The sequence below is a fragment of the Stappia sp. genome, assembly GCF_048261845.1.
Taxonomy (GTDB): Bacteria; Pseudomonadota; Alphaproteobacteria; order Rhizobiales; family Stappiaceae; genus Stappia.
This window is the reverse complement of record NZ_JBLXFR010000030.1, coordinates 1-48,391: the sequence shown is the minus strand read 5'-3', so window position 1 is coordinate 48,391 and position 48,391 is coordinate 1. Positions and strand designations below refer to the sequence as shown.

At 65.6% G+C, this 48,391-nt stretch carries 47 protein-coding genes and 1 pseudogene; 19 read left to right on the top strand and 29 right to left on the bottom strand.

The genetic code is table 11. The annotated features are described in order from the left end of the window. Positions 1-233 (top strand): annotated as a pseudogene (locus ACN0T5_RS13385) (hypothetical protein); the annotation flags it as partial. Next, positions 230-664 carry a DUF2852 domain-containing protein gene (locus ACN0T5_RS13380; RefSeq protein ID WP_417769100.1) on the top strand — a complete coding sequence of 145 codons (435 nt, stop codon included), beginning with the start codon at positions 230-232 and terminating at the stop codon, positions 662-664. The pseudogene ACN0T5_RS13385 and the gene ACN0T5_RS13380, both read left to right, overlap by 4 nt. Positions 665-751: 87 nt before the next feature. Here the strand turns inward: ACN0T5_RS13380 and secB are convergent, their stop codons facing one another. Next, on the bottom strand, positions 752-1,243 hold the full coding sequence (gene secB / locus ACN0T5_RS13375; protein WP_306027824.1) for a protein-export chaperone SecB: 492 nt from the start codon (positions 1,241-1,243) through the stop codon (positions 752-754). A gap of 256 nt (positions 1,244-1,499) precedes the next feature. On the opposite strand from secB, the gene ACN0T5_RS13370 reads away from it, so the two are divergent. Together ACN0T5_RS13370 and ACN0T5_RS13365 are read left to right on the top strand one after the other, a co-directional pair. Beyond that, positions 1,500-2,903, top strand: a complete 1,404-nt coding sequence (locus ACN0T5_RS13370; protein WP_417769099.1) for an ActS/PrrB/RegB family redox-sensitive histidine kinase — start codon at positions 1,500-1,502, stop codon at positions 2,901-2,903. 60 nt (positions 2,904-2,963) lie between these two features. After that, complete coding sequence (locus tag ACN0T5_RS13365; protein ID WP_417769098.1) at positions 2,964-3,518, top strand: ActR/PrrA/RegA family redox response regulator transcription factor; 555 nt, start codon at positions 2,964-2,966, stop codon at positions 3,516-3,518. Positions 3,519-3,554: 36 nt separating this feature from the next. Here the strand turns inward: ACN0T5_RS13365 and ACN0T5_RS13360 are convergent, their stop codons facing one another. From ACN0T5_RS13360 to trpS, 3 genes are all read right to left on the bottom strand, one after another. Then, a complete protein-coding gene (locus tag ACN0T5_RS13360; protein ID WP_417769097.1) occupies positions 3,555-4,475 on the bottom strand; it encodes a glycosyltransferase family 2 protein in 921 nt (306 codons plus the stop codon). A 95-nt stretch (positions 4,476-4,570) separates the two neighbouring features. Further along, the gene (locus ACN0T5_RS13355) at positions 4,571-5,080 is read right to left on the bottom strand and encodes an MmcB family DNA repair protein (RefSeq protein ID WP_417769096.1); all 510 of its coding nucleotides are present in this window, start codon (positions 5,078-5,080) and stop codon (positions 4,571-4,573) included. A gap of 127 nt (positions 5,081-5,207) precedes the next feature. Beyond that, positions 5,208-6,284, bottom strand: a complete 1,077-nt coding sequence (trpS, locus tag ACN0T5_RS13350) for a tryptophan--tRNA ligase (RefSeq protein ID WP_417769095.1) — start codon at positions 6,282-6,284, stop codon at positions 5,208-5,210. A 377-nt stretch (positions 6,285-6,661) separates the two neighbouring features. Between trpS and hemA the strand changes: the two genes are divergently transcribed. Beyond that, positions 6,662-7,882 carry a 5-aminolevulinate synthase gene (hemA, locus tag ACN0T5_RS13345; RefSeq protein ID WP_417769094.1) on the top strand — a complete coding sequence of 407 codons (1,221 nt, stop codon included), beginning with the start codon at positions 6,662-6,664 and terminating at the stop codon, positions 7,880-7,882. A gap of 91 nt (positions 7,883-7,973) precedes the next feature. Here the strand turns inward: hemA and ACN0T5_RS13340 are convergent, their stop codons facing one another. The 7 genes from ACN0T5_RS13340 to ACN0T5_RS13310 form a co-directional block, all read right to left on the bottom strand. Beyond that, on the bottom strand, positions 7,974-8,357 hold the full coding sequence (locus tag ACN0T5_RS13340) for a Rap1a/Tai family immunity protein (RefSeq protein ID WP_417769093.1): 384 nt from the start codon (positions 8,355-8,357) through the stop codon (positions 7,974-7,976). Between the two features lie 87 nt (positions 8,358-8,444). Then, positions 8,445-8,726, bottom strand: coding sequence for a DUF2160 domain-containing protein (locus ACN0T5_RS13335; RefSeq protein WP_417769092.1), 282 nt, complete (start codon positions 8,724-8,726; stop codon positions 8,445-8,447). Between the two features lie 23 nt (positions 8,727-8,749). Continuing rightward, entirely contained in the window at positions 8,750-9,550 is an 801-nt protein-coding gene (locus ACN0T5_RS13330) for a carbohydrate ABC transporter permease (RefSeq protein WP_417769091.1), read from the bottom strand. A gap of 13 nt (positions 9,551-9,563) precedes the next feature. Then, complete coding sequence (locus ACN0T5_RS13325; protein WP_417769090.1) at positions 9,564-10,427, bottom strand: carbohydrate ABC transporter permease; 864 nt, start codon at positions 10,425-10,427, stop codon at positions 9,564-9,566. 13 nt (positions 10,428-10,440) lie between these two features. Then, positions 10,441-11,520, bottom strand: coding sequence for an ABC transporter ATP-binding protein (locus ACN0T5_RS13320; RefSeq protein ID WP_417769089.1), 1,080 nt, complete (start codon positions 11,518-11,520; stop codon positions 10,441-10,443). Positions 11,521-11,532: 12 nt separating this feature from the next. Next, positions 11,533-12,600, bottom strand: a complete 1,068-nt coding sequence (locus tag ACN0T5_RS13315; RefSeq protein WP_417769088.1) for an ABC transporter ATP-binding protein — start codon at positions 12,598-12,600, stop codon at positions 11,533-11,535. Positions 12,601-12,819: 219 nt separating this feature from the next. Continuing rightward, positions 12,820-14,556 carry an ABC transporter substrate-binding protein gene (locus tag ACN0T5_RS13310; protein WP_417769087.1) on the bottom strand — a complete coding sequence of 579 codons (1,737 nt, stop codon included), beginning with the start codon at positions 14,554-14,556 and terminating at the stop codon, positions 12,820-12,822. A 190-nt stretch (positions 14,557-14,746) separates the two neighbouring features. Here ACN0T5_RS13310 and ACN0T5_RS13305 point away from each other — a divergent pair, with 190 nt between their 5' ends. Genes ACN0T5_RS13305 through ACN0T5_RS13290 form a run of 4 tightly spaced genes read left to right on the top strand, consistent with a single transcriptional unit; the run spans position 14,747 to position 19,175 of the window. After that, positions 14,747-15,571: a DeoR/GlpR family DNA-binding transcription regulator gene (locus tag ACN0T5_RS13305; RefSeq protein WP_417769086.1), complete on the top strand. Its 825-nt coding sequence runs from the start codon at positions 14,747-14,749 to the stop codon at positions 15,569-15,571. Beyond that, positions 15,568-17,121: a glycerol-3-phosphate dehydrogenase gene (glpD, locus tag ACN0T5_RS13300; RefSeq protein WP_417769085.1), complete on the top strand. Its 1,554-nt coding sequence runs from the start codon at positions 15,568-15,570 to the stop codon at positions 17,119-17,121. Before ACN0T5_RS13305 ends, glpD begins: the two co-directional genes overlap by 4 nt. Before the next feature lie 45 nt (positions 17,122-17,166). Continuing rightward, positions 17,167-18,375, top strand: a complete 1,209-nt coding sequence (locus ACN0T5_RS13295; RefSeq protein ID WP_417769084.1) for a CaiB/BaiF CoA transferase family protein — start codon at positions 17,167-17,169, stop codon at positions 18,373-18,375. After that, positions 18,372-19,175, top strand: a complete 804-nt coding sequence (locus ACN0T5_RS13290) for a citryl-CoA lyase (protein ID WP_417769083.1) — start codon at positions 18,372-18,374, stop codon at positions 19,173-19,175. The genes ACN0T5_RS13295 and ACN0T5_RS13290 overlap by 4 nt, the downstream gene beginning before the upstream one ends. Here ACN0T5_RS13290 and ACN0T5_RS13285 read toward each other — a convergent pair. Both ACN0T5_RS13285 and ACN0T5_RS13280 read right to left on the bottom strand, forming a co-directional pair. Beyond that, positions 19,160-20,638: a sensor histidine kinase gene (locus ACN0T5_RS13285; protein WP_417769082.1), complete on the bottom strand. Its 1,479-nt coding sequence runs from the start codon at positions 20,636-20,638 to the stop codon at positions 19,160-19,162. The genes ACN0T5_RS13290 and ACN0T5_RS13285 overlap by 16 nt on opposite strands. Beyond that, positions 20,631-21,308: a response regulator transcription factor gene (locus ACN0T5_RS13280; protein ID WP_417769103.1), complete on the bottom strand. Its 678-nt coding sequence runs from the start codon at positions 21,306-21,308 to the stop codon at positions 20,631-20,633. Before ACN0T5_RS13280 ends, ACN0T5_RS13285 begins: the two co-directional genes overlap by 8 nt. 217 nt (positions 21,309-21,525) lie before the next feature. On the opposite strand from ACN0T5_RS13280, the gene ACN0T5_RS13275 reads away from it, so the two are divergent. From ACN0T5_RS13275 to ACN0T5_RS13260, 4 genes are all read left to right on the top strand, one after another. After that, the gene (locus ACN0T5_RS13275) at positions 21,526-22,587 is read left to right on the top strand and encodes an ABC transporter substrate-binding protein (RefSeq protein ID WP_417769102.1); all 1,062 of its coding nucleotides are present in this window, start codon (positions 21,526-21,528) and stop codon (positions 22,585-22,587) included. Between the two features lie 245 nt (positions 22,588-22,832). After that, on the top strand, positions 22,833-23,813 hold the full coding sequence (locus tag ACN0T5_RS13270; protein ID WP_417769081.1) for a Bug family tripartite tricarboxylate transporter substrate binding protein: 981 nt from the start codon (positions 22,833-22,835) through the stop codon (positions 23,811-23,813). Between the two features lie 94 nt (positions 23,814-23,907). Further along, positions 23,908-24,426, top strand: a complete 519-nt coding sequence (locus tag ACN0T5_RS13265) for a tripartite tricarboxylate transporter TctB family protein (protein ID WP_417769080.1) — start codon at positions 23,908-23,910, stop codon at positions 24,424-24,426. A gap of 3 nt (positions 24,427-24,429) precedes the next feature. Further along, complete coding sequence (locus ACN0T5_RS13260) at positions 24,430-25,968, top strand: tripartite tricarboxylate transporter permease (RefSeq protein WP_417769079.1); 1,539 nt, start codon at positions 24,430-24,432, stop codon at positions 25,966-25,968. 123 nt (positions 25,969-26,091) lie between these two features. Here ACN0T5_RS13260 and ACN0T5_RS13255 read toward each other — a convergent pair whose 3' ends face one another. From ACN0T5_RS13255 to ACN0T5_RS13205, 11 genes are all read right to left on the bottom strand, one after another. Beyond that, positions 26,092-27,069 carry an ABC transporter substrate-binding protein gene (locus ACN0T5_RS13255; protein WP_417769078.1) on the bottom strand — a complete coding sequence of 326 codons (978 nt, stop codon included), beginning with the start codon at positions 27,067-27,069 and terminating at the stop codon, positions 26,092-26,094. A 34-nt stretch (positions 27,070-27,103) separates the two neighbouring features. Next, positions 27,104-28,171, bottom strand: coding sequence for an ABC transporter permease (locus tag ACN0T5_RS13250; RefSeq protein ID WP_417769101.1), 1,068 nt, complete (start codon positions 28,169-28,171; stop codon positions 27,104-27,106). A 110-nt stretch (positions 28,172-28,281) separates the two neighbouring features. Next, positions 28,282-29,202 (bottom strand): ABC transporter permease, encoded by a 921-nt coding sequence (locus tag ACN0T5_RS13245; protein ID WP_417769077.1) that lies wholly within the window; start codon positions 29,200-29,202, stop codon positions 28,282-28,284. Then, positions 29,199-29,762, bottom strand: coding sequence for a hypothetical protein (locus ACN0T5_RS13240; RefSeq protein ID WP_417769076.1), 564 nt, complete (start codon positions 29,760-29,762; stop codon positions 29,199-29,201). Before ACN0T5_RS13240 ends, ACN0T5_RS13245 begins: the two co-directional genes overlap by 4 nt. Positions 29,763-29,766: 4 nt before the next feature. Then, complete coding sequence (locus ACN0T5_RS13235; RefSeq protein ID WP_417769075.1) at positions 29,767-30,573, bottom strand: ABC transporter ATP-binding protein; 807 nt, start codon at positions 30,571-30,573, stop codon at positions 29,767-29,769. 130 nt (positions 30,574-30,703) lie between these two features. Continuing rightward, positions 30,704-32,161: a dihydropyrimidinase gene (gene hydA, locus ACN0T5_RS13230; RefSeq protein ID WP_417769074.1), complete on the bottom strand. Its 1,458-nt coding sequence runs from the start codon at positions 32,159-32,161 to the stop codon at positions 30,704-30,706. Between the two features lie 78 nt (positions 32,162-32,239). After that, positions 32,240-32,872: a LysE family translocator gene (locus ACN0T5_RS13225; RefSeq protein ID WP_417769073.1), complete on the bottom strand. Its 633-nt coding sequence runs from the start codon at positions 32,870-32,872 to the stop codon at positions 32,240-32,242. A 31-nt stretch (positions 32,873-32,903) separates the two neighbouring features. Further along, positions 32,904-34,163, bottom strand: coding sequence for a Zn-dependent hydrolase (locus ACN0T5_RS13220; RefSeq protein ID WP_417769072.1), 1,260 nt, complete (start codon positions 34,161-34,163; stop codon positions 32,904-32,906). Positions 34,164-34,174: 11 nt separating this feature from the next. Further along, complete coding sequence (locus ACN0T5_RS13215; protein ID WP_417769071.1) at positions 34,175-34,462, bottom strand: cupin domain-containing protein; 288 nt, start codon at positions 34,460-34,462, stop codon at positions 34,175-34,177. A gap of 6 nt (positions 34,463-34,468) precedes the next feature. Next, entirely contained in the window at positions 34,469-35,965 is a 1,497-nt protein-coding gene (locus tag ACN0T5_RS13210; protein ID WP_417769070.1) for a CoA-acylating methylmalonate-semialdehyde dehydrogenase, read from the bottom strand. A 31-nt stretch (positions 35,966-35,996) separates the two neighbouring features. Continuing rightward, entirely contained in the window at positions 35,997-37,322 is a 1,326-nt protein-coding gene (locus ACN0T5_RS13205; RefSeq protein ID WP_417769069.1) for an aspartate aminotransferase family protein, read from the bottom strand. 507 nt (positions 37,323-37,829) lie between these two features. Here ACN0T5_RS13205 and ACN0T5_RS13200 point away from each other — a divergent pair. The 3 genes from ACN0T5_RS13200 (at position 37,830) to ACN0T5_RS13190 (ending at position 40,087) form a co-directional block, all read left to right on the top strand. Beyond that, complete coding sequence (locus ACN0T5_RS13200; RefSeq protein WP_417769068.1) at positions 37,830-38,528, top strand: TetR/AcrR family transcriptional regulator; 699 nt, start codon at positions 37,830-37,832, stop codon at positions 38,526-38,528. 9 nt (positions 38,529-38,537) lie between these two features. Further along, a complete protein-coding gene (locus tag ACN0T5_RS13195; RefSeq protein ID WP_417769067.1) occupies positions 38,538-39,182 on the top strand; it encodes a TetR family transcriptional regulator C-terminal domain-containing protein in 645 nt (214 codons plus the stop codon). A gap of 101 nt (positions 39,183-39,283) precedes the next feature. Continuing rightward, the gene (locus ACN0T5_RS13190) at positions 39,284-40,087 is read left to right on the top strand and encodes a lytic murein transglycosylase (RefSeq protein WP_417769066.1); all 804 of its coding nucleotides are present in this window, start codon (positions 39,284-39,286) and stop codon (positions 40,085-40,087) included. Here ACN0T5_RS13190 and ACN0T5_RS13185 read toward each other — a convergent pair. The 3 genes from ACN0T5_RS13185 to ACN0T5_RS13175 all read right to left on the bottom strand — a co-directional run bounded on the left by ACN0T5_RS13185 (position 40,084) and on the right by ACN0T5_RS13175 (position 43,784). Next, a complete protein-coding gene (locus ACN0T5_RS13185; RefSeq protein WP_417769065.1) occupies positions 40,084-41,049 on the bottom strand; it encodes a DMT family transporter in 966 nt (321 codons plus the stop codon). The two genes, ACN0T5_RS13190 and ACN0T5_RS13185, sit on opposite strands and share 4 nt — an antisense overlap. Before the next feature lie 4 nt (positions 41,050-41,053). Beyond that, on the bottom strand, positions 41,054-42,364 hold the full coding sequence (gene preA / locus ACN0T5_RS13180) for an NAD-dependent dihydropyrimidine dehydrogenase subunit PreA (RefSeq protein ID WP_417769064.1): 1,311 nt from the start codon (positions 42,362-42,364) through the stop codon (positions 41,054-41,056). A 64-nt stretch (positions 42,365-42,428) separates the two neighbouring features. Next, entirely contained in the window at positions 42,429-43,784 is a 1,356-nt protein-coding gene (locus ACN0T5_RS13175) for an NAD(P)-dependent oxidoreductase (RefSeq protein WP_417769063.1), read from the bottom strand. Positions 43,785-44,235: 451 nt separating this feature from the next. Between ACN0T5_RS13175 and maiA the strand changes: the two genes are divergently transcribed. The 3 genes from maiA (at position 44,236) to ACN0T5_RS13160 (ending at position 46,944) form a co-directional block, all read left to right on the top strand. Continuing rightward, positions 44,236-44,886, top strand: a complete 651-nt coding sequence (gene maiA / locus ACN0T5_RS13170) for a maleylacetoacetate isomerase (RefSeq protein ID WP_417769062.1) — start codon at positions 44,236-44,238, stop codon at positions 44,884-44,886. 92 nt (positions 44,887-44,978) lie between these two features. After that, entirely contained in the window at positions 44,979-46,547 is a 1,569-nt protein-coding gene (locus ACN0T5_RS13165) for a fused MFS/spermidine synthase (protein ID WP_417769061.1), read from the top strand. Positions 46,548-46,623: 76 nt separating this feature from the next. Further along, positions 46,624-46,944 (top strand): heavy metal-binding domain-containing protein, encoded by a 321-nt coding sequence (locus ACN0T5_RS13160; RefSeq protein WP_417769060.1) that lies wholly within the window; start codon positions 46,624-46,626, stop codon positions 46,942-46,944. A gap of 85 nt (positions 46,945-47,029) precedes the next feature. On the opposite strand, the gene cysK is transcribed toward ACN0T5_RS13160, so the two are convergent. Together cysK and dut are read right to left on the bottom strand one after the other, a co-directional pair. Continuing rightward, a complete protein-coding gene (gene cysK / locus ACN0T5_RS13155; protein WP_417769059.1) occupies positions 47,030-47,992 on the bottom strand; it encodes a cysteine synthase A in 963 nt (320 codons plus the stop codon). A 193-nt stretch (positions 47,993-48,185) separates the two neighbouring features. Beyond that, the coding region (gene dut / locus ACN0T5_RS13150) for a dUTP diphosphatase (RefSeq protein ID WP_417769058.1) at positions 48,186-48,391 on the bottom strand (206 nt) is incomplete at its 5' end.

Genomic DNA, 48,391 nt, shown 5'->3' with positions numbered 1-48,391 from the left:
ACTCAAAACCGGCCCCAGAACCACAAACAATCCAGAGCCAGCCAAAACCCAAAAAACAAACCCAGACACAACAAAACCGTCATCAGAACGAAATCCCGATCCCCCAGAATCCCGAACTCAAAAATCCAGACCCAACCAAGCCAAACGCTCCGGTTTCCGCGCCTTTCTTGAACGCGGACGCGCCCGTTCCCACATTTCCCGTGTTGAGGAACGTGAGAGAGGAGCGCAGATGAGCTACGGATCCACCACCCACACCGCCGGGGCCGCGTGCCGGCCCGCCATCCGGCCCGGCTGGTCTCCGGCGACCATCGGACTGATGGTTCTCGGCTTTGTCGTCTTCTGGCCGCTGGGACTGGCGATGCTCGCCTATATCCTGTGGGGCGACCGGCTTCCCGGCCTTGCCCGTCAGGCGCGCGCGCAATGGGACGCAAATCCCGTTCGCCGCGGCTTCGAGACCGGCATGACCCGCAACACCGGCAATGCCGCGTTTGACGACTACCGCAACCGCGAGCTGGACCGGCTCGAGGAAGAACGTGCCCGGCTCGACCGGATGCGTGCCGAGTTCGACGACTTCCTGCACGAGTTGCGCCGGGCGCGCGACCAGGAAGAGTTCGACCGCTTCATGGCGAACCGGGGCCGGGGACCGGCACGCGGCGAGACCTGACCCTCGCGGAGACGGTCTCCCGCAGACATGAAAAAAGCCGCGGGCCAAGGCTCGCGGCTTTTCGTTTCAGCAGTTGCCGAGAGCCGGTCAGTTCGGCTTCTGCTCGGCCGCCGCCTGCGCCTGGTCGGCGTTCTGGCGGTAGAGCGCGGCAAAATCGATCGGGTCCAGCATCAAGGGCGGGAAGCCGCCGTTGCGCGATGCTTCCGCAAGGATGTTGCGGGCAAAGGGGAACAGCATGCGCGGGCACTCGATCAGCACGAACGGATGCAGGTGCTCCTGCGGCACGCCGAGGACGCGGAACAAGCCGGCATAAACCAGCTCGATGGCGAAGACCGCCATGGTCGAGGTCTTGGCGCTGGCATTCAGCGTCAAGACGACCTCGAACTGGTTCTCGCCCATCGGCTGGGCCGAGACATTGACATTGATGTCGAGCTTCGGCTGCTCCTGCGGCTGCAGCGAGCCGGGTGCATTCGGGTTCTCGAAGGACAGGTCCTTGATGTACTGGGCGATGATGCTCATGCCCGGCGCACCGCCGGCTTCGTTGCCCTGGCCAGCGGCCGCGTCGTTGGTATCGCTCATTCGTCGGTATCCTGTCTCGGCAGTGATGCAATGTCTGGCGCGGACAAGCCCGGCCGGCAAACGGCCTCCTCTCCCGCGCGGGATCGAGGGTTCCGCTAGCATGCCCGGACGGCGCAGCACAAGGCCTGATTGGCCGGAACCCGGCCGCATGACGCTCCGCGCGCCCCGCTTTCAGGACATTTGACGTTGCCTCTTTGGCACGCCACAAGGTTCGAAGGCGGGTGCTCCTCACCCTGACAGAACCCAGAAGGACATGATGCCGGAGACAGACACGCCCGAACTGGGCTCGCCGCACCGCCGGCTGAAACTCGACACGCTGGTGCGGCTGCGGTGGCTGGCGATCGTCGGCCAGACGGCAGCGCTGCTCGTCGTGCATTTCTATCTGGCCTATCCGTTGCCGCTGTCGCCTTGCGCGGCCCTCGTTGCCGCGTCCGCCTGGCTGAACATCTTCCTGAAGGTTCGCTCACCGCAATCGCAGCGGCTTTCGGAACGCTCGGCCACGCTGCAGCTCGGCTATGACCTTGCCCAGATGGGCGGTCTTCTCTACCTGACGGGCGGACTGGGAAATCCCTTCGCGTTTCTGCTGCTGGCCCCGGTGATGGTGTCCGCGACGGGACTTTCCGCGCGCAAGACTGTCTATCTGGGCCTGCTTGCCACCGGGATCGCCACCGTGCTGGCAGTGTTCCACCTCCCTCTCCCCTGGCCGGACGACCAGACGTTCCGCCTCCCGCCGGTCTATGCGACCGGCGTCTGGATCGCACTGGTCTGTTCGCTCTCCTTCATGGGCGCCTATGCCTTTCGCGTGGCGGAGGAAGCCCGGCACCTCTCCGACGCCCTGACGGCGAGCGAACTGGTGCTGGCCCGCGAGCAGCATCTCCACGCCCTCGACGGGCTGGCGGCCGCGGCCGCCCACGAGCTGGGCACGCCGCTGGCCACCGTCTATCTGACGGTGAAGGAGCTGGCACGCGACCTCGACAGCACCACGGGCGAGCTGCCTGCCCCCGACGCGCTGCGCGAGGATCTCGCGCTGATCCTGTCGCAGGCGGAGCGTTGCCGCGACATCCTTTCGAAGCTGTCGTCGCTGCCCGATGACCGCGACCTCCATTTCCGGGGCGAGAAGCTGTCGCACCTGATCGAACAGGTGATCGAACCGGCCCGAGCCTTCGGAACGCGGATCGAGGTCGATGCCGCCGGCGAGGGCGCCGAGCCGCTGGTGTGGCGCAACCCGGCCATCCATTACGGGCTCGGCAACCTTCTGGAAAACGCCGTCGACTTCGCCGACAGCCGTGTCACCATCACCGCCCGCTGGACTGCCGCCAGCGTGGTGATCGAGATTGCCGATGACGGAAACGGATTTGCGGCCGACGTGATCACCCGCCTCGGCGAGCCTTATGTCACGGCGCGGAGCAATCGCGAGGGACGTCCGGGCCAGGGCGACACGGCCGGAGGGCTGGGTCTGGGCTTCTTCATCGCCAAGACACTGCTGGAGCGCACCGGGGCGGACCTGCGCCTGCGCAACCGCCCGCCGCCCGGGCGGGGAGCGATTGTCCGCGTCGCCTGGCCCCGCGACGGCCACTCTCCGTGGCAGGAAGGCGCGGGCGCAAATGCCGCAGACACAGGCAGCCACGCGGATTTGCCGTCTGCGCAAACGCACATATAAAGACAAGCAACACAGGATCCGGCGACAGTCGGACCGATACGGGAAACGCAGGACGGCGGCATGAACGAGCGGTCACAGACAGAAGACGCGGCACCGAGAACCTTGCTGATCGTCGATGACGACCGGCCTTTCCAGCAACGGCTGGCGAGAGCCATGGAAAAGCGGGGCTTTGTCACCGAAACCGCAGACAGCGTGCGCGAAGCGCTGGACAAGCTGAGGATCGCCGCGCCGGAATTCGCCGTCGTCGACATGCGGCTCGAGGATGGCAGCGGTCTTGACGTGGTCGAGGCCGTGCGCGCGCGCCGACCCGATGCAAAGGTTGTGATCCTCACCGGTTACGGCAACATCGCCACCGCGGTCACCGCCGTGAAGCTCGGGGCTGTCGACTATCTGGCGAAGCCGGCGGATGCCGACGACGTGCTTGCGGCCCTGACATCGACCGACGAGGAGAAGGCCCAGCCGCCGGAAAACCCCATGTCGGCGGACCGGGTGCGCTGGGAGCATATCCAGCGCGTCTATGAACTGTGCGACCGCAACGTATCGGAAACCGCCCGGCGGCTTTCCATGCACCGGCGCACCCTGCAGCGGATCCTGGCCAAGCGCGCCCCGCGCTGAGCATGCCGACGAGCGGGCGGGACCCGGGACAGGGGGTCAGTCCACCACGTCGCCATGCCCGTAGAACCTGGGCTTCACACCGAAGAGACCCACAAGGATCCCGACGGCCGTCGCCAGGTCGACACCGGCACGCCGCGCGCGCCAGCCGGCAAGCGGTGACCAGAACAGGTGATTGGCCGCGTAGGCGACCTTGCCCAAGAGCTCGCGCAGACCCGCCGCCACTGCACCGGCGAGCGAGGCGCTGTCCTTGCGCGCGCGGTTTCCGTAATAGACGCCATCACGCAAACCGCGTCGCAGGATGAAGCGCAAGGTCGCCCGCTCGGGCGGCACGATGTCGTAGACGCACGCCGATGAGGCCGCGCCAATCGACGCGCCCTCCCTCACAAGCCTGCTCAGGAATTCGTGATCCTCGCCCCCGGTCATCGCATAATCGGGCTGGAACCATTCGCCTTCGCTCTCGGGCAGGCAGGCCAGGCGCAGGAACAGGTTCGCCGTCGTCGGTGTCTCGCAGTCCCCGGCAAAGAACCCGCCGGTGGCGATCCAGCCGGCCGGCCTTTCCAGAAAAATCGGCTCGATGGGGCCGATCTGGATGTCGGCGCCGGTGCGCTCGACAGTCGCGAGATGCGCTGCGAGCCAGTCCTTCCCGGCGCGTTCATCATCATCGATGGAGGCTAGGAACTCCGCGCCACTCTCTCGGGCAAGATGCAGGGCACGATTTCGAACGGCACTCAGCCCCGGCTCGCGCACCCGTTCATGGGCAATGTCGAGCTCGCCTGCAAAGGCCTCGACGACGGAACGCGCCGCGGCGCGGCCATTGTCGATGACGAAAACGCGAAATCGCGCGCCGATGCGCTGCTCCGCAAGGGACTGCAACGTACCGCGCAACTGCTCGTGGCGGTCGCAGGTGCACACCGCCACGCAAACCCGCGCATCCGCGCGTTCCGTTGCAATGGCCATCGACGGCATTTCCATGTCAGATCCCCGTGCCCCTTCGTCATTCCCCGTCTGGTCGCAAAAGGCAGAAGGGATTGCAACGGGCATAACGCAGGTTCTCAGCCCAGACCGCCGGCAGAGATGCGAAGGTCGGGATCCAGCGCATCATGCAGGCGATTGGCCGCCGCCTGTGCAAAGCGGAGCAGCACCGCCTTTCGCGTCGCCGCCGGCAACCTGTGCTCGGGGGCCGGTCGCAGGACTTCCGCAAAATATCCATCGGAGAGAATCAGGCCCGCGTCCTGCGGAAACACCTCCGCGGGAACATCGGCATGGCTTGCGAAGAAAAGCCTGTCGCAATGGGCCCGGTAGTCCGGCCACTTGCTGTCGGCGCGAAAATCGGCGAGCGAGGATTTGACTTCCACGATCCAGACGTCGCCCTTCGGCCCGACCGCCGCAAGGTCCGCCCGCCGCCCGGACGCCAGCGTCAGCTCCCCCACACAGGCAAACCCCGCCGCGCGCAGCATCCGCGCCGTGCCGCGCCAGACACGCGCAGCTGCGTCGGACTGCCGCCCGTCAGCAAGAGGATCGTCCAGCAGGATGCGGTTGGTGATCATGGCCCGGGTGTCCATCTGCAAGTCCGTTCCGCCTTTGTTCCAGAGGGACACTAGCCTTGCTTGTCCGCAAGTGGCAAGGGCCGAACCGGAAATCCGGAACGGCCCTTGCAGATCGCTTGCTGTCGCCGGCACCCTCGACCCGTCAGCGACGCTCCAGGAACCCGCAGATGCGCCGCGCATCATGCAGGATCGGTTCGGCAATGGCGCTGGCGCGTTCGGCACCGTCGCGCAGAACGGCATGGATATGGTCGGGCGCGGCCATCAGGCGGTTCATCTCGTCGGCCATCGGCGCCAGTTTCTCCACCGCCAGGTCGGCCAGGGCCGGCTTGAACACCGAGAAGGGCTGGCCGCCGAAATCGGACAGCACCTCGTCCTTCGTCCGGCCCGAGAGCGCCGCATAGATCCCGACGAGATTGGCGGCCTCGGCACGGTCCGCCAGCCCTCCGGTGTCACCCGGCAACGGTTCGGGATCGGTCTTTGCCTTGCGGATCTTCTTCGATATCTCGTCCGCCGTGTCCCGCAGGTTGATGCGCGACAGATCCGACGGATCGGACTTGGACATCTTCTTGGTGCCGTCGCGGAGCGACATGATCCGGGTCGCGGGGCCCGCGATCATCGGCTCGGTCAACGGGAAGAAGAGTTCCCCCGGCAGTTCCGGGCTCGGTGCCGGGTTGGGCACGCCAACGCCGAGTTCGGCGATCCGCTCGGCGAAGTCGTTGTTGAACTTCTGGGCAATGTCGCGCGTCAGCTCCAGGTGCTGCTTCTGGTCATCGCCAACCGGCACGTGGGTCGCCCGATAGGCAAGAATGTCGGCCGCCATCAGCGTCGGATAGGCGAACAGCCCCACGGACGCATTCTCCCGGTTCTTTCCCGCCTTCTCCTTGAACTGCGTCATGCGGCTGAGCCAGCCCATGCGCGCGACGCAATTGAAGATCCAGGCAAGCTCGGCATGCTCGCGGACCTGGCTCTGATTGAAGATGATCGCCTTCTTCGGGTCGATACCCGCAGCCAGGTAGGCCGCCGTCACTTCACGCGTCGCGACCGTCAGGGCGGCCGGGTCGTGCTTGACGGTGATCGCATGCATGTCGACGACGCAGTAGATCGTCGGCATCTCGTCCTGGAGAGGGACGAAACGCGAGATCGCGCCGAGATAGTTGCCGAGATGGAGATTGCCGGTCGGCTGTACGCCGGAGAATACGCGCGGCTGGAACTGATTCAAGAAACTGTCCCCCAGTTTGGACCTCGGGTTGAACGCGGCCGGGTCTTTCCCGATCCGCGACGCGGCAGGGTTGCACCGCATCTGGCGGGTTATGACGAAGCCCGTGCCCGAGCGCAAGGCGGAAGCCGGAACGGTAACGGTTTCCGCAATTCCCTTGCGTTGGCGCCACAGTACCGCCCGCTGGCGCCGGACTTTGCCCGGCACCCGCGCGGGACTTCGCCTGCGTCGAAACGACCCTTCAGGGATATTCCCAATTCACCTTGGCGATGTATATGGGCTATAGACTGGAACGACACTAAAGTGCGAGCGTTTGAATGCACGCGGGAATCGGCGGACAATCTTCGCCAGGACGGAAGCAAGAGGTCCCGGAGGCCGGAATGGATTACGAGAGCTTCTTTCGACGCGAGATCGAAGGGCTGCATACAGAAGGTCGGTATCGGGTTTTCGCGGATCTGGAGCGTCATTCCGGAAGTTTTCCGAAGGCAACGCGCTACACGCAGGACGGGGCCCACGAAGTCGCCGTGTGGTGCTCGAACGACTATCTAGGGATGGGTCAAAGCCCGATCGTGACCGATGCGATGCATGAAGCCATCGATCGTTGCGGCGCGGGCGCCGGCGGCACGCGCAACATCTCCGGCACCAACCACTATCATGTCCTGCTCGAGCAGGAGCTTGCCGACCTGCACGGCAAGGAAGCCGCCCTTCTCTTCACCTCCGGCTACGTTTCCAACTGGGCGGCGCTTGGCACCATCGCGGCGCACCTGCCGGGTTGCGTGGTCCTGTCGGATGCGCTCAACCATGCCTCGATGATCGAGGGCATCCGGCATTCGCGTGCCGAAAAGCGCATCTGGAAGCACAATGACGTGGCCGACCTGGAGCGCCAGCTCGCCGAGATCGAGCCGGGCCGCCCCAAGCTTGTCGCGTTCGAGAGCGTCTACTCCATGGACGGCGACATCGCGCCGATCCGGGAGATCTGCGACGTCGCCGAGAAATACGGCGCCATGACCTATCTCGACGAGGTGCATGCCGTCGGCCTTTACGGCCCGCGCGGTGGCGGCATCGCCGAGCGCGAAGGTCTGATGGACCGCCTGACGGTGATCGAGGGCACGCTCGGCAAGGCCTTTGGCGTGATGGGCGGCTACATCGCCGCCTCCGCCGCGCTTTGCGACTTCGTTCGCTCCTTCGCCTCCGGCTTCATCTTCACGACGGCCTTGCCGCCGGCGCTGGCCGCCGGCGCGCGCGCCTCGATCCGGCACCTGAAGTCGGCGGAAGGCGAGCAACTGCGTGCCCGCCACCGCGAGCGTGTCGCTACCCTGCGGCGCAGGCTCGATGCGGCCGGCATCCCGCACATGGTCAATCCGAGCCACATCGTTCCGGTCATGGTCAAGGATCCGGTGAAGTGCAAGATGCTCTCCGACATCCTGCTCGACACGTACGGGATCTACATCCAGCCGATCAATTATCCGACCGTGCCCAAGGGTCTGGAGCGGCTGCGCATCACCCCCTCACCGCTGCATGGCGATGGCGACATCGACCGGCTGGTGCGTTCGCTCGAGGCGCTGTGGTCGCAATGCGCGCTGGCACGGGCCGTCGCCTGACGAGCAAGCCCTTTGCCTGAACGAATAAAAGCGCCGGATCTTCCGGCGCTTTTTCATTTCGGACACGGCATCGCCTGACCGCATGCAGCGCTCAGCGGGTATGGGCCGGCATTCGCGCGCAGGCCGGCCATGCGGCCCTGAAGGCATCGTAGACAAGCATCGGCCCGCTGGCGAACACGCGCCCGGGATGGCGTTCGAGATGCTCGATCACGACCTGCCGGAGACCGTTGGCATCGATGCCGGGCGGGATGCAGTTGGCCCGCCCCAGCAGGAAGGCGTCCAGCGTTCCCTGAAGATAGCCGAGGCAGAACGTCACCGCGACGGCATTGGTCCGCGGATCGGCCCGGCAGGTGCTGGCAACCTGCGCGCCGCTTTGCCACCCGTCGGCCCGCGCCGAAGGCGCACCGGCGGCACAGGCGAGCGCAAGGGCAGCGGAGACGATCCCCGCCTTTCGCAAGCCGTGCATGTTCCGCATCTTTCTTGTCCTTGCCATCCCGCCGGTTCCGGATCCTTTGCCTTCCGACAACAATCCCGGGAGTCGCCCGATCAGGCAAGCTCGGCCCTAGACCCAGCGGAAGACGCAGCCGGCATAGACGATTGCAATCGCGAGCGGCGCCCAGAGCGGCGTCCCGACAAGCCCGAGCCATGCAAGGAAAATGAAGGCGCTGCCGAGCAGCGAGATGAACAGCCGGTCGCCGCGCGTCGTGTCCAGCCCGAGCGCGCCATGGCGCGGCCCGCCGCCCGGCGCGACATACTCCCAGACGGACATCGCCGCGAAGCACAGGGCGATGAAGATGAAGAAGGCGGCGGTCGGCCCGGTCCAGGCCATCCAGCTCAGTCCCATGACATGTCTCCCAGACGAGCCGCCTAGACGCGGCCGAGCGCGAAGCCCTTGGCGATGTAATTGCGGACGAAATAGATGACGAAGGCGCCGGGGATGATGGTCAGGGTTCCCGCCGCCGCGAGAAGCCCCAGTTCATACCCCGACGTACTCGCCGTTCGCGTCATCGTCGCCGCGATCGGCTTGGCGGCGACGGAAGTCAGTGTCTTGGCCAGCAGCAGTTCCACCCAGGAGAACATGAAGCAGAAGAATGCCGCGACGCCGATGCCGGCGGCGATGGTCGGCACGAAGATCTTCAGGAAGAACGACCAGAACGAGTGACCGTCGACATAGGCGGTCTCGTCGAGCTCCTTCGGCACGCCGGACATGAACCCTTCCAGGATCCAGACCGCGAGCGGAATGTTGAACAGCGTATGGGCCAGCGCCACGGCAACCGGCGTGTCGAACAGGCCGATCGCCGAGTAGAGCTGGAAGAAGGGCAGCGCGAAAACCGCCGGCGGCGCCATCCGGTTGGTCAGCAGCCAGAAGAACAGGTGCTTGTCGCCAAGGAAGCGATAACGCGAGAACGCATAGGCTGCCGGCAAGGCCACCACGACAGAAATCGCCGTGTTGATCAACACATAGGTCAGCGAGTTGACATAGCCCATGTACCAGGTCGGATCGGTGAAGATCGTCACGTAGTTCTCGATCGTGAACTGGTTGGGGAACAGCGTGAACGAACCCAGGATCTCGTTGGTCGTCTTGAAGGACATGTTGACGAGCCAGTAGATCGGCAACATGAGGAAGAGGATATAGAGCGCCGGGACGAGGCGTGTCGTGCTTTTCATCGGGCGGTCTCCGTCACTGCTGCTCGTTGCGCATCATCAGGGTGTAGAACACCCAGCTCAGCAACAGGATGATGAGGAAGTAGATGAGCGACATGGCTGCCGCCGGTCCGAGATCGAACTGACCGAGCGCGATCTTGACCAGATCGATCGAGAGCAGCGTCGTCGCGTTGCCCGGTCCGCCGCCGGTCAGGACCGACAGCTCGGTGTAGATCATGAAGCTGTCCATGAAGCGCAGCAGCACCGCGATCGTCAGCACCCGCTTCATCTTCGGAAGCTGGATGTAGCGGAAGATGGCGAAAGGCCTTGCACCGTCGATCTTGGCCGCCTGGTAATAGGCGTCGGGAATCGAGACCAGTCCCGCATAGGCAAGCAGGACCACCAGCGACGTCCAGTGCCAGACATCCATCAGGATGAGCGTGAACCAGGCATCTCCGGGCTGCCGGGTGAAATTGTAGTCGAAGCCGAGCGCGTTGAGACTGCGCCCGAGCAGGCCGATGTCGGGCAGGGCAAAGATGTTCCACATCGCGCCGACCACGTTCCACGGGATGAGAAGCGGCAAGGCCATCAGCACCAGGCAGACCGGGACCCAGGGCCCCTTGCGCGGCATGGTCAGCGCGATCGCCACCCCGAGCGGGATCTCGATGAGGAGGATCGTGAAGGTGAAGATCAATTGCCGCGTCAGCGCGTCATGAAAGCGCGGGGAGCGCAGGATCTGCTCGAACCAGGTCACCCCGGCCCAGAAGAACACGTTGTCCCCGAAGGTTTCCTGGACCGAGTAGTTGACCACCGTCATCAGCGGGATGATGGCGTTGAAGGCGACCAGCGCCACCACCGGCAGGACGAAGAGCCAGGCCCTGTTGTCGTGTGTCTTGTTCATCTCGCTCTCCCCCTCAGGCCACGATCCAGCCGTCGCGATAGACGGCCGTTCGCTCCGGATCGAAGCGCAGGGCGGTGTCCTCACCCGGGATATCGGCGCCTTCCGGAACCACCAGCTTCACAGCATGGCCGGCAGCCTGCGCCTCGACGATGCGATAGCGCCCGGCATCACTGACCTTCACGACCCGCGCCGGCAGGACGCCGTTCTCGCTCCTGTTCGCGAATGTGACGAACTCCGGCCGCACGCCGACCTCCAGCCGGCCGGACGAAGCGGCAAGATCGCTTCCGGAGGTGGTGCGCAGGGCCACGCCATTGACCCGGGCCCCCTCGTTCGAGGCCTCGCAAGGCAACACGTTCATGCCCGGCGAGCCGATGAAGTGGCCGACAAACGTGTGCTGCGGCCGCTCGAAAAGGTCGACCGGCGTGCCGATCTGCACGACCTCGCCCTGGTTCATGACGACCACCTTGTCGGCAAAGGTCAGCGCCTCGGTCTGGTCATGGGTCACGTAGATCATGGTGGTGCGGACCCGCTGGTGCAGCTCCTTCAGCTTCGAGCGAAGCTGCCATTTCAGATGCGGGTCGATAACCGTCAGCGGTTCGTCGAACATGATCGCGTTGACGTCCGAGCGCACAAGGCCCCGGCCGAGCGAGATCTTCTGCTTGCCATCCGCCGTCAGCCCCGCCGCTCGGTTCGCCAGCATATGCGTCAGGTCGATCATCTCGGCGATCTCGCGCACGCGGATGTCGACCTCGGCCTCGGCAACGCCGCGATTGCGCAGGGGAAACGCCAGATTGTCGTAGACGGTCATCGTGTCGTAGACGACCGGGAACTGGAACACCTGGGCGATGTGGCGTTCGTCGGGCGGAAGATCGGTCACGTCGCGCCCGTCGAAGAGCACCCGGCCCCGGCTTGGACGCAGCAGGCCGGAAATGATCGACAGCAGCGTGGTCTTGCCGCAGCCCGACGGGCCGAGCAGGGCATAGGCGCCGCCATCCTCCCATTCGAGGTTGAGTTCCTTGAGTGCCCAGTCGCTGTCGGAGGTCGGGTTGGCCACATAGGCGTGGCGCAGGGTGTCGAGTAGGATTTTCGCCATGTCCGCTTCTCCCTAGGCCACGATGCGCCGGCCGGTCGTATCGAAGACCATCGCCTTGGCCATGTCGGCATAGAGGCGCTGCCGCGTGCCCACCTCGAACGGATGGATGCCGTGCGACTGGGACACCCAGGTCTCGCCATGCACCACGAAGTGAATGATGCTCTCCGAGCCGGAGAGCTCGGTCACCAGGACCTCGCCATCCACCGCGACCGCCATGTCGCCTTGCGGTTCCGGCGCCACGTGGTGCGGTCGCACGCCGATCGTGTAGGCGCCATCCGCCAGCCCCGCATAGGCTGCGGGAACCGCGAAGGCCTCACCGGCGGGAAGACGGAACATGTCGCCCGCCTTGGTGACCGCCGCGACATTGATCGGCGGGTCGGAGAAGACCTGCGCGCTCGTCAGGTCCAGCGGGTTCCTGTAGACGTCGCCGGTCGCGCCGAACTGCGTCACGCGCCCCTCGAAAAGGCAGGCTGTCTGCCCCCCGAACAGCAGGGCCTCGACCGGCTCCGTCGTCGCATAGACGACGATGCAGTCGCGGTCGGCGAACAGGCGGGGAAGCTCGTCGCGCAATTCCTCGCGCAGCTTGAAATCGAGATTGGCGAGCGGTTCGTCGAGAAGAACGAGATCCGCATCCTTGACCAGGGCCCGGGCCATCGCCGTGCGCTGCTGCTGGCCGCCGGAGAGTTCCGAAGGTCGGCGTTCCAGCATCGGCGACAGCTTGAGCAGCTCCGCCATGGTGCCGACGCGGCGCTTGATCTCGTCCTCCGCGATCCGCGCAACCCGCAAGGGCGAGGCGATGTTGTCGTAGACGGACATGTTCGGGTAGTTGATGAACTGCTGATAGACCATCGAGACGTTGCGATGGCGCACGGAGACACCCGTCACGTTCCTGCCTGCGAACCAGACCTCGCCGGAGGTCGGACGCTCGAGGCCGGCCATCAGTTTCATCAACGTGGTCTTGCCGGCAAGCGTGGTGCCGAGCAGGATGTTGAAGCTGCCCGGCTCGCACACGAGATCGGTCGCGTGGATATGGGTCTCGGCACCGGCGCGCAGGCTTACGCGCCTCAGTTCAAGGGACATCTGTCGGCCGCCCTTTTTGGATGTGACGATGATCGTGCCCGGCAAGCGGTTTTCCCGTCACGCCGGTTCACGAAACGGCGGACGAAATTCCTGTGCGCCCCGCTACCGGCCGGAACCGGACGATTGCATGCCCGGAACGGCACATGCCGGCGCCACCGCTTCTTTCCGGACGTCGGACCCGGGGTCGCCCCCGGGTCTTTCAGTCGCGGATGACCGCTGTCAGTTGGCAGCCCACTGCTTGACGAGCTCATCGTAGTTGATGGTCTCGCCCTGGGGCTTCTCGTTCTCCAGCTTCGCCTTGGCGCCGCCCTTGCCGAGCCATTCGGACGGATCCTTCGGCTCGTTCAGGCGGGGACCACAACCACCGTAGGTGTTGCTCGCCTCGTCGGCCCGCTGCATGCGGCCCATGATGGTGTCCATCTCGCCGGCGAGACGGTCCATCGCCTCCTGCGGCGTGAAGGCGCCGGAGTTCACGTCACCGATCTGCTGCCACCAGAGCTGGGCAAGCTTCGGGTAATCGGGAACGTTGACACCGGTCGGGGTCCACTGGTCACGCGCCGGAGACCGGTAGAACTCGACGACGCCGCCAAGCTTGGGGGCGCGTTCGGTGAACGACTCGTGCCGAACCGAGCTGTCGCGGGCGAAGGTCAGGCCAAGATGGCTCTTCTTCAGGTCGACGGTCTTCGAGGTGACGAACTGGGCATAGAGCCATGCGGCCTTGGCCCGGTCGGTCGGGGTGGACTTCAGGATCGTCCAGGAACCGACATCCTGATAACCGACCTTCTGACCCTCTTCCCAGTAGGGACCATGCGGGCTCGGAGCGGCGCGCCACAGCGGCGTCCCCTCGTCGTCCACGGTGTTGTTGCCTTCCGACTTGGGCTTGACCATGTCGGCGAGGAACGCCGTGTACCAGAAGATCTGCTGGGCGACATTGCCCTGGCTGAGCGCCGGAAGCGACTGGTAGAAGTCGTAATCCGCCGCACCCGGAGGCGCGTATTTGCGCAGCCACTCGTCCCACTTGGCGATCGCATAGACAGCCGCCGGGCCGTTGGTGGCGCCGCCACGGGCGACGGAGGCACCGGACGGGTTGCACGACCCTTCCTCCATGCGGATGCCCCATTCGTCGATGGGACGGCCGTTCGGCAGGCCCTTGCTGCCGGCACCGGCCATCGACAGCCAGGCATCGGTCATGCGCCAGCCCAGATCCGGGGCACGCTTGCCGTAATCCATGTGGCCGTAGATGCGGACGCCGTCGACTTCCTTCACGTCCTCGGAGAAGAATTCGGCAATGTCCTCATAGGCCGACCAGTTGATCGGAACGCCAAGCTCATAGCCGTATTTCGCCTTGAACTGCTCCTTCAGGTCTTCCCGGTCGAACCAGTCCTTGCGGAACCAGTAGAGGTTCGCGAACTGCTGGTCGGGAAGCTGGTAGAGATCGCCGTCCGGTCCGGTGGTGAAGCTCAGTCCCATGAAGTCGTCGAGATCCAGCGTCGGCGACGTCACGTCCTTGGCCTCGCCCGCCATCCACTTGGTCAGGTTGACCGCCTGCTGGAGGCGCGAGTGGGTGCCGATGAGATCGGAATCGTTGACATAGGCATCGTAGAGATTGCGGTTCGTCTGCATCTGCGTCTGAACCGCCTGCACCACCTCGCCCTCGCCGAGGATCTGGTGATTGACCTTGATGCCCGTGATTTCCTCGAAGGCCTTGGTCAGAACGCGCGATTCATAGTCATGTGTCGGAATGCCTTCCGACAGCACGTTGATCTCCATCCCGCTGAACGGCTCGGCTGCCTTGATGAACCAGTTCATTTCCTCCATTTGCTGATCCTTTGTCAGCACGGAGGGTTGAAACTCGCTATCAATCCACTTCCTGGCCTCCTCGGCTCCGGCAAACGCCGAACCCGAACCGGCAAGAAGCGCGACGGCCGCAACGGCCGTCAGCATCTTATGTCGCATGTGAAGTCCTCCCTTGCATTGCTGCGGCTTGACTATCAAGCGAAAAAAAACGAACGTCAACCCGAAAATACGCTTGCCATTTTTTACCCAATCGAGGCAAAATCTGGCTGATTGTAACGTCTTGCTGCACCTGCGAACGAAATCGATGCAAAATAATCCAGAATATCGAAAAAAAACGAAAGGCCGGTAGATGGAGCCGGTTACCCCTCGCCAAACCGAGATTCTCGACCGCGCGCGACGCGCTGGCCGGGTTGATGTGGACGGGCTGGCGCACGAGTTCGACGTCACTCCCCAGACAATCCGGAAAGACCTCAACGAGTTGTGCGAACGCGGCATGTTGCAGCGGGTCCACGGCGGCGCGGTGCTGCCATCGGGAATCGCCAACTATGCCTATGATGCGCGGCGCCAGCTCGCCGCCGACGAAAAACGGCGCATCGGCCTCAGGGCCGCCGGACTGATCCCCGACAACGCCTCGATCATGCTGAACATCGGCACGACGACGGAGCAGGTCGCCCGCGCCCTGCGCCAGCACGACGGGATCATGGCGATCACCAACAACATCAATGTCGCCAACATCCTGCGTGCGGCGCCCGCGATCGAGGTGATCATCGCCGGCGGACAGGTCCGCCCCTCGGATGGCGGCATCGTCGGCGAGGCGACCGCCGACTTCATTCGCCAGTTCAAGGTGGACTACGCGCTGATCGGCGCCTCCGCCATCGATGCGGACGGAACCATCTTCGACTACGACTTCCGCGAGGTGCGCGTCGCCCGCGAGATCATCACCCATGCACGGCAGACCATCCTGGTCGCCGACAGCATGAAGTTCGAGCGCAGCGCACCCGTGAGGATCGCCCACATGTCGCAGATCGACATCTTCGTCACCGACAAGATGCCTCCCGAGCCGGTGCTCGACATCTGCCGGGAACACGGCGTGCGCGTCGAGGTGGCCGGAGCGGGCACCGCCGAGACCCCTGCGACAGCAATGGAAGACGGGCCGGGAGGCCACATGGAATGAGCGAACCACGAGAACGCAGCGACTTCGACATCCTGATCGTGGGAGGCGGCATCAACGGTTGCGGCATCGCACGCGATGCAGTCGGCCGAGGCTATTCGGTTTGCCTGGCGGAGATGAACGACCTTGCCAGCGGCACGTCGTCCTGGTCGACGAAGCTCGTTCACGGCGGCTTGCGCTATCTCGAGCACTACGAGTTCCGCCTCGTGCGCGAGGCCTTGAGCGAGCGCGAACTGCTCTGGGCCAATGCGCCGCACATCATCCGCCCGCTGCGCTTCGTGCTCCCGCACCAGAAAGGGCTCAGGCCGCGCTGGATGCTTCGGCTCGGGCTCTTCCTTTACGATCACCTGGGCGGCCGCAAGCTGCTGCCGGCCACCCGCACGCTCGATCTGCGCCGCGACCCCGCAGGCACCCCTCTCAAGGACGGTTTCGCCACCGCGTTCGAATATTCCGACTGCTGGGTGGACGACGCGCGGCTGGTGGTTCTCAACGCCCGCGACGCCCGTGCCCGCGGCGCGCAGATCAACACCCGCACGAAAGTCGTCTCGGCCGAACGCGTCGACGGGCTCTGGCATGCGACCCTTCAGGACACCCAGGACAAGTCGACCCGCGAGGTGACCGCGCGCCTGCTCGTCAACGCGGCCGGCCCCTGGGTCGACCGGTTGCTGGAAGGCGCCCTGAAGCGCAACGACGCCCACAATGTCCGTCTGGTGCAGGGCAGCCACATTGTCGTGCGCAAGCTGTTCGACCATGACCGCGCCTATATCTTCCAGAATGCCGACGGGCGCATCATCTTCGCCATTCCCTACGAGCAGGACTTCACCCTGATCGGCACGACTGACCGCGACTATGACGGCGACCCGGCCGATGTCGCGGCGACCGAGGAGGAAATCACCTACCTCGCGGAGGCCGCCAGCGAGTATTTCCGCCAGCCAATCCCCCGAAGCGACGTGGTGTGGACCTATTCCGGCGTACGACCGCTGTTCGATGACGGCGCCTCGAAGGCTCAGGAGGCAACACGCGACTACGTGCTGCGGCTGGACACCGGAACCAGGGGGGGCGAGGCACCCTTGATCAACATTTTCGGCGGGAAGATCACCACCTATCGCCGCCTCGCCCTTTCCGTGCTTGAGCAGATCGAAGACGCGATCGGCGGCGGCGGCCCGGCCTGGACGGCAAAAGCCGCGCTTCCAGGCGGCGACTTCCCGACCGAGGGCCTGGCAGAGCTGACACGCTCGCTGGCGAAGGGACGCGAAGCCCTGCCCGCCGGACTTGTCGAGCGGCTCGCGCGCAATTACGGAACGCAGGCACATGCGATTCTCGAGGACGTCGCAACGCCGGAGGACCTGGGCGAGCACTTCGGCGGCGGCCTGTTCGCCCGCGAGGTGATCCACATGATGGATCACGAATGGGCGCGCGAGGCGGAAGACGTGTTGTGGCGGCGCAGCAAGCTCGGCCTTCGGCTTTCAAGCGAGGAAGCCGCAAAGCTTGGCCGCTGGATGAAGCAGCGCTATAGCGGGAAACATTCCGCGCGCGATGCACGCCAGGCCTGACAGGCGGGTTTGCTCCTGACAGCGCACAAAACCGAAAGGCGCTTCATGGACGCTTCGCCCGCCACTCCGCTTTCCGGCATCCGTGTGCTCGATCTGACGAATGTCCTGTCCGGGCCCTTCTGTTGCCACCAGCTTGCGCATTTCGGCGCCGAGGTGATCAAGATCGAAGTGCCGGGGCGCGGCGATCTCGCCCGCCAGCTTGGTGCCGACCCGGCGCTGAATGCCGCCGACATGGGTGTCTCCTTCCTGGCCCAGAACGCCGGCAAGAAGAGCCTGACGCTCAACCTGAAAAACCCGAGCGGCGTGGAGCTGCTGAAGCGGCTCGCCGCCACCGCCGACGTGGTTGTCGAGAATTTCCGGCCTGGCGTGATGGACCGTCTCGGCGTCGGCTTCGACGATCTTGCGCCGCTCAATTCGCGGCTTGTCTATTGCGCGATATCCGGTTTCGGCCAGGACGGACCGATGCGCGCCATGCCGGCCTATGACCAGATCGTGCAGGGACTTTCCGGGGTCATGTCGGTGACCGGCGACGCGGAAACGGCGCCGCTGCGCGTCGGCTATCCGGTGTCCGACACGATCGGCGGCATGACGGCCGCTTTCGCCATTTGCGCAAGCCTTGCCGGACCGCGCGAGAAGCCGGTCTTTCTTGACATATCGATGCTGGAGGCAACGCTCGCCACGATGGGATGGGTCGTTTCCAACTGGATGATCGCCGGCCAGCGCCCCGCCGCCCACGGCAACGAGAACACGACCTCCGCCCCCTCCGGAGCCTTCCGGGCCCGGGACGCCTCCCTCAACATCGCCGCCAACAAGGACGAACAATGGCGGTTGCTGTGCGAGGAACTGGACCGGCCGGATCTTCTCGCCCATCCCGACTACGCGACCCGCGAGACGCGCAAGGCCAATCGCCTTGCCCTGCGCGCCGAGATCGAAAAGTCCCTTGCCGCCGGCGATGCCGCCGACTGGGTCAAACGGCTCAGCCGGCGCGGCATTCCGGCCGGCGAAATTCTCACCGTTCCTGAAACGCTCGCGCATCCGCAAGTGGCCGGTCGTGGCATGATCGCCGAATTCGACGAAGTGCCGGGGGTCGGCCGGCCCATCCGCACGATCCGCACCGGCATCAAGGTCAACGGCACGCCGCCGTCCGTCGACACGCCGCCGCCGGTTCTGGGGCGTGACACGGTCGACATCCTGGAAGGGCTTGGCATCACCGCCGAGGAAATCGAGCGGCTGCGACAGGAAGGCGCGATATGAGCGAGAGCAAGGTTACGGACCCGGTCGCCGACTGGTGGCACACGTCCATCATCGACATGGAACCCGGCCGGATCGCCTTTCGCGGCCATCCGGTGGAAGAGCTGATCGGCACGCTCTCCTTCCCCCAGATGATCTGGCACATGGTGATGGGCACGCCGCTCGATGCGGGTCGCGCGCGCCTTTTCGAGGCCGCTCTCGTCGCCGCTGTCGATCACGGGCCGCAGGCGCCCTCGATCGCCGCCGCACGCATGGCCGCCACGTGCGGCGTCGGTCTCAACAACGCCATGGCGACGGCGATCAACATGCTGGGCGACGTCCATGGCGGGGCCGGAGAGCAGGCCGTGGCGCTCTATCAGGACATCGACGCACGAACGCAGACCACCGGGCTTGAAGAGGCCACCGGCCAGGGTCTCGACGCGTTTCGCGCGACGAAGGGCAAGTTCATCCCCGGCTTCGGCCACCGCTTCCACAAGCCGGTCGACCCGCGCGCCCCGCGGCTTCTGGGCCTTGTCGACGAAGCCGCGGCCATCGGTTCGGTCTCCGGGCGGTTCGCCGCGATCGGGCGCGCGGTCGAAGCGCATCTGGCCCGGGAAAAGGGCAAGCCCGTGCCGATGAACATCGACGGGGCCACCGCCGTCATCTTCGCCGAACTGGGATGCCCGGCGCCCCTGGCACGCGGTTTCTTCTGCCTGTCCCGCTCGGTCGGCATCCTCGCCCATGCGTGGGAGCAGACCTGCCAGGGTGGCCGCAACAAGGGACCGACGCCGCCGTCTCACCGCTGGACCTATGACGGCGCCTGATCCTGCGTCGTCGGCAATGTGATGCGCACCCGCAACCCGCGCCCGTTGTCGCCTTCGACCAGTTCGAGCCGGCCGCCCGCGAGCGCTGTGATCTCCGCGACGATGGCAAGACCAAGCCCTGCGCCGTCCTCGTCCCCCTGCGGCGACAACCGTTCGAACCGCTTGACCGCCCGCGCCCGGTCTGCAGGGCGGATGCCCGGTCCGTCATCCTCCACGTCGAGGACGGCGAATCCTTCCCGGTGATCGACCCGTACCGTCGCGGAATGCCCCGGGCCGGCATAGGCAATCGCGTTCTCGATCAGGTTGCGCAGCATTTCGCCGATCAGCATGCCGTTGCCGCGCACGGCCGGACCGGGAGTGCCGGCAGGCGGCCCTTCATACCCCAGGTCCAGACCCGAACGCGCCGCGACAGGCTCCATCTCGGCCGCCATCCTGCGCGCCAGCCGGGCCAGATCGACGCTTTCGCCGTCGGGCCGATCGGCCGAGACCTCGTCGACCCGGGCGAGCAGCAACAGCTGGGAAAGGGTGCGTTCGCTCTGTGTCACGGCCAGATCGGCCGTGCTCAGGGCTGCGAGCATGGCCTCGCGCCCCTCGGCCCGGCGGGCAAGCTCGATCTGCGTGCGGATGATGGTGAGAGGCGTCCTGATCTGGTGCGACGCATTTCCGGTGAAGCGGCGGAGCGCGGCCAGCGAATCCGACAGTCTCGCCATGAAGCCGTTGATCGCGCCGACCAGCCGGTCGACCTCACGCGGCACTGCGTGACGGATCGGGCGCAGGTCGTCCGGGCTGCGACGGTCGAGCGCCTCCTCGAGCCTCGACAAGGGTCGCAGGCCGCGCCGAATGCCGAGCAGCACGGCAACGGCCGCGATCGCGATCAGCAACACCTGCCGGGCGGCGGAGTTCAGCAGCACGTCGCGCGCAAGGTCCCGCCGCGCGGTGGTCGTCTCCGCCACCGCGACCCGATAGGCAATCGAGCTGTTGCCGGAAGATGCCGCGCCGGAAAGGATCGCCACACGGATCGGCTCGCCCCGGAAGACAGCGTCGGCAAAACGCGGCTGATGGGCGACCTGCGCCGCCTCTCCCGCCTCGGGCACCGGCAGGTTGCGGTAGCCGGTGACGAAGGTTCCCGGAGGACCCTCGACACGGTAGAAGACCCTGTCCTCGGCGGCACTGGTCAGCATCTCCAATGCCACATAGGGCACGTCGACCTCGATCGCGCCGTCATTGCCGACCGCAACGCGCTCGGCAATCGCCAGCGCCGACCCGGTCAGCACGCGGTCGAGCACGGTGTTCACCGTCTCCCGCGCCTCGCGATAGGTGTCGAAGAGATCGTAGGCCGCGAGCAGGCTCAGCGGAGCGAGCAGCCAGACCAGCAGACGGGCGGAGAGCGAACGTGGCCCCCGGCCGCGAAGGGGCCGAATGCCACGAGCCTCGGCGACCCGTCCGGGCGGCGGCTCAACCATCTCCGTCGATCGCTTCCAGGGCATACCCCAGGCCGCGCGCGGTGCGGATCCTGAGGCCGCAGGGCTCCAGCCGCTTGCGCAGGCGCGAGATATACTGTTCCACCGCATTGTCGGAGAGATCCGCGTCAAACTCGCTCAGGCGCTCGCTGATGTGCTGCTTGGACACCACCCTTTCCGGGCGCTGGACCAGGATCTGCAGCACGCTCAGTTCCCGCGCCGTCAGGTCGAGCGGTCGGCCGTCGACCGTTGCGATCCTCTCGTTCAGGTCGAAGACGAGGCGACCGCATTCAAGGCGACCGCCGCGGGTGCCCGCATGCCGGCGCAGCACCGCACGGATGCGCGCCTCCAGCTCGCCGAACTCGAAAGGCTTGGTCATGTAGTCGTCGGCACCCAGGTCAAGACCGCGAATGCGTTCGTCAAGCGCCCCGCGCGCGGTCAGCACCAGCACCGCGCAAGGCAGGCCCCGCGCCCGGATCGTGCGCAGCAGCGTCATCCCGTCGGTGTCGGGCAGCGACAGGTCGAGAAGCACCAGGTCGAAAGCATCCGTGGCGAGCGCGGCTTCCGCGTCCTCGCCCTCATGCACGGCATCGACCGCATAGCCCGCTCCGCGCAACATCTGCGTCAGCCCGTCGGCCAGCGTGCGGTTGTCCTCGACGATCAGCAGACGCACCCCGGCCACCCTTTCGCAATCCGTTGGCGTTTCCAGCCGAAGGTCTCGCGCCCTCGTGCGGCGAGTTTAACCGCAGGCGCGCAACACAGTGCAAGAGGCGATTGGCACGGGGGCGCGAGCCGGCGACGGTCGCGCTTGTGTCGCCGCACCGGATCACCGCATACTCCCGCGCATGAAGCGCTCCCTTTCGGCCCTGGGCCTGGGCATGGTCCTGCTCATGCTGCTTGCCGGCCCGCCCGGCATCGCGCGCACCGACATGACAGATGCCCCGTCAGTCAGCCTCACACCGCTTTCCCCGTCCGGGGAGACCCGTGTCCTGCGGATCTACTCCTCGCTGGACGCGAAGATCGCCGCGCCCCTGCTTGCCGCGTTCCAGGCGACACGCCCGGATATCGGCATCGACTATTTCGAGCTCCAGACGCAGGATATCTATGCGCGTGTCATCGAGGAAAGCGATGAGATCGGACGCACCGCCGACCTGGCCTATTCCTCGGCCATGGACCTGCAGGTAAAGCTGGCGAACGACGGCTACGCCCAGAGCGTCCGGCTGCCCAATGCAGGTGCGCTGCCCGCGTGGGCGCAGTGGCGCGACACGGTCTACGGCACCACGTTCGAACCGGCGGTGATCCTTTATCACAAACCGTCCTTTCTCGAGACCGAACCACCCCGAACGCGTCCGGACTTTGCCGCCTATCTCAAGGCGCGCGAGGCGGAAACCTATGGCCGGGTCGGCACCTACGATGTGGAACGGGCCGGCGTCGGTCTGTTCTTCCTTGCCCGGGACAGGGAACACAATCGCGAGATCTGGGATCTTTTCAACGCGCTCGGCGCCAGCGGCGTGAAGCTCTATTCCAACTCCTCGGCGATCGTCGAGCGGGTGGCCGACGGGCGCTTCGTCCTCGGTTACAACATTCTCGGCTCCTATGCTTCCGCCTGGGCGCGCACGGACCCGGACCTCGGCATCGTGCTGCCGGAGGACTATACGGTGGTCATGTCGCGCACCGCGCTGGTGCCGCGCAGCGCCGGCGCGCCGGATCTCGGGGCCGCCTTTCTCGATTTCCTCGTCTCCCGCGAGGGCCAGAAGGTGATCGCCGAGCAGGTCGGCCTTCCCGTCCTGCACCCCGAACTCGACGGCGAGAACACCGCCAACGCCATGCGGCGCACCTTCGGCAACCGCCTGCGCCCCATTCCCGTCGGTCCCGCGCTTGTCGTCTATCTCGACCAGGTCAAACGCAACCGGCTGATCGAACGCTGGAACCGCGCGCTGAAGGTCCAATAGGCCCGGGACGACATCCACGCTGCGTTGCACCCTGTCTTTTTGCGACGCAGCGTCAGCTTCACGTCAGCCAGCCATGTCAGTCTTTCTCCATCGGCGCCGACTACGGAGACGGCATTTGCGATCCGCGCGGACGGGAGGACCGTTCGCCTGCGCGCGGTCGCAGCCGCCGCCGCGCCGTTTGTATCTGCAAAGGCAACAGTCACCAGCCGCCAGCGGCGGTACACGGTGATCCTGGGAGGAAAGACATGACCAAGACGACACGGCGCGGCCTTGCGGCCGCCGCAACCGCGTTCGGCCTCTTGTTTGCGGCCACCACCACGCAGGCTGCGGATATCGAGAAAATCCACTTCATCATTCCCGGCGGCGCCGGCGGTGGCTGGGACAGCACCGCGCGCGGCACCGGCGAAGCCCTGACCAAGGCCGGCCTTGTCGGCCAGGCGTCCTACGAGAACATGTCGGGCGGCGGCGGCGGCCTCGCCATTGCCCATCTGATCGAGATCGCCGGCAAGGCCGATGACACGATCATGGTCAACTCGACCCCGATCGTCATCCGGTCCCTGCAGAAGGTCTTTCCGCAATCCTTCCGCGACCTGACGCCGATCGCCGGCACCGTGGGCGACTATGCCGCGATCATCGTCGCCAAGGACAGCGACATCGCCGACTTCGGCGGTCTCGTGGACTTGGTCAAGGCCGATCCGACCAAGATGCCGATCGGCGGCGGGTCGGTCGCGGGCGGCATGGACCATGTCGTCGCAGCGATGGTGATGAAGGGCGCGGGCGCAAGCCCGACCTCGGTGAAATACGTTCCCTATGACGCCGGCGGCAAGGCCATGGCAGGACTGCTCTCGGGCGAGATCAAGGCGCTGTCGACCGGCTTCGGCGAGGCGATCGAACTCGCCAAGCAGGACCAGGTGCGCATCCTGTGCGTGACCGCGGCAGGTCGCGTCGACGCCGCCAAGGACGTTCCCACCTGCGACGAGGCCGGCGCAACCGGCATCGAGTTCATCAACTGGCGCGGTTTCTTCGGCGCACCGGGGATGAGCGCCGAAAAGCAGCAGGCCTATATCGCGGCCTTCGCCAAAATGTACGAGACCCCGGAATGGGAAGAAGTGCGCGCCCGCAACGGCTGGGTGAACATCTTCAATCCGGGTGAGGATTTCTCGGCCTTCCTGGAAAAGCAGGAGAAAGAGATCGCCGACCTGATGAAGGAACTCGGCTTCCTCTGATCGCGGCATCACGGGCGCGCGCCGGCCATTCCGGCGCGCGCCCTCTTTGCATGTCCGCTGTCCTTCGACCCTCTTGCACAGATCGGCCCAAGCCATGCTGACCCGCGACCGTATCGGCGCGCTTCTCATGCTCGCCTTTTCCATCGGCTACGGCGTGATGATCTTCCGCATCCCGCTGTTGCCATTCCAGATGAACGACGCTTTCACGGCCCGCTCGATGCCACAGGCGCTCGCGGTCCTGGGTTGCGTGCTGTCTCTCGCCGTCCTGTTCAAACCGATGAGCGAGGCCGACCGCACCGAGAACGCACGCTGGCTGGATGCCATGAAGCAACTTGCCCGCCCGATCGCCGGCCAGGGCTTCCCCCTGATCCGGGTCATCGTGCTGTGCGCCCTGATGGTCTTCTACGGCCTCACCGTGCGCCCGCTCGGCTTCCTGGTCTCGACCTCGCTGTTCCTGATCGCCGGCATGCTGGTGCTCGGCGAGCGGCGCTTCGTCATGGTCCTGCTTTCCTCGGTGAGCATCGTCGTCTTCTTCTGGGTTCTGATGACACAGTTTCTCGGCGTCTATATCGCGCCGCTCCCCGAAGTCCTTGTCGACATGTTCGGAGGCTGAGCCATGCTTGACGGTATTCTTGTCGGTCTGTCGACCGCCGCCTCGCCGATCAACATCCTGATGGTGGCGGTCGGCTGCTTCGCCGGAACCTTCATCGGCATGTTGCCGGGCCTCGGTCCGATCTCGGCCATCGCCCTGATGATTCCGATCACCTACGGTTTCGAGCCCGCCACGGGCATGATCCTGATGGCCGGCGTCTACTACGGCGCGATCTTCGGCGGCTCCACCTCCTCGATCCTGATCAATGCGCCCGGCGTTGCCGGCACTGTCGCGACAGCCTTCGACGGCTATCCGATGGCCAAGCAGGGCCACGCCGGAAAGGCACTGGCGATTGCCGCCTACTCGTCCTTTTCCGGCGGCACCATCGCCGCCCTCTTCCTGCTCGTTGCCGCGCCTTCGCTCGCCGTGGTCTCGCTTGCCTTCCAGTCGACGGACTATTTCGCGCTGATGGTGCTCGGCCTCACCGCCGTCGCCGCGTTCGCGGGACGCGGCAAGGTGCTCAAGGCCCTGATCATGACCGTTCTCGGACTGATGCTGTCCACCATCGGCACCGACGAAACGCAGGGCATGCAGCGCTTCACCTTCGGCATTCTCGACCTGATCGACGGCATCTCTTTCCTGCTGCTGGCCATGGCGACCTTCGCCCTGTCGGAAGCGCTGATGTCGGTCCTCAGGCCGAAGACGGCCGAAGAGGCCGCGCGCGAGAAAGACGCCAATGCCAGCCTCGGCTCGATGCGGCTCAACAAGGAGGAAGTGCGCGAGATGGTGCCGGTCATCGGCCGGTCTTCGATCCTCGGCTTCTTCGTCGGCGTCCTGCCGGGAGCCGGCGCCACGATCGCGTCGTTCCTTGCCTATGGCATGGAGCAGCGGATCGCCGGCCCCATCAAGGGCAAGCTGTTCGGCCACGGATCGATCCGCGGCCTTGCGGCACCGGAGACAGCCAACAACGCCGCCTGCTCGGGCTCCTTCGTGCCGCTTCTCACCCTCGGCATTCCCGGATCGGGCACGACCGCGATCATGCTGGGCGCGCTGATTTCCTACGGTGTGCAGCCGGGACCGCGTCTTTTCACCGACAATCCGGAGGTGTTCTGGTCGGTGATCATCTCCATGTATCTCGGCAACGTGATCCTGCTGGTGCTCAACCTGCCACTGATCCCGTATATCGCCCGTGTTCTGGCCCTGCCGCACACGGTGCTCGTGCCGATGATCCTGTTCTTCTCCCTGATCGGCGTCTACTTCGTCACCTTCAACACGTTCGACATCCAGCTGATGGTGATCTTCGCGGTCGGGGCGATGGTGCTCAGGCTTCTCGACATGCCGATGGCGCCGATGCTGCTCGGTTTCATTCTGGGCGGCATGATGGAAGAGAACCTGCGCAGGGCGCTGATCATCAGCAACGACAGCTGGGCCTTCGTCTGGGAGCGACCGCTGACCGCCTCGATCCTGGCGATCGCCGTGCTCATCCTGGTCGTGCCGATGGTGACGCCGATGCTCGGCCGGCTGATGGCACGGCGCCGGGAAGCCGCCGGCGAAGGCGGCTGAGACCGAACCGGTCCGCAGCGACAGCAACGCCGTCAATACAGGAAAGGGCGCCGGGAATGCCTCCCGGCGGCCTCTTTTTCTTACAATCGACGCCCCTGCAAAACGGCGGGGCCGTATCAGCTGTCAGAGCTTGTCGGTCACCACGGTGGTGGTGGCGCCGGTCGGCTCCCTGGTGATCACCGGATCGGACCCGCCGCCCAGCAACGTGTTCACCGTGCGCTGATAGTCCTCCATGTCGAGACGGCCGTCGGAGCCTTCCGTCAGCTTGTTGATCTCGCGGACCATGCGCTTCTGATGGGTCTCGGTCTGCGCGCCGGTGGCATCGTTCTCCAGAACGATGTCGGCTGCCTCGTCCGGATTCTCGCGGGCATAGTCCCAGCCCTTCATGGAGGCGCGAACGAAGCGGGCCATCTTGTCGACGAAGGCCGGGTCGGAGAGCTTCTCCTCGACCACATAGAGCCCGTCCTCAAGGGTTGCGACGCCCTGGTCCTCATACTTGAAGAGCACCAGTTCGCTCTCCGGGATGCCCGCGTCGATGACCTGCCAATATTCGTTGTAGGTCATGGTCGAGATGCAGTCGGCCTGCTTCTGCAGCAGCGGGTCGACGTTGAAGCCCTGCTTCAGGACCTTCACGCCATTGTCGCTGCCATCGGTCGGGATGCCGAGCTGGCTCATCCAGGACAGGAACGGATACTCGTTGCCGAAGAACCAGACACCGAGCGTACGGCCACGGAAATCCTCCGGCTTGGTGACACCGGTTTCCTTCAGACAGGTCAGCATCATGCCGGACTTCTTGAACGGCTGGGCGATGTTGACGAGCGGCACGCCGCGCTCGCGGCTGGCCAGCGCCGAGGGCATCCAGTCGACGATCACGTCGGCGCCGCCGCCGGCAATCACCTGCGGCGGGGCGATGTCGGGACCACCCGGCTTGATCGTGACGTTCAGGCCTTCTTCATCGTAGAAGCCCTTGTCCTTGGCCACATAGTAGCCGGCAAACTGGCCCTGGGTGACCCATTTGAGCTGCAACGTCACGTCATCGGCCGCATGGGCCGGTCCGAAGGCAAAGGCAAGCGCTGCCGCGGCAAGCAAGGTCTTCTTCATGTCCTACTCCCTCTGGTGTGGCTTCCGCCGCCCGTTATCCCCGGACTGACGGATGCCAGAACGTGACCACCCGTTCGACGAGGGTCACCAATCCGTAGAAAAGAGATCCGGCCAGCGCCGCCACGGCGATCGAGGCCCAGACCATGTCGACATTCATCCGCCCCACCTCGGTGGAGATGCGAAAGCCCATGCCAACGATGGGCGTGCCGAAGAATTCGGCAACAATGGCCCCGATGAGGGCGAGCGTCGAGTTGATTTTCAAGGCATTGAAGATGAAGGGCATGGCCATCGGCAGCCGCATCTTGACCAGTGTCTGACGATAGTTTGCCGCATATGTGTGCATCAGGTCGTGCTGGATGCGGTCGGCGGCGGCAAGGCCGGTGACCGTGTTCACCAGCATCGGGAAGAAGGTCATGATGATGACCACCGCCGCCTTGGACGGCCAGTCGAAACCGAACCACATGACCATGATCGGGGCGACACCGATGATCGGCAGGGCCGACACCAGGTTGCCGATCGGCAGCAAGCCGCGGCGCAGGAACGGCACCCTGTCCACCAGGATGGCCACCAGGAAACCGGACCCGCAGCCGATGGCGTAGCCGACCAGCACGCCTTTCAGGAACGTCTGGCGGAAATCCGCCCACAGGATCGACGGCGAGGAAAGCAGCCGCGTCCAGATGTCGGCGGGCGCCGGCAGCAGCACCTTGGGAACGGCAAAGCCGACCACCAGCACCTGCCAGAGGATCAGAAGCCAGATGCCGAAGGACAGCGGAATGGCAAACGACACGAGCCGCCGCAGCAACGGGCTGCGCGGCGACAGGGCCGCCATCTCCTCCACCGAAAGCCAGGCCATCGCCCAGGCAACCGCGACATAGGCCCAGAAGCCGTGACCGGCCAGGCCCGGATGGCGCCCGACCAGGGTGATCAGGGTGAAGGCCAGCGCGTAGGAGACGCCGACAAGCGCGAGGACCGCGAGAGGCCCATGGAAGAAGCGGAACCGGTAAGGAGTGAGCACGAGGACCGCGGCAAACGCCGAAGCGGCAAGGAGCGGACTGTCGAACAGGCCCAGGGAAACGTTCTCGCCGGAAATCAGCGGCAACATGCTGGCCATCACGGCAAGGACGAGGGCGGCAGTCGAAAGCAGCCGCGTCACCGGCGACAGTTTCGCGCCCATGCCGAGCGAGTCCGGTCCGCCTGGAAGCTGTGCCGTGTTCATTGCGCCATCCCCATGCGCTTCAGGACGATCCGCTCAGTGACCCCGATCAGCGCAACCAGGGAGGCGGCGATGACTGCAGCGACGATCAGCGCCGACCAGATCTGCACTGTCTGGCCGTAATAGGAACCGGCGAGGAGGCGGGCGCCCAGCCCCGCGACGGCACCCGTGGGAAGCTCGCCGACGATGGCGCCGACGAGGCTTGCGGCAACACCGACCTTCATCGAGGCAAAGAGATAGGGCGCTGCGGAGGGCAGGCGCAGCTTCCACAGCGCCTGGGCCCGGCTTGCCGAATAGGTCTTCATCAGGTCGAGCTGGATGGTCTCGGGCGAGCGCAGCCCCTTGACCATGCCGACGGTCACCGGAAAGAACGAGAGGTAGGTGGATATCATCGCCTTGGGCAGCAGGCCGGAAATGCCGATCGCGTTGAGCACGACGATGATCATCGGCGCGATCGCCAGAATGGGGATCGTCTGCGAGGAGATCACCCAGGGCATCAGGCTCTTGTCGAGCACGCGGCTGTGCACCACGCCGATGGCGAGGACGATGCCGAGCCCGGTGCCGAGGACGAAGCCGAGCAGGGTCGAGGAGAGCGTGATCGAGCTGTGATAGATCAGGCTGCGCTTGGAGGTCACGGTCTTGTTGGCGGTCGTCTCCCAGATCTCCACGGCCACCTGATGCGGCGACGGCAGCACGGGCCGGTCCTGCGACAGCGTATCGGCGACAAGCTGCGCGAGCGGTGCATCCTCCACCCCGCCGCGCTTGTAGATGTCGCGCTGGAACGGCGTGTTGAGCATCACCGCCGCCAGATACCAGATCGCGATGATCGCCGCGACGACGACGATGACCGGCCCGGCCGTGCCACGCATCAGACCGGCGAAGGGCGATCGGCGGGAAGCGGGAAGCGCTGCGGAATTCATTGGCCCTCCACCTCCCGTTGGCCCTCCACCTCCCGTTCCATGCGCGCCAAAATCGCGCAGCGCATTGTCTCGGCCTGTTCCAGCGTCAAGCCGGACACCAGCCGCCGCGCCGCAGCCTCGCCAATCTTCACGTCAAGGCCGAAGCCGGGCCAGTCGACCGGCTTGGTCTTGGCCTTTCCATATTCCGTTTGCAGCGTCGAGACGCTCGACAGCGTGTTCAACGGCCATTTTCGGGTCGGCCCGAGGGGCACCCTTCCGATGCCGGGAAGCACCAGCATCGAGCTTGCCTCGATCTCCCTGCCGAGACGCAGCAGAACCACTCCGAAATTCACCCGCGCGAGCTCATAGAGCATGTAGCCGACGAGACCGACCATCAGCAGCGCGACAACATCGGCATGCGCCGCGACGTAGGTCGCCGTAGCCCCGCCAAGCAACACGACCGGAACGCCGCCGATGATCGTGGCGGCGGGCTTTTGACTGGAGACGACCGTGAAGAGGTCGCTATCGCCTTCACGGCCGCGCCGCATGACGGTCGTGTGCCAGCCGATCCGGTTTCGCATCGCCTCAATCATCATAGCTGTGCCCCGCCCTCAAGCCCTCGCGGACGCGGTGGGCGATCTTGAGGAATTCCGGCGTCTCGCGGATGTCGAGGGTGCGTTCGCGCGGCAGGTTGTTCTCGATCACGTCGTAGATGCGGCCCGGACGCGGACACAGCACCACGATCTTGGTCGACAGGAACACCGCTTCGGGGATCGAGTGGGTGACGAAGACCACCGTCTTGCTGGTCTTGGCCCACAGTTTCAGCAGCTGCTCGTTGAGGTGATCACGGACGATCTCGTCGAGCGCGCCGAAGGGCTCGTCCATCAGGAGCAGGTCCGGGTCGAAGGAGAGCGCGCGGGCGATGGAGGCCCGCTGCTGCATGCCGCCCGACAGCTGCCAAGGATACTTGCGCTCGAAGCCGGACAGATTGACCAGCTCCATGTTGCGGCGGATGCGCTCCTCCCGGTCGGCCTTCGAAAAGCCCATGATTTCCAGAGGCAGGGCGATGTTGTCGGCGATGGTTCGCCACGGGTAAAGGGCCGCCGCCTGGAAGATGTAGCCATAGGCGCGCTTCAGCCGGGCCTCGTCCGGCGTCATGCCGTTGACGGAGATCGAGCCGCCGGTCGGCGCCTCCAGGTCCGCGATCACCCGCAAAAGCGTGGTCTTGCCGCAGCCGCTCGGCCCGATGAAGGAGACGAAATCGCCGGCATCGATCCTGAGATCTATGTTGGACAGCGCGTGGACCGGCCCATCATTGGTCTCGAAGGTGAGCGAAAGCTTGGCGATGTCGATGACGGGCGATGCCGCCTCTTCCGCTGGCTGTCCTTGCATTCCGGCACTGTCTCCATCGATCCGCGGCCGCATGCCCCGCCGCCGCTGTCCTGCCTTGTCAATCCGTCCGCCTGCCGTGTCAGGAAAGCAAAGAGCGGGCCATTCCCGTCGGGAGAGCCCGCTCCCGGGCTCACACGCCGCTTTGCGGAATGCCCGAGCGCTCCACCTTGCGCGGCGCGGTCAGGTCCTTCCAGGTCGAAAGCGCCCTGTTGACCGCCTGGAACGGCTGGCGCGCGACGAACTGCCCATGACCCTCCCGGGTCTTCACCGCGCCGTCCTCGATCGCCACCTCGCCCCGGGTCAGCGTGAAGCGCGGCAGGCCCTTCACATGCTTGCCCTCGAACACATTGTAGTCGATGGCCGACTGCTGGTTCGACGCGGAAATCGTCTTTTCCCTCATTGGATCCCAGACGACGATATCGGCATCCGCCCCGACCAGGATCGCGCCCTTTTTCGGGTAGATGTTGAGGATCTTGGCGATGTTGGTGGAGGTGACGGCGACGAATTCGTTCATCGTCAGCCGGCCGGTGGCGACCCCTTGCGTCCACAACATCGGCATGCGGTCTTCCAGACCGCCAGTGCCGTTGGGGATCTTGGTGAAGTCGCCAAGGCCGGTACGCTTCTGCTCCGTGGTGAAGGCGCAGTGGTCGGTCGCCACCACCTGCAGCGTGCCGGCCTGCAGGCCGGCCCACAGGCTGTCCTGGTGCTTCTTGTCGCGGAAGGGCGGCGACATCACCCGCCGTGCGGCATGGTCCCAGTCGGCGTTCCTGTATTCGCTGTCGTCGAGCGTCAGGTGCTGGATCAGCGGCTCGCCATAGCAGCGGATGCCGTTCTGCTTGGCCCGGCGGATCGCCTCATGCGCCTGCTCGGACGAGGTGTGCACCACATAAAGCGGCACGCCGGCCATGTCGGCGATCATGATCGCCCTGTTGGTGGCCTCGCCCTCGACCTCGGCCGGGCGCGAATAGGCATGCGCTTCCGGGCCGTTGTTGCCCTCGGCCATCAGCTTGGCCTGAAGCTGGGCGACCACATCGCCGTTTTCGGCATGCACCATCGGCAATGCGCCAAGCTCGGCGCAGCGCTGGAAGGAGGCGAACATCTCGTCGTCATCCACCATCAGCGCACCCTTGTAGGCCATGAAATGCTTGAAGGTGTTGATGCCCTTGTCGCGGACAACCGTCTCCATCTCGTTGAAGACCTGCTCGCCCCACCATGTGACCGCCATATGGAAGGAATAGTCGCAATTGGCCCGTGTCGACTTGTTGTCCCACATGGTCAGCGCCTCGAGCAGCGACTGGCCGGGCGCCGGCAGGCAGAAATCGACCACCATCGTCGTGCCGCCGGCAAGGCCCGCGCGCGTGCCGCTTTCGAAGTCATCGGCCGAATAAGTGCCCATGAAGGGCATTTCCAGATGCACATGCGGGTCGATGCCGCCCGGCATCACGTAGCAGCCGGCGGCATCGAGCACCTCGTCGCCGGTCAGGTTCGGGCCGATCTCGACGATGCGTCCGCCCTCGATCTTCACATCCGCTTCGTAGCTGAGGTCCGCGGTGACGACCGTGCCACCCTTGATCACTTTGCTGGCCATGTCTGGTTCCCTCTCGTGTTCCGGTGTGTCTGGCCGCCGGGATACGTCGCTTCCCGGCCGTTCCTCCGGTTTTTGCCCCTACGGCTCGTAGGTCGCGAGCCTTGCGCCGAAGCCGAGAAACACGACCCCGGTGATGCCCTTGATCCAGCGCTGGAACGTCCCGCTGCGTGCCGCTGCCGCAAGCCGCGAGAAAGCCATCACCATCAGGCTGAACCAGACGAGATTGAGCATCGAATGGATGAAGACCAGCGTGAACGTGTTGGCCGGCGTCGCCAGCCCGGGCGGCAGGAATTGCGGGAAGGCCGCAAGGTAGAACATCGAGACCTTCGGGTTGAGCGCGTTGGTCAGCAACCCTTCCCAATAGGCAATCACCAGCGTGCGCCGGCGCCGCGCCGGGGAGATGTCGGTCGGGGCAATGGCGCCGCGCCACGCGTCCCGCAACGCCTTGACGCCGATCCAGCACAGATAGGCGGCGCCCAGCATCTTCACCGCGAAGAACAGTTCCGCAGAGCGGACCAGAAGGACCGAAACGCCGAACACCACCAGCGCGCCATGCAGGTAGAAGGCGGTGATGAAGCCGGCGATATTGGCAAAACCCGCCAGCCGGCCCGAGGTCGGCACGGTGCGCGCGATGAGCACGCCGTTGGGGCCCGGCGACATCACCAAGAGCCCGGCAACCGCGACAAAGGAAAGCACTATCGAAAGATCCATTCACCTGCCCCCAGTTGGCGACGACTGACGCCTATTCCGCGATTTCCGCCGCTTCCAGCACCGCATGCAGCAGCACGTCGGCGCCGGCCCGCGCCCAGTCCTTCGTGATGTCCTCGGCCTCGTTGTGCGACAGCCCGTCGACGCAGGGGCACATGATCATCGCCGTCGGCGCGACCCTGTTGACCCAGCAGGCATCATGGCCGGCGCCCGAGATGATGTCCTGATGCGAGTAGCCGAGTTTCTCGGCCGCATTGCGCACGGCTTTGACGCAGGTCTCGTCGAAGGTGACCGGATCGAAGTGACCCACCGCCTCGATGGTAACCGAAAGTCCCAGGTCCTCGGCGATCTTCGGCGCCCCGGCCTCGAACTCCGCCTTCATCGCATCAAGCGTCTCCTGATCGGGCGAGCGGAAATCGATGGTGAAGACCACCTTGCCGGGAATGACGTTGCGCGAATTGGGGTGGACGTCGCAATGGCCGATGGCGCCGACGGCGCGCGGCTGGTGCCGCATGGCGATCTCGTGCACCAGTTCGGTCATGCGCGCCATGCCGAGACCGGCATTCCTGCGCATCGGCATGGGCGTCGAGCCCGTGTGGCTGTCCTTGCCGGTAACGGTGACCTCCAGCCACCACAGGCCCTGGCCGTGGGTGACGACACCGATGTCCTTGCCCTCGGCCTCCAGGATCGGTCCCTGCTCGATATGCAGCTCGAACATGGCGTGGATCTTGTCCTTGCGCGCGCCGACCTCCTCGTCGCCGACCCAGCCGATGCGCTTCAGCTCCTCGCCGACAGTCTTGCCGTCCGCGTCCTTGCGGGCATAGGCCCAGTCGAGGTCATGCACGCCGGCAAAGACGCCGGAGGCGAGCATGGCGGGCGCGAAACGCGTGCCTTCCTCGTTGGTCCAGTTGGTGAGCACGATCGGCCGGCGCGTCCTGATGTCGAGGTCGTTGAGGGCACGGATGACTTCCAGTCCGCCCAGAACGCCAAGCACGCCGTCATACTTGCCGCCCGTCGGCTGGGTGTCGAGGTGGGAGCCCATATAGACCGGATCGGCGTCCGGGTCGGTGCCGGGCCGCGTCATGAACATGTTGCCCATCGTGTCGACGCCCATGGTCAGGCCCGCCGCCTCGCACCAGGCCTGAAAGAGCTTGCGGCCCTCGTTGTCGGCATCGGTCAGCGTCTGGCGGTTGTTGCCGCCGGCAACGCCGGGCCCGATCTTCGCCATCTCCATCAGGCTGTCCCAGAGGCGGTCGGGATCGATCCGGAGATTCTGGCCCGGTGCTGCTGCCATCGTGCGCGCTCCTATTTCAGTTCGGTTTCGATGAAGGACATCGTCGCCGTGCCCTCGTTGATGACGTTGTGCTCGACGCCCTCGTCGCGCCGGTAAACGGTGCCGGCCGGGACCAGGACCGGGCGGCTGGCGCCGCCCTGCTCCTCCAGCAGCATGTGGCAGTCGGTCAGCGTCGTGATCACGTAGTCCAGCCCATGACGATGCCAACCCGTCTCCGCGCCGGGCGCGAAGTCGAAGCGGGTGACGCGCACCTTCGCGTCATCGATCAGGGTCGTGGCCTTGGCCGTGGCACGATGCATCCCGGCTCACTCCATATTCGGGAACGTATAGACCGCGCCGTCCTTGATGCCGGCCGGCCAGCGCGTCGTCACCGTCTTCAGCCGCGTGTTGAAGCGCACGCCCTCCGCACCGTAGATCGAATGATCGCCGAACAGCGAGCGCTTCCAGCCGCCGAAGGAGAAATAGGCGACCGGCACCGGGATCGGCACGTTGATGCCGACCATGCCGACCTCGATCCGGTCGGCAAAGGCGCGCGCGGCATCGCCGTCGCGGGTGAAGATCGCCGTGCCGTTGCCGTATTCGTGCTCGTTGATCAGCGTCAGGGCCTCCTCGTAGCCCTTGGCGCGCACCACCGACAGAACCGGACCGAAGATCTCCTCCTTGTAGATCGTCATGTCCTTCGTCACCCGGTCGAACAGGGTGCCGCCGACGAAATAGCCGTTTTCATAGCCTTGCAGCGAGAACCCGCGACCGTCGACGAGAAGCTCGGCACCTTCCTTCTCGCCCTGGTCGATATAGCCGAGCACCTTGCGCATGTGCTGTTCGGTAACCACCGGCCCCATCTCGGCGTCCTTGTCGGTCGCCGGCCCGATCTTCAGCGCCTGGACGCGGGGCACGAGTTTTTCCACCAGACGGTCGGCGGTCTCCTGACCGATGGGCACCGCCACGGAAATCGCCATGCAGCGCTCGCCGGCCGAGCCGTAGCCCGCGCCCATCAGCGCGTCGGCGGCCTGGTCCATGTCCGCATCCGGCATGACGATCATGTGGTTCTTGGCGCCGCCCAGCGCCTGCACGCGCTTTCCGTGCGCGGTGCCGGTCGAATAGACATACTCGGCAATCGGCGTGGAGCCGACGAAGGACACCGCCTTGACGTCCGGGTGGGTGAGGAGGACGTCGACCGCCTCCTTGTCGCCATGCACGACGTTCAGGACGCCGTCGGGAAAGCCCGCCTTCTGGAAGAGATCGTAGACGACCATCACGGCCGACGGATCGCGCTCCGACGGTTTCAGGATGAAGGTGTTTCCGCAGGCAACCGCGATCGGATACATCCACAAGGGCACCATGGCCGGGAAGTTGAACGGCGTGATGCCGGCGACGACGCCAAGCGGCTGGCGGTCGGAATAGCTGTCGATCGCCGGCCCGACATTGCGGGCGAACTCGCCCTTCAGCAGATGCGGGATGCCGCAGGCGAATTCCACCACCTCGATGCCGCGCGCGACCTCGCCAAGCGCGTCGTCATGGGTCTTGCCGTGCTCGGCGGAGACCGCCCGGGCGATGTCCTCGGCATGTGCGGTGAGCAGCTCCTTGAAGCGGAACATCATCCGCGCGCGTTTCAGCGGCGGGGTATCGCGCCAGGACGGGAAGGCCGCCTTCGCGGCGGCGATGGCCTCGGAGACTTCTGCCGCCGTCGACAGCGGCAGCGTCGCCGACTGCTCGCCGGTGGCGGGATTGAACACGCCCTGCGTGCGGGTCGAGCGGGAAACGGCACGCTGGCCGCCGATGGCATTCTCGATGGTGGTCATGGTCTGTCCCGGTCGGAGCTGAAGTCCGGTTTCAGTCGAGGCTTTCCAGCACGTCGCGGATCGTGTCGACGAGTTGGTCGATGTGACCCTTCTCGATGATCAGCGGCGGGGAAAGGGCGATGATGTCGCCGGTGGTGCGGATCAGCACGCCCGCCTCGTAGGCTTTCAGGAAGGCGGAAAAGGCGCGCTTGGTCGGTTCGCCGGCAATCGGCTGCAGCTCTATGGCGCCGATCAGGCCGATATTGCGGATGTCGATGACATGACGGGCGCCCTTCAGCGAATGCAGCGCGTCGGCCCAGTAGGGACCGAGTTCCGCCGCCCGGGTCAAGAGGCCTTCCTCCTCGTAGGTGTCGAGCGTGCCGAGCGCCGCCGCGCAGGCGACCGGATGGCCGGAATACGTGTAGCCGTGGAAGAACTCGATCAGGTGCTCGGGGCCCGTCATGAAGGCCTCGTGCACATGGCTGGCGCAGAACACCGCACCCATCGGGATGACGCCGTTGGTGATGCCCTTGGCCGTCGTCACCAGATCCGGGACGACGCCGAAATGGTCGACGGCGAAGGGTGAGCCGAGACGGCCGAACCCGGTGATCACCTCGTCGAAGATCAGCAGGATGCCGTGCTGGTCGCAAATGGCCTTCAATCGCTCCAGATAGCCCTTGGGCGGGATGAGCACGCCGGTGGAGCCGGCGACCGGCTCGACGATGACGGCGGCGATGGTCGAGGCGTCGTGCAGCTGGATCAGCCGGATCAGCTCCTCGGCATATTCGGCGCCGCTCTCCGGCTGCCCGCGCGTCCAGGCGTTGCGGGCGAGGTCATGGGTGTGCGGCAGGTGATCGACACCGCCGAGCAGCGTGCCGAACATCTTGCGATTGGCGACGATGCCGCCAACGGAGATGCCGCCGAAATTGACGCCGTGATATCCGCGTTCGCGGCCGATCAGGCGCGTTCTTGACCCTTCGCCGCGCACACGGTGATAGGCGATCGCCATCTTCAGCGCGGTCTCGACGGATTCCGATCCGGAATTGGTGAAGAACACATGATCGAGGGGCGAGGGCATCAGCGCAGACAGACGCGCCGCCAGCTCGAAGGCGTGCGGATGGCCCATCTGGAAGGCCGGCGCATAGTCGAGTTCGGCGATCTGGCGCTGTACGGCTTCGGTGATGCGGGGCCGCGCGTGGCCCGCATTGCAGCACCACAGGCCGGCGGTGCCGTCGAGCACGTCGCGGCCGTCAGCCGTCTTGTAGAACATGCCTTCGGCGCCGACGAAGAGCCGCGGGTTCTGCTTGAACTGGCGGTTCGCCGTGAACGGCATCCAGAAGGCGTCGAGATTGTTGCTGGTAAGCGCCGGCTTCGACATGTTGCTCCCCCCGTCGCGCGCGCCCGGTCACGGGACGCGGCGCACCTGTGTGACTGCGTTGCGGCCGGACCGGATCGGCTGCCTCCGGCCTTGCAGGCGAAGTCCCGCATGGCGCCGGGCAGGCTCGCCACCGTCGGCCGGTTCCCGTGCCCGGATATCGCGAGAGGACATGCGCCGTACCTCGACGCGAATGCGTCCGGCGCGGCTGCGCGTTTCTGTTGCCCGGGCGGCCGGCTGCCCTGCCTGAGCATCGAGGCGATCCGGCCGGAATCTGGAAGTGCGCGGCCATCGGTCTTGTTGGTTCGGTGCCGAAGGTCCGCTGCGTCTTTAGCCATTGCGCCAGGCTGAAAAACCTGACCAAATGGTCAAATCGAGCCTAGGAAGGCTTGACCATCCGGTCAAGATCAATTTTCGGACCAGCTGCCGAATTGGCAGTCACGGACGAGACGGTCCAAGCAACGGGCCGAACAATGGTCCAAACAAAGGGCCAAGCAACGGCCAGGAGCGATGCGCGGCAGCGACAGGACACACAAGAGCGCCATCCGGGCGGAGAACGAGCGCACGATCCTCAGGGCGGCCGAGGAAGTCTTTGGCGAAAGCGGCTTTCGCGGCGCCACGACCGGCATGATCGCCGACCGCGCCGGCCTGCCCAAGGCGAACCTGCACTATTATTTCCCGACCAAGGAAGCGCTCTACCGCCGCGTCGTGGAGCATATTTTCAACATCTGGCTGGACGCCGCCAATTCCTTCGACGAGAGCGACGATCCGGTCGAGGCGCTGACCGCCTATATCTCCAAGAAGATGGACATCTCGCGCGAGCATCCGATGGGATCGAAGGTCTGGGCCAACGAGATCCTGCACAAGGCGCCGGTGATCCAGGACTATCTTGAAACCACGCTGCGCGACTGGACGGCCTCGCGCGTTGCCGTGATCGAACGCTGGATCGCGGAAGGCAAGATCGCTCCGGTCAACCCGGAATATCTTCTCTACATGATCTGGGCGACCACACAGCACTACGCCGATTTCAACCACCAGATCGATACGCTGAACGGAGGGGCGCCGCTTGACGATGCCCAGTTCGAGGAGGCGAAGAGGACGGTGACCGGCATCATTCTGGCAGGGATCGGAGCCACGGGGCCCGCGCGTCGCGATGCACCCGCGCAGCTCGCCCCGGCAGGCGAAGCGGCCACGCCGGCGGGAGAATAGGCAGGGACCATGGACAGCACCGCCCCGCAGCAGGACACCCCGCCACGCACCCGCATTCAGGAGAAGAACCGGGCGCGCATCCTCGATGCGGCGCTTGCCGTCTTTTCGCGCTTCGGTTACCGCGGCGCCCGCGTCGACCAGATCGCCGAGGACGCGGGCATGTCGAAGTCGAACCTGCTCTACTATTTCGGCTCCAAGTCGGAGATCTACAAGGCGGTGCTGGCCGATCTGCTCGACCGCTGGCTGGCGCCCTTGCGCACCCTCGATCCGGACGGAGATCCGCGAACGGAACTTGCCGCCTATATCGAGCAGAAATTGCGCTTCTCGGCCGAATATCCGGAAGCCTCGCGGCTCTTCGCCAACGAGGTCATGCAGGGCGCGCCGATGATCCGCGACGTCCTGGAAGGCCCGCTGAAGAGCCTGGTCGACGAGAAGTCGGAGGTGCTGCGCCACTGGGCGGCACGCGGCCGGATACGGCCCGTCGATCCGCATCATCTCATTTTCCTGATCTGGGCGACGACCCAGACCTATGCCGATTTCGCCCCGCAGATCGAGGCGATCACCGGCACCGGCATCGACGATCCGAAGTTCCGCAAGGAAGCCCTCGCCTCGCTCACCGACCTGATCTTCGGCGGCTTGCTGCCGCGCGCTTGATCTTGGCCTTGCGGCTTGTATCCTGCGTTTCGACGGCGGGCGCGCGGTCGCGGATCCGATTGGCGGGTCGCATGGCGCCTTGCCACAGGACGGGAGATTCCATGCGCAAGGCCCTTCTCATTGCCGGCATGCTGTTGCTTGCGACCGGAACCGCGGAAGCCGCCAAGTGCGGCAACAATGCCAAGGGGTTTCCCACGTGGCTTGCCGCCTTCAAGCGCGAGGCAGTCGCTTCGGGCATCTCAAGCCGCACGGTCGAGGCCGCGCTCGGCAACATGACCTACAACGCCAAGGTCATTCGGCTCGACCGCAACCAGAAATCCTTCAAGCTTTCGTTCGAGCAGTTCCTCGCCCGGCGCGCGCCGCCCTCGACGATCGCCATGGGCAAGCGCCGGATGCAGCAGCATGCAAGGGTGCTCGACCGGGTCGAGCGCAAATACGGCGTGCCCAAGGAGATCATCGTGTCCATCTGGGGGCTGGAATCCGGCTTCGGCGGCTTCATGGGCAACATCCCGATTTTCTCCTCGCTCTCGGCGCTCGCCTATGATTGCCGTCGCTCGGCCTTCTTCACCAATGAGCTGATGAGCGCCCTGAGGATCGCCGACCGGGGCCAGATGCGGATTTCCGACATGAAGGGTGCCTGGGCCGGAGAGATCGGCCAGACCCAGTTCCTGGCCTCCAGCTACGAGCGCTTTGCTGTCGATTTCGACGGCGACGGGCGCCCCAACCTGATCCGCAGCACGCCGGACGTCTTTGCCTCGACCGCGAATTTCCTGCGCCAGCACGGCTGGAGCAAGGGCGGCGACTGGTCGCCGGGCACCCGCAATTACGGCGTTCTGAAGGACTGGAACCGGGCCGAGGTCTATCGCAAGACCATTGCCCATTTCGCCACGCAGCTTCGTCGCTAGCGGCAGGTCGACGGGCCTCGCGACCGGTCCGGCACTGCAGGAGGCCGGCGCTGCAGGAGGATGGTCGCGACGGCCGTCACCAGCACGCCGGCAACCGTCCACAGGCCCGGCCAGGATGCGCCCAGCGCCAGCGTCTCGGCCAGCACGAAGGACGGCAGCAGATAGGTGTAGGCCATCACCGGTCCGGACGGCAGGCGGAGGCTCGCATAGGTGGCGCAGAAGAAGCTCGTCGCTGTCGGAAACACCGCGAGATAGGCGATCCCGGCATAGACGGACAGGGGCACCGCGCTCCAGTCCGTCGCCGCCAGTTCCTCGCGGCCATAGGCCAGAAGCATCACGGCCCCGCAGACCAGGATCCAGAAGTTGAAATGCTCCAGCGGCTCACCCTTGTTGAAGAGCCGCATCAAGGGGGCATAGAAGGCGTAGGCGGCAACACCCACGAGGTAGATCCGCTCGCCTTCGCCGAACTCGAGACGGGCGAGCCGCGAGAGATCCGAGCCGAACAGCACGAGCAGTGCCCCGGCCGCACCCACCGCCAGACAGATGGCCTGGAACCGTGAAATCCGCTGGCCGAGAAGCATCAGGCCGGCAAGGGCTGTAAATGCCGGCAGCAGCGTGAAGACCGCTCCGGCATTGAGCGCGCTCGTCAGTCGCAGCGCCTCGAACATGGTCACGAAGAATATGTCGAGCAGCAGCGCGATCAGAAAATAGACCGGCAGCCGCGCAAGCTTCGGCCGATGCCATTGCCGCTTGACGGTCGCCATGCCGGCGAAGATCGCGGCGGCGATGGAGAAGCGCAAGGCGGTGAGCACGGCCGGGTCGAGCGCGGCGGTGATGGCATGTCCGACCGGGAAGGACGTGGAGACGAGAAACACGAAACCGAGCATCGCCACATGAGCGCGCCCGGTTTCGTCCGTCTGCGGCGCGGTGCCGACCGTCACCGCACCCGCCTTGTCACGCAAAGGCTCATTCAGCTGCGTCCTGCACCCGGTTGGGGTTGTTCGGATGGGTCGTCCAGTTGGCATAGGCCGGATCGATCTTGCGGCCCGTGCGGGGGTCGGATCCGTCCGTCAGCTGTTCCATGGTGATGCAGTCCTCGACCGGGCAGACCGAGACGCACAGGTTGCAGCCGACGCATTCCTCGTCGATGACCTCGAAGTGCCGCAACCCGTCCTTCATCGAGGTGATCGCCTGGTGAGAGGTGTCCTCGCAGGCGATATGGCATCGGCCGCACTGGATGCAGGCGTCCTGGTCGATGCGCGCCTTGACCACATAGTTCAGGTTGAGCTGCTGCCAGTCGGTGACGTTGGGCACGGCGCGGCCGACAAACTGGTCGACCGAGGTGTAGCCCTTCTCGTCCATCCAGTCCGAGAGGCCGTCGATCATGTCCTCGACCACGCGGAAGCCGTAGACCATCGCTGCGGTGCAGACCTGAACCGTTCCGGCGCCCAGCGCCATGAACTCCGCCGCATCGCGCCAGTCGGTGACCCCGCCGATGCCGGATATCGGCAGGCCGCGCATCTGCGGATCGCGGGCGATCTCCGCCACCATGTTGAGGGCGATCGGCTTCACCGCCGGCCCGCAATAGCCGCCATGGGCACCGCGCCCGTCGATTGTCGGGTTGGGCGCCATCGCGTCGAGATCGACCGAGACGATGGAGTTGATCGTGTTGATCAGCGACACGGCATCGGCCCCGCCGGCATGCGCCGCGCGGGCCGGATTGCGGATGTCGGTGATATTCGGCGTCAGCTTGACGATCACAGGCATGCGTGTGTGCTGCTTGCACCAGCGGGTGACCATTTCGATGTATTCGGGCACCTGGCCGACGGCCGACCCCATGCCGCGCTCCGACATGCCGTGCGGGCAGCCGAAATTGAGCTCGACGCCATCGGCCTCCGTCTCCTCGACGCGGCGCAGGATATCGACCCAGTTCTGCTCCTCGCAGGGCACCATCAGGGAAACCACCAGCGCCCGGTCGGGCCAGTCGCGCTTGACCTGCTTGATCTCGCGCAGGTTCACCTCGAGCGGGCGGTCGGTGATCAGTTCGATATTGTTGAACCCGATGACGTTGCGGTCACGGCCGTGGACGGCGCCGTAGCGCGGGCCGTTGACGTTGACCACCGCCGGGTCTTCGCCGAGCGTCTTCCAGACGACCCCGCCCCAGCCCGCCTTGAAGGCGCGCACGACGTTGTATTCCTTGTCGGTCGGCGGCGCGGAGGCGAGCCAGAACGGATTGGGCGACTTGATGCCGAGAAAATTGGTGCTGAGATCGGCCATTTCGAAAACCTCCCCACGGATGTTTCGGGGGTGAAAGGGAATGCGCGAGACGCGGGGTTTGGCGTCAGGCTCCGAGCGCCGCGTGGATTGCGGCGGCGGCAATCTTGCCATCCTCGACTGCGGCGACCGTGAGGTCCTCGCCGCCTTCGATACAGTCTCCGCCTGCCCACACGTCAGGCAGCGACGTGCGGCGATCCGCGTCCACCTCGATGCGCCCGCCATCGAGCGCCAGTGCGTCGGCGCCGCCGAGCCCGTCCGGCATGAAGGTCTGTCCGATGGCCTTGAAGACCTGGTCCGCTTCCAGCGTCACGGTCTCGCCCGTGCCCGACAACCGGCCGGAACTGTCGGCGACGACCCGCTCCAGTTCGATGGCGCGCACGTGTCCGGCCTCGCCGACCAGGCGTTTCGGGGCCAGACACTCGCGAATGACGACGCCATTGGTGAGCGCGACTTCCTGCTCGTAGGCGCTGGCCTTCATTGCCTCGCGGTCGCGCCGGTAGGCGATGGTCACCTCCTCGGCGCCAAGGCGCTTGGCCTGCACGGCAATGTCGATGGCCGTCATGCCGCCGCCGATGACCACGACCTTGCGGCCGATGGGCAGTGTCGCGAGATCGGGCGCCTGGCGAAGCTCGGCGATGTAGGCAACCGCGTCGATGACGCCGGCCAGATCCTCGCCTTCCGCCCTGAGTGCGTTGACGCCGGCAAGCCCCATGCCGAGGAACACCGCGTCATGGTCGCGGCGCAGGGCCTCGAGCGTGATGTCGCGCCCAAGTACCTTGTTGCACTCCACCGAGATGCCGCCGATGGAGAGGACGAAATCGACCTCGTCCTGGGCGAAATCGTTGGTGGTCTTGTAGGCGGCGATGCCGAACTCGCTCAGGCCGCCGAGCTTCGGCCGGGCCTCAAAGATGGTGACGTCGTGGCCCTGGCGCGCCAGGGCATGGGCACAGGAAAGACCCGCAGGACCGCCGCCGACCACGGCGACATGCTTGCCGGTCGGTGCAGCGCGTTCATAGGGGTGCTTTTCGGCGCGTTCGAAATAGGTGTCCGTCGCATGCCGCTGCAGCAGGCCGATCGCAACCGGCTTGTCCTCCGCGAGATTGCGAACGCAGGCCTCTTCGCAGAGCGTCTCCGTCGGGCAGACGCGGGCGCACATGCCGCCGAGGATGTTCTGCTCGAAGATCGTCTTCGCCGAGCCGAGCGGGTTGCCGGTCGAGATCTGCCGGATGAATTTCGGAATGTCGATCGAGGTCGGACAGGCGATCGTGCAGGGCGCGTCGTAGCAGAAATAGCAGCGATCCGCCTCGACCCGCGCCTCGTGCACGCCGAGCGGCGGGTGCAGGTCGTCGAAATTCTCCAGATAGTCGTCCGCCGTCAGGCGCCCCGCGCGAATGTCGGGACTAACGAGCGCGTCAGCCATGGCTGCACCTCCGCATTGGCCGGACCGTCCCTGACGGCTGCCCGGCACTGATTTACCCCTCTGGACCGGCCGGCGTTCGATCGGAGCCGATGGAACGTCTGGAAGGCCGGTCGACCTCAAAGTCCGGAGCGACGTTTCCGTCTCCGGCGAAAGCCGGATGCTCCAGGGCGCGGGACGTGCGGTTTCGCGGTTCTTTTCGGGACCGGAAGGGGCCCCGTGTCGTCCAGCGCCAACTCTGGCGATTGCATGCGGCCCGCGCCTCGTTCACCGGGTGCGGGTCCGTCGAAATTCATTGGGCCGAATTTTGACCAAATAGTCAAATTTTTTGTCATCCCCCTGTCCGCCAGCGTGCCGCGACGGCAATCCGCCAGGGCTTGGCCCCGACTTCCGAGCGTGCGATATCGGGCCAGCGGCGCGGCCTGCAGGCGCCATCCAGCCAGGGAGATACACCGTGACCCGACCCGTTCTTTATGACTACTGGCGCTCCTCGGCGAGCTACCGGGTGCGGATCGCGCTCAACCTGCTTGGCCTCGAGCACGACACGGTCGCCGTCAACCTGCTGACCGGCGCGCACCGGGCTGACGACAATCTGGCGCGCAATCCGCAAGGCCTCGTTCCGACACTGGCGGTCGACGGCCACGACCTCACCCAGTCGCTGGCGATCATCGAGTATCTGCACGAGACCCATCCCGAGACATCGTCACTGATGCCGGGTGATGCCGGCGGCCGGCACCGGGTGCGGGCGCTTGCCCACGCCATCGCCATGGAGATCCACCCCGTCTGCAACCTTTCGGTCGCCTCGCACGTGGCCGATCTCACCGGAGGCGGCGATGCCGCCAAGGCGGCCTGGATGCAGACCTTCATCTCGAAGGGCCTTTCGGCGCTGGAACGGATGCTCGACGATCCCGCAACCGGACGGTTCTGCCATGGCGACACGCCGACACTGGCCGATCTCTGCCTTGTGCCGCAGATGTACAACGCCCGGCGCTGGGGCATCGACCTGGCGCCGCTGCCGCGGCTCGTTGCCATCGACGCGGCCTGCAACGACCTCCCGGCCTTTGCCGATGCCCATCCGGACCGGATCGGCCCGCCGCCGGCCTAGGGCGCGTCTGGTCGTATTTGCGGTTTCGGATTTGCGCGATTTTGCGCAGCGAGCGCTTTGCCGGGCCGCAAGGGCGGACTAGTCTGCGCTGCATGAACGACCCCGTCCCGACCGCCGGTACTCAACCGGTTCCGCCCGTCGTGCCCTTCTCGTTCCTGCTTGCCGCGCAATTCCTCGTTGCGGCGGCCGGCCTCGTGGTGGAGATCGTCGCCGGACGCATGCTGGCGCCTTACGTCGGCATGTCGCTCTACACGTGGACGGCCGTCATCGCCGTGGTGCTTGCCGGCTTTTCCGCCGGGCACTGGGCCGGCGGCCTCGTCGCCGACCGACCGGCCCGCTCGGGTCTGGGCTGGCTGGCGATTTCCGGCGCGCTCGGCGCGGTTGCCACCATCGCCGTCCTGCCACTGCTCCGCCATCTTTCCGGCCCGGTCCTGTCGACGCTCGCGGACCCGGTTTCCGGCATTGTCGCGCTGACCGGCCTGCTGTTCTTTCTGCCCTCCTTCGCAGCCGGCATTCCCTCGCCGATCCTGGCGCGCCTCGCCATCGAGGGGCGCGCGCAAAGCGGTCGCGCGCTCGGAGCCCTGCATGCGATCTCGGCCATCGGCGCGATCGCCGGCACACTGGCCGCAGGCTATGTCTTCATCTCCTGGCTCGGCAGCGCCTGGACACTGATCGCGGTGGCCGGCGCCTATGCCTGTTTCGCTCTCGCCTGCCTGTGGATGGCACGCCGCGCGCGGGCGGACGACGGTGGCGTCATCCTGCGGACCGGCCTTGCCGCAACCGTGCTGTCGATTGCGGCGGTCACGGCGGGACCGGCATTGACGACGGGTGCCTGCAAGGTGGAGAGCCGCTACTACTGCATTCGCTCGCTCGACGTCACGGCGGATTTCGGCGCGCCAACGCGCCTGATGGTGCTTGATCACCTGGGTCACGGCATCAACGTGCTGGACGATCCGGCGCGGCTGGTCATGCCCTATGCCGCGATCATCGACACCGTGACCCGCGCGCGCCTCGGCGGTCTTCCGGATCGGGCCTATTTCATCGGGGGCGGCTCGCTGACCCTGCCCCGGGCCTGGACGACAGAGGCCTCCCGGCCCGGCCTTGTCGTCGCCGAAATCGATCCGCAGGTGACCCGTGTCGCGGCGTCGGACTTCGGGGTAGACCCGTCGCGTTTCACCGTCCGGCACGGCGACGCCCGTGCCCTGCTTCACGGACACACGGATCTGCAAGTCGTCGTCGGGGACGCTTTCACCGACATCGCGGTTCCCGCGCATCTGGTGACGCGCGAATTCTATTCGCAGGTCGGCCTGGCGCTCGGGCCGGACGGCTTCTACGCGATGAACCTGATAGACCACATGGACCGGTTGCAGGCGCTCGCCGCAACCGTTCGCACCCTGCGTGCCGTCTTCGACACGGTCGAGGTCTGGGTGGAGGCGGAGGATTTCACTGCCGGCGGACGCACCACATTCGTGCTCGTTGCCGGCCGCGATCCCACACCGCAGGCGCGCTTCGTTCTGCCTCCGGACGCTCCGGGAGCCGCCGGCCGCATTCTCGGACGCATGCCGGCGGAACGAATCGATACGCTGGTGGCGGCGCTCGATCCGCCGCTCCTTACCGACGACTACGTGCCGATCGACCGGCTCATGGGGCCGAAGCCCTGATCGGCCTCCGGCTTGATACCGGCACGCGCCGACGCCACTTCTCGATGCGTGCGAACAACGGGAGACCAACCGACCGATGCTGATCACCACGACCAACACGCTGCAGGGCCGCGAGATTTCCGACTACAAGGGAATTGTCACGGGCGAGGCCATTCTCGGCGCCAACATCTTCAAGGACCTTTTTGCCGGCATCCGCGACATCGTCGGCGGCCGGTCCGGCGCCTATGAAGAGGAGTTGATGAAGGCTCGCGAGATTGCGCTCGACGAGATGCAGCAGCGCGCAGCGCAGCTTGGCGCCAACGCCGTGATCGGTGTCGATCTCGACTACGAAACGGTCGGCCAGAACGGGTCGATGCTGATGGTCAGCGCGACCGGAACGGCCGTCATCGTGCGCTGAGCGCCGGGCCTGACAAGGCACAACGGCGGGACCAGGGTCCCGCCGTTGTGCATGTCCCGGGACCTCCGCCACACGGGCGACCCGATCACTCCAGTCCGTCGAACAGCGCCGTGGACAGGTAACGCTCGGCGAAGGAAGGGATGATCACGACGATCCGCTTGCCCTTCATTTCGGGGCGCGCGCCGACCTTCAGCGCCGCCGCCAGCGCCGCGCCCGAGGAGATGCCGACCGGCAGGCCCTCGATGCGGGCGGCCTTGCGGGCCAGCTCGAACGCCTCGTCATTGGCGACGGTGACCACTTCGTCATAGGCCTTGGTGTTGAGCACGCCCGGCACGAAACCGGCGCCGATGCCCTGGATCTTGTGCGGGCCGGGGGTGCCGCCGGACAGGATCGGGCTGTCGGTCGGTTCGACGGCGACAACATGGAGGTCCGGGTTTCGCTGTTTCAGCACATCGCTCACACCGGTGATCGTGCCGCCGGTGCCGATGCCGGAGACGAACACATCGACCTTGCCGCCGGTGTCGTTCCAGATCTCCTCGGCCGTCGTGCGGCGGTGGATCGCCGGATTGGCCGGGTTCTCGAACTGCTGCGGCATCACCGCGCCGTCGATCTCGCCGAGCAGTTCCTCAGCCCGGGCGATCGCGCCCTTCATGCCCTTCGGCCCCTCGGTCAGCTCCAGCTCCGCACCGAGCAGTTTCAGCATCTTGCGCCGCTCGATGGACATGGTCTCGGGCATCACCAGAATCAGCCGGTAGCCCTTGGCGGCAGCGACAAACGCAAGCGCGATGCCGGTGTTGCCGGAGGTCGGTTCGACCAGGGTCGTCTTGCCGGGGACGATCTTGCCGTCAGCCTCCAGCGCCTCGATCATCGAGACACCGATGCGGTCCTTGACGCTGGCGATCGGGTTGAAGAATTCGAGCTTGCCGAGAATTTCCGCCTCGACGCCGGCATCCTGCGCAAGCCGGTCGAGCCGGACAAGGGGCGTGTCGCCGATGGTCTCGGTGATCGAGGCATAGATGCGGCCGCGGCCGGGTTTCTTGTCGCTCATGCGAGGCTCCCTGCTTGGCCGGGCCGCGTCGCGCCCGGCATCTCGTTCTCCTGTCAATCTAGGCACTGACCGTGGCGCTGGCGAGACCCCTTGCCGGCCAGCCTTTCCGGAAAATTGGAACGGGATACCCGAAATCACCCTGTTTCAGGAACGAGATTTCACACCAAGTCCGCAAGTGCCATGAGAGACAGGGTCAGTGGTGCCCGGTCGATCCGAACCCGCCCTCGCCCCGGCGCGTCTCGTCGAGAGCGGAAACCTCGACGAGGCTTGCCCGGGAAACAGGTGCGACCACCATCTGGGCGATGCGGCTGCCGCGCTCCACGGTGAAGGGCTCGTGGCCGAGATTGATCAGGATCACCTTGATCTCGCCGCGATAATCGGAATCGACGGTTCCCGGCG

Coding starts and splice junctions, on each gene's coding strand:
- ACN0T5_RS13380 (WP_417769100.1), top strand. CDS start 230: ATGAGCTACGGATCCACCACCCACACCGCCGGGGCCGCGTGCCGGCCC.
- secB (WP_306027824.1), bottom strand. CDS start 1,243: ATGAGCGATACCAACGACGCGGCCGCTGGCCAGGGCAACGAAGCCGGC.
- ACN0T5_RS13370 (WP_417769099.1), top strand. CDS start 1,500: ATGCCGGAGACAGACACGCCCGAACTGGGCTCGCCGCACCGCCGGCTG.
- ACN0T5_RS13365 (WP_417769098.1), top strand. CDS start 2,964: ATGAACGAGCGGTCACAGACAGAAGACGCGGCACCGAGAACCTTGCTG.
- ACN0T5_RS13360 (WP_417769097.1), bottom strand. CDS start 4,475: ATGGCCATTGCAACGGAACGCGCGGATGCGCGGGTTTGCGTGGCGGTG.
- ACN0T5_RS13355 (WP_417769096.1), bottom strand. CDS start 5,080: ATGGACACCCGGGCCATGATCACCAACCGCATCCTGCTGGACGATCCT.
- hemA (WP_417769094.1), top strand. CDS start 6,662: ATGGATTACGAGAGCTTCTTTCGACGCGAGATCGAAGGGCTGCATACA.
- ACN0T5_RS13340 (WP_417769093.1), bottom strand. CDS start 8,357: ATGCGGAACATGCACGGCTTGCGAAAGGCGGGGATCGTCTCCGCTGCC.
- ACN0T5_RS13335 (WP_417769092.1), bottom strand. CDS start 8,726: ATGGGACTGAGCTGGATGGCCTGGACCGGGCCGACCGCCGCCTTCTTC.
- ACN0T5_RS13330 (WP_417769091.1), bottom strand. CDS start 9,550: ATGAAAAGCACGACACGCCTCGTCCCGGCGCTCTATATCCTCTTCCTC.
- ACN0T5_RS13325 (WP_417769090.1), bottom strand. CDS start 10,427: ATGAACAAGACACACGACAACAGGGCCTGGCTCTTCGTCCTGCCGGTG.
- ACN0T5_RS13320 (WP_417769089.1), bottom strand. CDS start 11,520: ATGGCGAAAATCCTACTCGACACCCTGCGCCACGCCTATGTGGCCAAC.
- ACN0T5_RS13315 (WP_417769088.1), bottom strand. CDS start 12,600: ATGTCCCTTGAACTGAGGCGCGTAAGCCTGCGCGCCGGTGCCGAGACC.
- ACN0T5_RS13310 (WP_417769087.1), bottom strand. CDS start 14,556: ATGCGACATAAGATGCTGACGGCCGTTGCGGCCGTCGCGCTTCTTGCC.
- ACN0T5_RS13305 (WP_417769086.1), top strand. CDS start 14,747: ATGGAGCCGGTTACCCCTCGCCAAACCGAGATTCTCGACCGCGCGCGA.
- glpD (WP_417769085.1), top strand. CDS start 15,568: ATGAGCGAACCACGAGAACGCAGCGACTTCGACATCCTGATCGTGGGA.
- ACN0T5_RS13295 (WP_417769084.1), top strand. CDS start 17,167: ATGGACGCTTCGCCCGCCACTCCGCTTTCCGGCATCCGTGTGCTCGAT.
- ACN0T5_RS13290 (WP_417769083.1), top strand. CDS start 18,372: ATGAGCGAGAGCAAGGTTACGGACCCGGTCGCCGACTGGTGGCACACG.
- ACN0T5_RS13285 (WP_417769082.1), bottom strand. CDS start 20,638: ATGGTTGAGCCGCCGCCCGGACGGGTCGCCGAGGCTCGTGGCATTCGG.
- ACN0T5_RS13275 (WP_417769102.1), top strand. CDS start 21,526: ATGCTGCTTGCCGGCCCGCCCGGCATCGCGCGCACCGACATGACAGAT.
- ACN0T5_RS13270 (WP_417769081.1), top strand. CDS start 22,833: ATGACCAAGACGACACGGCGCGGCCTTGCGGCCGCCGCAACCGCGTTC.
- ACN0T5_RS13265 (WP_417769080.1), top strand. CDS start 23,908: ATGCTGACCCGCGACCGTATCGGCGCGCTTCTCATGCTCGCCTTTTCC.
- ACN0T5_RS13260 (WP_417769079.1), top strand. CDS start 24,430: ATGCTTGACGGTATTCTTGTCGGTCTGTCGACCGCCGCCTCGCCGATC.
- ACN0T5_RS13255 (WP_417769078.1), bottom strand. CDS start 27,069: ATGAAGAAGACCTTGCTTGCCGCGGCAGCGCTTGCCTTTGCCTTCGGA.
- ACN0T5_RS13250 (WP_417769101.1), bottom strand. CDS start 28,171: ATGTTGCCGCTGATTTCCGGCGAGAACGTTTCCCTGGGCCTGTTCGAC.
- ACN0T5_RS13245 (WP_417769077.1), bottom strand. CDS start 29,202: ATGAATTCCGCAGCGCTTCCCGCTTCCCGCCGATCGCCCTTCGCCGGT.
- ACN0T5_RS13240 (WP_417769076.1), bottom strand. CDS start 29,762: ATGCGAAACCGGATCGGCTGGCACACGACCGTCATGCGGCGCGGCCGT.
- ACN0T5_RS13235 (WP_417769075.1), bottom strand. CDS start 30,573: ATGCAAGGACAGCCAGCGGAAGAGGCGGCATCGCCCGTCATCGACATC.
- hydA (WP_417769074.1), bottom strand. CDS start 32,161: ATGGCCAGCAAAGTGATCAAGGGTGGCACGGTCGTCACCGCGGACCTC.
- ACN0T5_RS13225 (WP_417769073.1), bottom strand. CDS start 32,872: ATGGATCTTTCGATAGTGCTTTCCTTTGTCGCGGTTGCCGGGCTCTTG.
- ACN0T5_RS13220 (WP_417769072.1), bottom strand. CDS start 34,163: ATGGCAGCAGCACCGGGCCAGAATCTCCGGATCGATCCCGACCGCCTC.
- ACN0T5_RS13215 (WP_417769071.1), bottom strand. CDS start 34,462: ATGCATCGTGCCACGGCCAAGGCCACGACCCTGATCGATGACGCGAAG.
- ACN0T5_RS13210 (WP_417769070.1), bottom strand. CDS start 35,965: ATGACCACCATCGAGAATGCCATCGGCGGCCAGCGTGCCGTTTCCCGC.
- ACN0T5_RS13205 (WP_417769069.1), bottom strand. CDS start 37,322: ATGTCGAAGCCGGCGCTTACCAGCAACAATCTCGACGCCTTCTGGATG.
- ACN0T5_RS13200 (WP_417769068.1), top strand. CDS start 37,830: ATGCGCGGCAGCGACAGGACACACAAGAGCGCCATCCGGGCGGAGAAC.
- ACN0T5_RS13195 (WP_417769067.1), top strand. CDS start 38,538: ATGGACAGCACCGCCCCGCAGCAGGACACCCCGCCACGCACCCGCATT.
- ACN0T5_RS13190 (WP_417769066.1), top strand. CDS start 39,284: ATGCGCAAGGCCCTTCTCATTGCCGGCATGCTGTTGCTTGCGACCGGA.
- preA (WP_417769064.1), bottom strand. CDS start 42,364: ATGGCCGATCTCAGCACCAATTTTCTCGGCATCAAGTCGCCCAATCCG.
- ACN0T5_RS13175 (WP_417769063.1), bottom strand. CDS start 43,784: ATGGCTGACGCGCTCGTTAGTCCCGACATTCGCGCGGGGCGCCTGACG.
- ACN0T5_RS13165 (WP_417769061.1), top strand. CDS start 44,979: ATGAACGACCCCGTCCCGACCGCCGGTACTCAACCGGTTCCGCCCGTC.
- ACN0T5_RS13160 (WP_417769060.1), top strand. CDS start 46,624: ATGCTGATCACCACGACCAACACGCTGCAGGGCCGCGAGATTTCCGAC.
- cysK (WP_417769059.1), bottom strand. CDS start 47,992: ATGAGCGACAAGAAACCCGGCCGCGGCCGCATCTATGCCTCGATCACC.